The sequence below is a fragment of the Caldicellulosiruptor acetigenus genome (genome assembly GCF_026914305.1).
Taxonomy (GTDB): domain Bacteria; phylum Bacillota; class Thermoanaerobacteria; order Caldicellulosiruptorales; family Caldicellulosiruptoraceae; genus Caldicellulosiruptor; species Caldicellulosiruptor acetigenus.
Genome location: NZ_CP113866.1, coordinates 567258 through 624928, shown reverse-complemented (window position 1 = coordinate 624928; position 57671 = coordinate 567258). Strand labels below are relative to the sequence as shown.

Here is a 57671-nt window from a genome sequence, read left to right as displayed (position 1 = left end):
CTCTCAGTTTGTTCATTACATTTTCAAATGTCAAATCCACACCATTTTGATTTTGTACAAGCACTAAGCTTGCTTTTAATCTATCTGATGTCACCATCACCTTTATATCAACCTTTTGTTCACTTGACATCTCAATCTTTCCCCTTTCCCCGCAAAAGAATAAAATCCTATTTTTCTAAATACTTTTGCAAAGCAGCCTTAAGCTTTAAAAGCGCTCGTGTATGAAGCTGACTTACTCGCGACTCAGACACGCCCAGAACTTTTGCTATCTCTTTTATGCTCAGCTCTTCATAGTAATAAAGCACTATCACCATCCTTTCATTTTCCATAAGATTATCTATCTGCTGTCTCAACACTTCTTTAAGTTCTTCATTCTCTATAAAATGTTCTGGCTGGGACACAAAATCTTCAAGCCCGCCAATCTTGCTTTCGTAGTTCTGCTCTAAAAAACTATCCAGCGAAATAATCATGCCGCTCGATATTCTCTCCTTCAGTTTTTGAAGTTCATCTACTGAAATCCCAACCCTTTTTGCCACTTCCTGGTCTGTCGGGGTTTTGCCTTCTCTTTCTATCTCCACGTAAGCTTTTTCTATCTCTTTTGCTTTCTGTCGTATGCTTCGTGGCAAAAAATCCTGGCTTCTCACACAGTCAATTATCGCACCTTTTATCCTCGTATATGCATATGTCTCAAACTTGACTCCTTTTTGACTGTCAAATTTTTCAATTGCATCAAGAAGACCAATTGAACCATAACTTACCAAGTCATCATACTCAACGTTCCCGCCAAAATAAATAGCCATCCTGCCAGCCACAAGCTTTACAAGCGGCATGTATTTTATTATGAGCTGTTCTTTTATCTTCGGGTCTTTGGTCTTTATAAACTTTTCCCACAAAAACGCATCATCCATACCTATTCGTACCTCTCAGCTATTTAAGGATTATGGTCATTGCTGTCATTCAGTATATTCTTAACTAAACTTCCAAACACATAACCTATAATCGACACCACAGCAGTTGCAAAAAAGGTGTACTCTCCAGATTTCCTTGTAACAAGACATGCAATAAGGACAATACTTCCTCCCACAATTGCTAAAATCTCAGGTAATAGTTGCTCCCCTTTCAATTCTTAAGTCTTCTCCTTTAAATTGTTTTTGTTCCCTTGCCAATTGTCTTTATCTCAAGCCTGCCATCTTCCGAATAAAATATAATTGTTCTACCATAATTTCCTCCAGTGTCTTCTGCTACAATGGATATATCAAAATCCTGTAAAACCTTTTTCGCAGCATCAACATTTCTTTTTCCAATGTTCATAAACTCGCTTCTTGTAACCTCAAACATCTGAGCGCCGCCTGCAAGCTTGGCAACCATGTTCTTCTTTGCAGCACCAAGCTGCTCCATCTTCTCTATGAGCAATGGAATACCTGTATCTGCAAACTTTGCAGGGTTAGTATTATTTTTTACACCCCAGCTGTAAGGAAGCATAATATGTATCATCCCTATTATCTTTGTCTTTGTATCGTATATACACACCCCAACGCAAGAACCAAGTCCAAGGGTGGTAAGAGCGTTCGGATAGCTTGTGACATTCAAATCTGCCATGCCTACCTTTATAATCTCCATCATCTTTTATGCTACTCCCAGTGCTTTTAACATTTTTTGATATGACTCTATTGTTGGTATAAGGAAAAAATCAGCAACAATCCTGCTGCTTTCTTCAAAAATCTCGGTTTCGATATAAAGTGCAGTGTCACCTGTCTCGCCAAACTGAATGGCAGGAAAACTTAAAATCGCGCCTGCCATGTCTTCAGCAAGCTGCGGAACAGATTGAATCATCTTAAAACCTGTCAGACTTGAAAGTGCTGTTAAATACGCTCCTGCCAAGATGTTCCCAATCTCCATCAAGGCAGACTTTTCTATGTCTGTAAATTCGCTGTATCCATTTAAAGCTGTGCCCATTAACATGTTTACAAGAAGGTGGGCAGAAGCTTGAGACATGACAAACATGATAAATCCTTCGATGTCGCCTTCCACGTTCAATAAAATTCCAACTACAGGAATCTCTGCCCCGCCAAGTATCTCTGGAACTTCTTGGAGTTTAACCATCTTTACAACAGGGACTTTCATGTTTATTTTCCTGCCAATCATCATAGCAAGAGCTGACACTGCATTGCCTGTTCCTATGTTCCCAAGCTCTTTCAAGACATCTAAATACATTTCATTTATTTCACTGTTTGAAAAATTCATAAAATTTAACCCTCCTCGGCTTTTTCAAAAAGCACATCTTCAAGGTTTATTACATTTATGAGCATGCCATTATACTTTGCAATCGAAAACTTAAACTCGTTCCTATCCCTTGTTGCTTGGTCAAAATCTTCTTTAGAAAGATATACCACATCCAGAACCTCGTCAATTATCAGTCCTACCTTGAACTCGCCTTTCCAGTTGACAATCAAAATCCTTGTCTCTTCACCAAACTCCTTTTTTTCAACCCCAATCTTTTCACGAAGGTCAATAACTGGTACAATCTCGCCTCGAAGATTTATAACTCCTTTTACATACTCTTTTGTGTGAGGTACTCTGGTTATTGGCATAAGTTTTTCTATGTTCTCTATATTATTCACATTCAAACCATAATGCTCATCCGCAAGCCTGAAAACTAAGTACTGTTCCATCTTCTCTTTCCACCTCTATAACTTTTTTGTTACACAGTGAGCATATTAGGGTCAAGTATCATTGCAACAGACCCATCACCAAGTATTGTTGCGCCTGATATGAGTCTAATTCCCTCTAAATACTTTCCAAGCGATTTTATAACAATATCCTGCTGCCCTAAAAGCCTGTCAACAATGATTCCTGTCAGCTTTTCGCCACGCCTTACTATTACAACTGTAAATTTCTTCTTGTCAAGGACTGGCTCTAAACCCACAATAGAATGTAAGTGCTTTATTGGAATTACCTGGTTTCTTAGCATGATTATCTCTTTTCCTTTTTGCACAACCTTTATATCCTCTTTTGCAACATCCACAATCTCTCTGATTGATGCAACAGGGATTGCATATATCTCATCATGTACAGTGACAAGCAGTGCCTGAATAATAGCAAGAGTTAGCGGAAGTCTTATCACAAACTTGGTTCCTTTGCCTTTCTGGGTCTTTACCTCAACCATCCCACCAAGCTGTTCAATCTTGGTCTTTACAACATCAAGCCCAACACCACGTCCAGACAGGTTTGTAACCTTGTCTTTGGTTGAAAAGCTCGGCATAAACAGAAAATCTATTATTTCCTGGTCTGATAAATCTATTTGGTCCTCTTTTAAAAGTCCTTTTTCTATCGCTTTCTGCTTTACCTTTTCCAAATCAATACCTTTGCCATCATCTTCAACCTCAATGACAACATTGTTCCCGTCATGATAAGCTGAAAGTTTTATAAGCCCGCTTCTTGACTTGCCGTTTTTGACCCTCTCCTCGGGGTCTTCTATTCCATGGTCGGCAGCGTTTCTCAGAAGATGAATGAGCGGGTCGCCAAGCTCGTCCACAATTGTCCTGTCAACCTCTGTATCCTCACCAGACATTACAAGTTCAAATTCCTTTCCAAGCTCTCTTGCTAAATCTCTCATCATCCTCGGAAAACGTGAAAATACCCTTTCAACCGGCACCATTCGGACTTTCATAACAGCATCGTGCAAACTTGTTGTGATTCTCTCCAAATACTCAATAGACTCTTCGTACTGTCTATCATTATACTTTTTAGCAAGTCCTTCTATTCGGCTTTTGATAATTATAAGCTCGCTTACCAGGTTCATGAGAACGTCTAATCTTTCAATGTCGACTCTAACTGTCTTGCTTGTCTTCTGAGGTGCTTCCTGTTTTTGCTGCCTTACAACCTTTACAGTTTCCTGTACTTGAGACTCTTGCTGCACCTCTTCAATTTCTTCTTTTTCTTCTGCTCTGCCAACCTCGCCAGACTTTATCTCAAGTGCTTTTACTTCTCTTATCTCTGAAATTGAAAGAATTCTCTCTCTTATCTTTTCAATCGGCTGCTTGCTTATCACAGTTATAGAAAATTCAAAGTCAAACTTTTCATCTTCAATGTCCTGAACAGAGGGTTTTGAATGAATAATCTCGCCAAACTCCTCAACAGCTCTGAAAACAAGGTACGCACGCGCAGATTTTAAAAGACAGTTCTGGTCAAGCTCAACATCAAATTTGTAAACGTTAAAACCTTGGCTCCACGCCCGCTCTATTGCTCTTACAACAAATTCGTCGTACTCATATTTCTTACCTGCTTTTGATGTAGATGGTAGCGCCATATCTTCGGCAGGTTTTCCCAAAATGGCATTCAAAGCGTTGACAAGGTGGCTATTTGCTTCTTGCCCTTCTGTGCCTGTTGCAACTATAACATCTAAGTATGCTTCAAGCGCATCAACTGTCTTGAAAAGGACATCCATGATATTAGGATTTACTTTTAACTTTCCATCGCGTGCAGCAGCAAGAACATTTTCCATCGCATGAGTGAGTTTTTGCATGTTGACAAATCCCATGGTACCAGCCATGCCTTTTAAAGTGTGAGCTGACCTGAAAATCTCATTTACAAGTTGCAAGTCCTCCGGGTTTTCTTCAAGTTTTAACATATTGTCGTTAAGACTTTGAATGTGGTCTCTTGCTTCTTCTATAAACATTCCAAGGTACTGAGACATATCCATTTTTTCATCACTCTCCTTCTTTCGCACAAAAGGCTTTTTTGGGTTATTCTCTACAGCAAACCTTTTTGTCTCATCTTTTGTTGCTGAGCAAAAATAAACCTCACTATTTTGTCTATTTCATTCTGTCTTGCCTCAACAAACTTGCAACCGTACATAAACCTGTACGTCGGGTGCTGAACCCTCTCTTTTCGAAGTATCTGGGCTTTTAAGATAAGCTCTTCTTGTTCAATTGGTATCTTGGTCAAGATTAGGTCACCTATTTCAAACTCTTCTTGAGTTATAAAACAAACACCTCCACCGCTGATATCCTTTGTGAGGGCTTTTACAATCTTTCCTTCTGAAAAGTCATCTGCTGCTTCTTCTGGTGTATTCTCTCTTGACATTAGACCAGAATTTAAAAGTTTTACAAATATATCTAAGTTTATTGGAAGCCTGAAAAACATTCTTCTCTGGATTTTTCGAACGTCAGATATCTGCTTGACTTTTATCATGTATTCTGGTTCTTTAAACCTCTCCTCAACAACTCCATCAAACACCCACACACCGTCGCTTGAAACCTTGTACACCCTTAAAATCTCATCAATGTAAAATGTCACATAAACTCCTTCTTTTATTGGTGTGAAGATATAAAAATACTCATCTTTTATATCGGCAATTTTGGAAATATACTGCACGTCCTTTTCTTCCCATGTTCGCCTGTCTATTCTGACAATTTCAATCTTATCACCTACTCTGAAAATCTTGCGCATAAAAAGCCCCCTCTTCTACCTTTCACGAAGCCTTTTAATAATTGAGTCAATAAACCGTGAAAAACCACCCCGATTTTTTTCCTCAACACTCTCAGAAGACATTACAAGTTTCATTGCCACATTTTCAACCTGTCGTGAAATGTTGCTCTTTTCATATGATATCATAAATGGTACCTGTTTGATAACTGATTTTGAAACAATACTATTCTCTTCTATATACCCTATATATTCTACTTCTCTTTGCAAAAACCTTTTAATCACACCATTTAGCCTGAAAAAAATCTCCTCTGCTTCTTTTATGCCGTTTACCCTGTTTATCAAAAGGTTTATCTTGTGGTCAAAATCTCTCGCAACAATTGCCTTTATTATAGCATAAGCATCGGTGATAGAGGTAGGCTCTGGAGTTGTAATTACAATCACCTCATCTGACATCATAACAAACTCCATAACATTTCTTGAAATCCCAGCCCCTGTGTCAATAAGAACAATATCAAAAGATCTATTTATCAGCTGGGCACATTCAATTAACCTCAAAAGTCTTTCCTCATCCAAATTTGCAAGGTCAACTATCCCAGACCCACCTGATATAAATTTGATACCCAGCGGCCCTTCTTCAACAATTGAAAATATGTCTTTCTTGCCTTCCAAGACATCTTTTACATTATATTTTGGCGATGTTCCAAGTAGCACCTCTACATTTGAAAGTCCTAAATCAGCGTCAATTATGAGCACTCTTTTACCTATCTTTTTTAAAGCAATTGCCAAGTTTACAGTAAGATTTGTCTTGCCAACACCGCCTTTACCACTTGTAATTGTCACAACTTTTGATGGCGCACCTTGATAGACAGGAATATTTGCCTCAATGCCAGCTTTTCTCACAAGATTTCTTAACCCCTGTGCCTGGTCTCTCATAAAACCTTACTCCCTATGATGAGTTTTGCAAATTGTTCAGGGTTAAACTGTTCAATATCATCAGGTACATTCTGACCAGTTGTTATATACGCAATTGGCTTTTGTGTAAAGTAGCGTATATTTAATATATTCCCATAAGTTGATACTTCATCTACTTTGGTGATGATAACCTTGTAATCCTCTAAAAACGAATAGGTATTAACCACCTCTTTAAACACCGACGGTTGGGTTGTGGCACTAAGAAGCAAAAACACCTCATCTGGATTTGCCTTGGCTACAAACGCTTTGAGTTCGTCCATGTGTTCCTGGTTCTTGTGACTCCTACCCGCAGTGTCAACAAGAACAACATCTGAGTCAGCAAAACTTTCAATTATTCTATCATACTCGTCAACCTCATACCACACCTTTGTCTTGATATTCATAATCTCGGCATAGGTTTTAAGCTGCTCAACCGCAGCAATTCTGTATGTATCTGCTGTGATAAATCCTACCTTTTTCCCATCTTCAAACATGAGCTTAGCAGCAATCTTGGCAATTGTGGTTGTCTTTCCAACACCTGTTGGACCTACAAAAAACACAATCTTTGGAAGCTTTGAATTAAACGAAAGCGGCGCTGCTGCCCCTAACATATTCTTTATTTCCTTGTACATAAAGTTTACAACACCATTAATCGAAGCCTCTCCACTGACATTTGAAAGTAACATATCTACAATTTCATTTTCCACACCGTTTTTTATTAAAATCTCTCTCATAACATCAAGAAAATTTTTCTTGCTCAGCTCTTTTGTCTGGCTAATACCTTCTTCTTGCTCTTTCTTTATAACCTCTTTCAAAGTTTTTTCAAGAGAGTCAATCTTTTTTTCAAGTTCTTTTATCTGGGTCATCTGAAGACTCAAAGCCAAACTTTCTTGTCTTATAGCCTCTTCCTCTTTTTTGACTATCTTCTCATCCTCGCATGCGGCTGTAACTTCTATCAGAGGCTTTTTGAAAAATCCTAACAAACCTTTTTGCCTTACCTTTTTGGTCGAAAGTATTACCGCATCCTTGCCCAAATCTGCTTTTATTCTTATTAACGCCTCCTGCATATCATGTGCCAAATACCTCTTAATTCTCATCTTTAAACTTCCACCATCCCAACTGTTTTAATCTGCACATTCGGCAGTATCTCATTGTACGAAAGTACCACAACGTCAGGAAAGATGTTTTCAATGAGCCTTCTAAAATATATCCTAACTATCGGCGAACAAATGACTATTGGCTGAGCTGATGTACTTAGTAATTTTTCTAAAATATTGCTGAGATTGTTTATAAGTTTTTGAACATAATCAGGCGGAAGATTTAAAAAACTTCCCTGTTCAGTTTTTTGAATAGAATTCATTATCATCTCTTCAACCTCAGGAGAAAGAGTAACCGCTTCAAGCACATTGCCAGACACATACTTTTTGGTGATGTACCTTGCCATTGCCTGGCGTACATATTCTGTCAAAACATCAGTATCTTTTGTAGTAGGTGCCCAGTCAGCAAGCGTCTCTAATATGGTAACCATATCCCTTATTGAAATCCGCTCTTTTAAAAGGTTTGCTAAAACCTTTTGAACTTCTCCTACTGTCATAAGTTTTGGAATGAGCTCATCTACAAGCACAGGATTTGTCTCCTTGACATTATCAATCAGCTTCTGTACATCCTGCCGTGTCAAAAGCTCATGAGCATGCCGTCTTATTATCTCTGTGAGGTGAGTTGCTATGACAGATGGAAGGTCAACCACAGTGTATCCTGCCATCTCAGCCCTTTCTTTCATTGAAGATGAAATCCAAAGCGCGTCAAGCCCGAACGCAGGCTCTTTTGTTGGTATACCTTCTATCTGCTCTGTGACAAAACCAGGATTTATTGCAAGAAGACTGTCGCTCATAAGCTCTGCTCTTGCAACCTCAACACCTTTTATGTTTATCCTGTACTCGTAAGGCCTGAGTGCCATGTTGTCCCTGAGCCTGATTGTAGGAACAATAATCCCAAGTTCAAGCGCAAGCTGTCTTCTTATCATCACAACCCTTTCTAAAAGGTCTCCGCCCTGGTCTTTGTCAGCAAGAGGAATTATCCCATATCCAAACTCAACCTCAATAGGGTCAACATATAGGAGATTTACAACATTTTCAGGCTTCTTTAGCTCTTCAACCTCTTTTTGTTCAACCTGTTTTTCTTCAATACTCTCTATCTTTTTGAGACTGCTATCCATTCTAAACCCCATGGCAAACATAGCCCCAGATAAGAAAAACAATGAAAGCTTTGGCATTGTGGGAATTAGAGCAAGTGCTGCCAGAATACCCCCGACCGTGTAGAGTACTTTCGGGTGAAACTCAAACAACTGTTTTATGAGACTTTCTGAAAGCTTACTTTCATCTGCTGCTTTTGTCACAACAATTCCCGTGGCAGTTGAAATAAGAAGCGCAGGTATCTGAGCTGCAATACCATCCCCTACAGATAAAAGGAGATATTTTTGGATTGCTTCCGTGACATCTTCGCCTCTCATGGCAACACCTATTATAAGTCCACCAAGCGCGTTGATAAAGGTAATCAATATGGCCGCAATAGCATCGCCCTTGACAAACTTGCTCGCACCGTCCATTGCACCATAAAAGTCTGCTTCTTTTTGAATCTTTTTTCTTCTCTCTCTTGCCTCCTCTTCTGTTATTATTCCTGCATTGAGGTCGGCATCCACCGCCATTTGCTTGCCCGGCATTGCATCAAGTGTAAATCTTGCAGCAACCTCTGATACCCTCTCAGCACCTCTGGTTATTACTATAAACTGGATAATGATTATGATAAAGAATATTATCACACCAACAACGATGTTGCTACCTATAACAAAATTTCCAAAAGTATAGACTATCCTAACATTTTCACCTTGACCTGTTAATATCTGTCTTGTTGTTGAGATATTCAAAGCAAGCCTGAGCAATGTTGTAAACAGAAGAAGTGATGGAAATACCGAAAAATCCAAAGCTTCTTTTATGTTTATGCTGTTTAAGAATATAACAAGTGCAAGTGAAAGGTTGATAGCAATCAAAACGTCAAGCAAGCTCGGTGGTATGGGAAGTATCATCGATAACACTATTACTATTGCAAATACAGAAAAAGTCGCACCTTTCAAGTTCATCTTATATTCACCTTCTGGTAATTTTTAAGGCTGTACACGTATGCTAAAACCTCTGCAACTGCCTGGTAAAGCTCTGGCGGAATGAAATCGCCAATCTCACACATATTGTAAAGAGCTCTTGCAAGCTCTCTATTTTCAACAATTTCAATCCTGTGCTTAATTGCCTCCTGTTTTATCTTTAGTGCTATGTAATCTTTACCCTTTGCAATCACCCTTGGCGCGTCAAACTTTTCTGGTTCATACAAAAGAGCCACTGCATAGTGTGTCGGGTTGGTTATGACAACATCTGCCTTGGGAAGCTGCTGGAACATCCTTTGAAGAGAAATCCTTCTCTGTCTTTCCCTTATCTTGGACTTTATCTGTGGATTTCCTTCTGTCTGTTTGAACTCTTCCTTTACCTCTTCCTTTGTCATCATAAGCTTTTTTTCATACTGCTGGCGCTGAAAGATAAAATCTATCACAGCTATTCCAAAAAACATCACTGACATCCATAAAATCATATTAATAGCAGAATCAAAGGAAAACTTGACAATTGTAAGTACATTCATCTCGTACATTTCTAAAAGCTTTTTTGCAAAGCTCTGTGTGTAGCTGTATCCTGTATATCCGATTATCAGCACTTTCAGTATGGACTTTATAAGTTCAACAACAGAATTAATCGAAAATATTCTTTTAAACCCTTCAACAGGATTAATCTTTTGAAAACTCATTTTAAGCGACTGTCCTGTAATAAGAAAACTGCTCTGTGCCCACTCTACAATTGCTGCAACAAGCATAATTGTAAGGCAGAAAGGAAGAATCACTTTTAAAGAGGTTGTAATTATAAAACTCAAAAGCCTGCTTGCATCGCGCACATCTTCTAAATTATAATTCAAATTGCTAAAAAAATATTTGCTTCCTTGCTGCAACGGTTCAACAATTGAAGAATAAGCAAACTTTAAAAAAAGAACACTTATCAATAAAGCAAAAGCAGAGGTAACCTCTCTGCTTTTTGCTACCATACCACGTTTTCTTGCTTCCTGGCGTTTGCGGAGGGTTGCTTTTTCGGTTTTGGTACTTGCTTCTGAAAACAGCTGAATATCAAATTTTAACTTCACTTGACGCCCCCTCTCAAGAATTCAAAAGTGTACACAGCTATCTTGTCAATCAGTACAAATATCATCTTGTTCATGAAAGGAAGAATGATAACAAGCACCAAAAAACCAATTGCAATCTTTATAGGAAGCCCTACCATGAACACATTCATCTGTGGCACAGCTCTTGAAAGCACAGCTAAAATTATGTCTACAATAAGCATGCTCATCAAAATTGGCAGGCTTATCTCAACCCCTATCAAAAAAAGTTCTGAAAAAAACTTCAAAAAACTCAAAGCCGCTTCTCTTTTTACACTCTCATATCCAATCGGTACAAGCTTGTAGCTATAAACCACAGCTCTTATAAGAAGGTGATGAGCATCTGTTCCAAAAAACACAACAAGCATGTAAAGGTACAAAAAGTTTCCTAAAAGAGGTACCTGAATCTCGCTCATAGGGTCAATGACGTTTGCCATACCAAAACCTATTGCATTGTCAATAATTTGACCCGCCAAAAGTATAGCAGAAAATATCATGTATGATATATACCCTATCAAAAGCCCAACAATGAACTCTTTAATCACTACAAAGATATACTCCAGCAAATTGGCAGTTACACTATAAGAAAATCTGTAAGTTGTGACAACAAGCAAGCTCAAAAAAAAGGCAAAACCAATTTTAAAATATGCAGGAATGTTTCTTCTACCGAATATTGGTGAGGCTATAAAAAGACCGCTCATTCTTGCAAGCACAAGAAAAAATATGTATGAGCTGTTTAAAAATGTATTGATGATATCTGTCATAAGAGTTCTTCCTCAAAAATTTACTTTACAAACTGGTTGATATTGGTCCACAAATACCTCGTAAATTCTATCACCTTTGTGAGCATCCACTGCCCGAAAATCAAAAGCGAAAGTGCAATTGCAATCAGTTTTGGCACAAAAGTGAGAGTCTGCTCGTTTATCTGAGTAGTTGCCTGCAAAATTGATATAACTATTCCCACCACCATTGACACAAGCAAAATGGGCCCTGCAACATAAAATGCTGTCAAGATTGCCTGTCTTGCAATCTCAAGCACCAACGCTGTATCCATCTTTACATCTTCTCACTTTTCTTTTATTTAAAACTTCTCACAAGCGACTCTACAACTAAATTCCAACCATCAACCAAAATAAACAGCAAAATTTTGAAAGGTAGTGATATCATAACAGGCGGAATCATCAGCATTCCCATTGACATCAGAATACTTGCAACAACCATGTCAATTATTAAAAATGGCACATATATTAAAAACCCCATCTCAAAAGCGCTTCTGAGCTCGCTTATTATAAAAGCAGGAACAACAACTCTTAGTGGAAGGTCTTTTACATTCGTGTTTGGATTTACATTGCTAAGCTTTACAAAAAGGTCAAGGTCTTTTTTGCGAGTATTTTTCAACATAAACTCTTTTAAAGGCTCTTCTGCTCTTTTGAGAGCTTCCTGGGATGTTATTCTCCCATTTATGTATGGCTGATAAGCCTGGGTATAAATCTTGTCAGTCACAGGCGCCATTACAAAAAAGGTCAAAAAGAGTGCAAGCCCAATCAAAATCTGGTTTGGCGGCATCTGCTGGGTACCGAGCGCATTTCGAACAAATCCAAGGACAATAAGTATCCTTGTAAATGATGTCATCATTATCAGGATAGATGGTGCTAACGTCAGGATGGTGAGAAATATAATAAGTTGCAGGGCAGACGACACATCCTTTGGATTTTGCGGACTGCCAAGATTTATATTAATGCTTGCCGATGCAAAGGCTATTTCTTTTTTTGCACATGTAGTTATTAAAATTAAAAATAGTGTCGATATAATATAAAGAGACTTATTTTTTTTCATCATCCTCTTTACCTTCACTGTCTTTAATTAGGTTGTAAAGGTTTAATACTTTATCTTTCAGGTCAAAAGAAGAGTTTATTTGGTTATCAATTATCTTTTTGAAGCTATGTTCTTGCTCTTCAAAATTGAACAGCTGGTCTTTGGTAAACTCTTTCAAAAATGTTATGCTCTTTTGTGTCTTTCCAAGCAGAAGGATTTTTCCTCCAACCTCAACAAGCACAAGCATACTATCTTGAGAAAGGGGAAGCAGGTCAATTACCTTCAAAAACTCCCCTTTCCTGCCAAACATCTTTTTGTTCACAATCCTAAGTACATAATAGGTAATGTATATGAGAAAGCATATGGCTACAAGCGCTAAAACTATCCTAAATCCAAGTTCCATTTTTAAATCTTTTTCTCCTCAAAAATCTATTTTTATCCCAGCACCTTTTTGATTGCTTCAACAATTCTTTCTGCTTGGAACGGTTTTACTATAAAATCGCGTGCACCTGCCTGAATAGATTCTATAACCATTGCCTGTTGACCCATAGCAGAACACATGATTATCTTTGCCTGTGGGTCTATCTTTTTTATTTCTCTTACTGCTTGAATTCCATCCATCTCAGGCATTGTAATATCCATCATGACAAGGTCAGGTTTTAGTTCTTTGTACATCTCCACAGCCTTAGCCCCGTTTTCTGCCTCACCCGCAACTTCGTACCCGTTTTTTGTGATAATATCTTTTAACATCATTCTCATAAAAGCTGCATCATCAACTATCAGAATCCTTTTTGCCATCAATCTCTCTCCTTTTCAATGTAGTTCTTTTTTAATTGAATTTAAAAACTTGTTTTTGCTAACGAAAAAATAACTTATATATATTTTATAATCTATTTGATGGGTTGACAATATCAGTTATCCTCACACCAAAATTCTCGTCAATGACCACAACCTCGCCTTTTGCTATAACCTTGCCGTTTACAAGAATGTCAACAGGTTCACCTGCAAGCTTTTCAAGCTCGATAATTGACCCTGTTGAAAATTCCAAAATTTCTTTTACAAGCTTCTGTGTCCTTCCAAGCTCAACAGTAATTTCAAGCGGCACATCTAAAATGAGCTCAATGTTCTCAGGATACCTTCTCTCTTCTTCTTCATCAAAACTTTCAAACTGAACAGGTGAAACATTGTAGACCTGTTGTGGTTGCTCCTTCTTAGGCGGTGTATAAGAAGGCTGGGGTGCTGCCTTCTGGGTTTTAGTTGACTGAGAAGAAGACTGTTTTGGCACCTCTTCTTTTGAAGCTCCTTGCTGTTTTTGTGCTGATGCTTCTATCTGCGCAGGTGTACCAAGTGTGTTTTTGAGCATGGCATCCACAAGCTGTTTTGCAAAGTCAACAGGTATCAGCTGCATAATCTGGCTATCTATTAAATCTCCTATGGTCATTCGGAAAGCTACCTTGACAATTTCATCGGCTCTTCTGAGCTCAGGAATCATCTCTTCAGCATTCTGGGCAAAGTCAATCACAAAGGCTTCAGGCGGATTTATGTCAATCTTTAGATTTAACATGGAAGAAAGCGACGTGGAAGCAGAACCCACCATCTGGTTCATTGCTTCCTGTATTGCCGAAAGCTGAAGTTCTGTCAGCTCTTCGGTAAACTCAATCTGACCTGTACCGCCCATCATAAGGTCTGCAATGATTTCAACATCCTCTTTCTTGAGTATGAGAAGATTAACACCGTCAAGCCCTTCTTTGTACACCACTTTAATTGCAACATATGGTACGGGAAACTCTTTGGGAAGCTCTTCCCATTTCAAAATGCTCACAATTGGCGTTGTGATGTTTACTTTCTGGTTCAGTAAAATGCTCAAGGTGGTGGCTGCCGTGCCCATTGATATGTTTCCGATTTCACCCAAAACATCTTTGTCCTGGTCAGATATTGTAGGTGATGATGATGTCTCGCTCATCCCCCGCAAAAGAGCGTCTATTTCGTCCTGAGAGAGCAAATCGCTCATCTAAAATCCTCCCCCTCTTCTACTCGTGTAATCTTTACTGCAATCCTGCCTTCTTTTCGTCCTGGAACACCATAAAACTTTAACTTGTTCCCGACAAAAACTTCTATCTCCTGATTCTTTCTCCTGTCAAGCCTCAGCACATCACCCACCTGAAGCTCTAAAAATTCCCGAACCGTAACTTGTGTTCTACCAAGTACTGCTTTCACTGTAACCCTTGTTCTCTCAATTTTTTTCTGCAAATACTCTTTTGTCTCCTCTGATGTTTCCTTTGCAGAAGTTGAAAACCAGAACTTTGTTGATAGCCTCGGCATTATAGGCTCTATCACCATATGCGGAAGGCAAATATTTGCCATACCTTCTGCCTCGCCAACCTTCATGGCAATGGTCACAAGCGCAACTGTCTCATTAGGCGATACAATCTGGGTAAACTGAGGGTTTGTCTCTATCTTTTCAAGCCGTGGCCGAAGCTGGATAATATTCTCCCATGCCTCCTGGAAATAGTTAATAAGCTGTTGAAGCAGCCTTTCTATCAGTGCAAGCTCAATTTCAGTAAAAGTCCTCACCTTGTCTATTCCTTTGCCAAATCCTCCAAGGACTCTATCAATCATGGCAAACGCAAGCTCAGGTGCCATCTCAAACACAATACTTCCTTTGAGCGGTGAAAAATTTACAACGCCCATTACAACCGGGTTTGAAAGAGAATTGCTAAATTCATAATATGTTAGCTGTTCAACAGATAAAACGTCCATCTGCACAACTGTTCTCAAATACCCAGATAAAAAGGTGGTGACAATCCGGGCATAATTTTCAAATATCATCTGAAGGGTTCTCAAATGGTCTTTTGCAAACTTACTCGGCCTTTTAAAATCATATACCCTTATGTTCTTTTCTTGTTTTGGCTTTTGAATCTCCTCTATTGAAAGCTCGCCAGATGTAAGTGAACGCAAAAGCTCATCTATTTCACTCTGCGACAGTATATCGCCCATATTCTTACTTTCACCACCTTTTTTTACTGGATGATAAACTCACCGAAATTGACGTTGTACACTTTATTCTCAAATATCTCATTTAACCTATCTTTAATCTCTTTTCTGACCTTTTCTTTCCCCTCGGGCTTTAAAAGCTCATCTGCTGTCTTGCTTCTCAAAACACTGTCGATTATATCAGCAATAACTATATTTTTCTCTTTCATGGTCTCAGGAAGCTTTTTGTCTGTTACCTCAAGCTGAACTGTCACTCTGATAATTCTTCCTGCATTTGTTTGAGTATCCTGCAGGTTGCTCATAAGAGCTTTACCATCATTTACGTCGTATGTATAAAGCTTTTCTGGTTTTTTCTCTACTGAAGTAGTTTTTGCAGCTGATGAAGTAGGTGATAGATTTTTTACAACTGTCAAAAACCCTATTCCCATCCCCACCATCATTAGAAGAAGCAAAACAAGTAAAATGAGAATGATTGAATTTAACTTTTCGCCTTTCATTGTTCATGCTCCTTTTGTAAAGGTTGTATATTAAATATAATACCCTCAAAAATCCTCTTTTTATATTCAATGACCTTTTCAATAACCTCATCCACAGACTCTTTCACAACAAGTTTTACACCGTTTGTGAGGGTTATAACAGTGTCTGGTGTGGATTCCACAAACTCTATGAAATCTGCATTTACCACAAACTCTTTGTTGTTTATCCTTCTCAATTTTATCATATACAATCAACCTCTTGAAGATATTGAAATGAAAAAGGATTATCAGTTCTTTTTCAAGGGAAGGAGAAAAAGACTCACACAGCACACCTTTTTCTCCCTCCCCCGACTATTTACCTACACTTTTACCTCTTAATATTTACCAAATCCTGCAAAAGCTCATCTGATGCTGTTATCACTCTTGCGTTTGCCTGATACCCTCTTTGGGTAACTATCATGTCTGTAAACTCTTTTGCCAAATCAACATTTGACATCTCAAGCGTTCCCTGAGATATTGTACCTCTCGAACCAGAACCAGGTGTTCCAATCTCTGGGTCACCTGAGTTTACGGTGTTTATATAAAGGTTATCTCCAATTCGCTGAAGTCCTGCAGGGTTTGCAAATGTAGCAATTGCAATCTGTCCTATCAGCTGGTTCAAACCATTTGAGTAAACACCTGTAATCTTGCCTGATGCATCAACGTTAAATCCCTGAAGACTCCCTGCGGCATATCCTGTCATTTGCGCAACTCTTATCGAGCTTTCCATATTACCAAACTGTGTTATATTTTTGAGGAAAAATGCAATATTTGTATTGTCATTTACATCAAACTCAGCACTGTTAACTTTTAATGTGATAGGATTTACAACATCGTTCTTAAATTTTATTGTGAAAGTTCCATCCCCACTATTTATAAATCTTCCCCCTGTAATAGTAATACCTTCAACCACATTAGCTGTATCTTCATTATCAAAAACTTTACCAGCTTGCCCAAAAGTAATTGTTCCTCTTGCGATGAAGTTGTCATAAGCATTGTTAGCATCCAGCATTTCATCAACATACACATATTTCTCGTCCGGATTTTGAGCAGTACCAAGATTTTTCTTTACCCTCGGAGCATCCACAAACCATTCCCATGTGTTATCGCCTGTTTTTACAAACGTAAGCTGCAATGTGTGTTCTTTTCCTTGCGAATCATAAATTTTAAAACTTGTTGAATACTTGCTGTCAGCGGGTACATTTAATAAGTCCTCGTAATTTGTTATCTGTCCTGAATATATCTTTGTATCAGCGCTCAAATTACCATCAAAACTAATCTTATCTGTTGCCTTGGGAGGCAGAGTGGGAAATGCAAGTATGTTTATCTTTGAAGGTGATTTTGTGGTGTCAATCTGATTGTTTACAGGGTCATACATCCACCCCAGCACATTTAAGCCTGTTGCTGTCACTAAATTTCCCATTTTGTCTAAGCTGAAATTTCCTGCCCTTGTGAAGCGCGGAGCTTTTCCATCCCCACCCACCACAAAAAATCCGTCGCCTTCAATTGCAAGGTCTGTGGGATTATCGGTTCGCTGAAGACTTCCTCTTGTCATGTTCATATCAACAGAGGCAACAGACACACCAAGTCCTATCTGCATAGGATTTGATCCGCCTCTTCCAGAGGCTGTATCAGGAGCTGATGCTGATTTTAACACAGAGGCAAAAACAGATGCAAATGTCACCCTGCTTGACTTGAACCCCACTGTATTTACATTGGCGATGTTATCACCAATCACATCCATCCTGGTCTGGTGAGCGCGAAGCGCAGAGATAGATGAAAACATTGACCTCATCATCTTTGACAAAATCCCCCTTTTTCGTTGACATGGTATCTCTCTCTTTTTTGGACCTTTCCTCTGTCAGTCAGAAAGGTCCTTCTTCGGGGGACCTCCCATCTTGCGGGTCCATCCCCCAATTAGTTTAAATCATCAGCACACCATCAATGTTTGTGAATATGTTATCTTTCAAGCCTGACACATCTTTTACAGTCACAACAACCTTGTTTTTAATATTTACTATATACGCCTTATTTCCATTTAAAACAAGTACATCGTTCTTAAGACCTTTTTGTTCTGCTTTCTTCACAGCCTGTTCAAGTTTGTCCAAAGTAGCTTCATCTAAATCTATATTCTGAAGTTTCAGCCTTTCGTTTGCGTGTTTTGAAATTTTAAGAGTTTGAGAAAGAATACTTGCAAAATTTTCTGTAGCTTGCTTAGTTACATTTGATATATAACCACTTTGACCACCAGTAATGATTCTTCTAACATTATCAATTGCCATATTCCTCATTCTCCTTTTTGTAAGGAGCTTAATATTTCAAGCAGTTCTTCTTTTGATGGTACTTTGCTGAGAATATCTGATAAAACCTCTTCAGAGTATGCGTAATAAATCTCTTTCACATTCTCAGAAGATATTTCTGTATTGTTCACCTTTAGATATACTTTGCTGCCATCTACTTTAACACTTTCAACTCTTCCTTCAATCTGTTTTGAAGAATCCTGTGGATTCGTTGCCACAACATATCTTCCTATCATGCTCTGGGCTTTTAAAAGTTCAAACGACTCATTTAAGTTTTGCATCTGTTCAAGCGCAGAAAACTGGGCAAGCTGAGCAACAAACTCTTTGTCTTCCATTGGTTTTAACGGGTCCTGGTACCTTAGCTGTGTAACCAAAAGATTTAAAAACTCCTGTTTGCCAAGCACATTTTTGGTAGATGAAGTAGCTAAACCTTGGGTAGAACTTGATACGTTTGTGCTACTACTTACCATCATGTCTGCCATCTTTTTTCACCTCAAGCTCTTAAATTAAGAATGCCCTCGCTCATTTCATAAATCAAACTCTCTATGCTTCTACTACTATCCTCATTACCTTGAACAACCATATTTCTTCTTTGTGAAAACCTCTGCTGTTCTTGATACTGCTGACCAGTAGAATTTCCTCCTAAGCTCACATTTAGCTGTGATATGTTTATGCCCTGGTCTTTGAGTATGGTAAGAAGACTACCCAAAGACCCTTCTATGATTTCTTTCACCTGCGGCGATGTTACAATGAGATTTCCAAAAATCTTCCCACTGCTATCTTTGCTCAGTTCAATCACAACACTTCCAAGCCATTCTGGTTTTATACTAACCTGTAATGTTGTTAAATTCTGTTTATGAATCATAGAGACTTTCTCTGCAAGTTGGCTAATTATAAACATTCTGAGTTCTTTTACTCTTTTGTCATCTTGGAAAGACATAGTATTCTCTATATCCTCTACCTTGTTCTGAAGCGAAAAAGCATGTTGTCTCAAATCTAAAATCTCTGTTTTAGCTTCACCTTTTTTGTCATTTACACTTGGGCTATCCCCTTTGCTCAGCAAGGTTGAAAAAACTTTGTTAAAATTATTGTCATTTGAACCTATACTATTAAAATTGCTGGTAACTTTTTCGCCTATTTCTACTTTCTCTGAATTCTCCAGATTAAAACTATTTACTATTTTTTGGTCATTTGATTTTTTAACAATATTCTCAAGCTCTTTTAAAACCTGCTTTAAAAACTGTGCTCCATCATCAGCTTCAGACAAGACTTTGAAGTTTCGACCTTCCTGTGCAAAAAGATTTCTCAAACTTTTAAGCAATGAATTATCATCCGATTTAACTTCAAAAAACGACTTTTGACCCTCTTTTCCAAATATGAGCTCTTCTAACAACTTAAAAATATTTTCTGTATTAACCCCATTGCCTTGGACAAAGCTAAAGCCAAGAACTTGCTGGTTTTGAGTTTTCTGCTCTATTTTCTGCACAATGTTTTGTAAAAGCTCAGAAATTGCTATTTTATCGCTTAGCTTGCCGTTTAAATTTAAATACTGAACCAAATTCATGTCTATCTGCCCAGAGCTTAGCTGCAAATCTAAAAAGTCTTTCCCTCGGATGCTATTCTGAAAAAGCTGTTCTAAGTTCAGCTTGTCCAGACTCTCACCACTTTGAAGCAAATTAAAAATTAGCTGCAAAAATTCTATCATCTGTGCTTGCAATACTTGAGATTGAACCTGGTTTTCTGACTCTAAACTTGCACTGTCTGGAAACTCTTGAGAAAAAAGTTTGTCTTCTTGGAAATTAGCTTTATCCTTTTGAGCTTGTCCTTGAGAAGATACAATAGCTGCTCTATAGCCTCCTGCCAAGACCTTTCTTGGTAAAATATTGTCTTTCTTATTTAAATCTTTTGCATTGTCAGTTGCATTTTTGAGAGCATCTTTAAATGATATGGTGCTTCCCTGCCTATCTTTTGTTTTAGATGTTGCAGAAGGTATTTTAAGTAACAGCATGCTGGCATTCACAACGCTCTGCGTGCCCACCTTCTCCTTTTCCCCCCTTTCTTTTTAAAAGTTTAAATTTAGATTATCTCAATGCTGAAAGGCTTGAGGTAACCTTTGCAGCATTTTCAGCACTCATGTTACTTATTATTTGCGAAGATGTTTTTGTATCAAGTGATTTCAATATTCTAATCACCAATCCGTATTTTGTATTATCACTCATCATATTTTCAAATATTGATGCTGCAATTTTGGGGTCAATGTTTTTATAGATGTCTATCAAAATAGAAATATCTTCAGAATTTGTCTTTTGATTTGCGTTTGAAATCCCTAATAATTTTATCGTCTTCTCAGGCGCAATATTTGATAGTATCTCTGATGCAATTTCGGATGGTATCGCTTCAAGCACGCTGTTTGCTACTTGAATATCTGTATCCAGCAAGTTCTCAACTATCTTTGCAGCTTTTTTTGAGTCCATATTCTGAAGCAAACTTGCAAAATATTTTGTTTTGTTTTGAGCCTCTAGCTGCTTTGAAGTAAGGTCGGTTATTTTCATAGTCAAATCTTCTATCTGCTTTTGCAAATTAGCATTTTGCTTTTCCAGTAAAGAAAGTTTTGACTGCAGAGCCTCTTTTTGTTTTTGAAGGTCTGCAATCTGCTTTTCATAGACCTTTTGCAAATCAATGCTCTGTGTCTTACTTGTACTTTTTGCAAATGGTGTTTTCTTTATAAGTCCATCTAAAACATTTTTTGCACCAAAAAGATTAAAGTACACAGCGGCAAACGACGCTCCGGCAACAATTAGAAATACTACTAAAAATATTAATAAACCCTTTCTCTTTTTCTTCTCTTTCTTTTTTGGCTTATTTTCAGCTGATAAAGCTTCTGCAAGCTTAGTCTCTGCCACTTCTATCACCTATACCTTTGTAGATTTTGTATGACATCACTCTGTCAAGTTCCTTGTTCTCAAGCTGTTTTATTTCATTCATCAAATTTAATAAATACCTTTCCTTTAGCTTTTCAAACTTTTTCTTTTCGATCATGCTTTCTATTACCTCTTTTTTCTTTTCATCAACCCTGAGTTGTTGATAGTAAATCAGCTGGTCTTGAACATCCCTTCTTTTTTTTAACACGGCGAGAAACTGAGAATAAAGTTTTAACTGCTGAGGCGAAAAACCATTCAGGCAAAGAGTTTTTAAATCCTCTTTGACTTTATTCATATTCTTTTCCAGTTCAAGTTTTCGTGCAATGTACTCTTTCAAAATCTGATTTTGCTTAGCAAGCTCACTCTTTTTTATCTCTTCAAACTGCGTTTTTATTCTCAAAAGCTGTTCAAACCTGAACCTTTCCATTTTCTTTTCAACCTTTCAAAAAGCGTTTTATGAAATTATAGCCTTTAGCATCTCAATCTCCTCTTCAAACTCAAATCTCTCGTCAACATCCTGTCTTAAAAACTGGTTTATCCGTGGCAAAAGTTCAATCGCCCTGTCAATCTCCGGGTTTGACCCTTTCGTATATGCACCGATGTTTATCAAATCCTCTGCTTCCCTGTACACAGCTAAAACTCGTTTTGTCTCGTTCGCAAGCTCCCTGTGAGAAGGCTCAACAATATCGTTCATCACCCTACTAATGCTTGCAAGCACATCAATTGCCGGATAATGGTTTTTATTGGCTATCGCCCTTGACAGGACAATGTGACCATCCAAAATACCCCGTGCTGTGTCAGTAATAGGCTCGTTAAAATCATCACCGTCAACAAGCACAGTGAAAAGTGCCGTGATAGACCCTTTTCTATTTTTCCCAGCACGCTCCAAGAGCTTTGGCATGATAGAAAACACAGACGGTGTATAGCCTCTTGATACTGGCGGCTCACCAACCGCAAGACCTATCTCTCTTTGAGCCATGGCAAACCTTGTAAGCGAGTCCATTAAGAAAAGAACATCAAGCCCCTGGTCGCGAAAATACTCTGCAATTGCCATTGCAACGTATGCCGCCTTGACTCTTTTTAGTGCCGACTCATCAGATGTTGCCACAACCACAACAGACCTTTTAAGCCCTTCTTCCTTCAAATCCTTTTCTAAAAACTCTTTGAGCTCTCTTCCTCTTTCACCAATCAACGCAAGAACATTTACATCCGCCTTTGCATTTCGGGCAATCATGCCAAGAAGGGTACTTTTGCCAACGCCGCTTCCTGCAAATATGCCAACTCTCTGTCCCTTGCCAATGGTCAAAAGAGTGTCTATAGCCTTTATTCCAAGCGGCATTATGGTGTCTATCCTGGGTCTTTCGAGCGGGTTTGGCGCCCTGTTTTCAACAGGGTATTTTATCTTTGACTTTATCTCCCCTTTGCCGTCAATTGGCTGACCTAGACCGTCAAGGATTCTGCCTAAAAGCTCTTTTCCCACTTTCACCTCAAATATGCTGTCCTGTGCAATCACCTTGCAGCCGGGAAACACGCCAACAAGGTCAGAGTACGGCATTAAAAGCACTTTGTTCTCTTTAAACCCTACAACCTCTGCTAAGGTCTCTGTCTTTGCAGCTTTTATCCGGCAAAGTGTGCCTATGCTAACAGCCGGACCCTGCGATTCTATTGTAAGACCTATCACCTGGTTAACAAACCCGGTGAACTGGTAAAAGTTTGCATTTTCAACCTTTGATTTTAATTTTTCAATCATTTCAATCACCAAGCAAAGACAAAACTATTTCCTGAATCTTCTCAAGTCGCATCCTCACACCTGTTTCAACAAAACCGTATGGGGTTTCAATCACCACATCACCGCTTCTCAAGGCTTTATCAATTTTTACATCTACTTTGTCAATTCCATCAATCCCACGCAAAATCTCATCAAGCTTGCTATTTACATACTCAAAATCTTCTTCACTCACTCTTATAGCCAAACTGCTTCGAATTGAAAGCTGCAAAATGGCGTTTTTAATGTACTGCTCTAAAAAGCTTTTGTCTTTTATCTCCCTCTCCAAAACCTTCTCTAGAATCTGAGGTACAAGGAGCAAAACCTTGTTTTCAAGGTCTTTAAGAATATATTCTCTTTCTTTGAGTATCATTGCCTTTTGAACTTCTATATTTTCAAGCATCTTTTCATATTCTTTTTGAGCATCAAGCAAACCCTTCTCAAATCCTTCTCTGTAGCCATCTTCCTGTGCCTGCTGTAAAATTGTCTGGGCGCGGACGTTTGCTTCATCTACTATCTTCTGCGCCTCTTCCTTTGCCTTACTCAAGATCTCCTCAGCTTCTTTTTGAAGAACCTCGGCTCTATTTTTTTGTTTTTCAAACTCTTCTTCTTGCTCTTTTAACCTTCTTTCATAGTGCTCAATCTCAGCCCTTGCCTTTATAAGCTTTTCAAGAAGCACTTTGTAGTTTGTCTCAACTGGATTTTGAATTAGTACCTGGTTATTTCTGATAACATTAGACAATTATCTCATCTCCCCCGCCACGAGAAATTACAATCTCGCCGGCATCTTCAAGCTTCCTTATAATGTTAACAATCTTTTGCTGTGCTTCTTCAACATCACGTATTCTAACAGGTCCCATATACTCCATATCTTCTTGAATCATCTCTGCCATACGTTTTGACATGTTGCTAAAGATAACTTTTCGGACCTCTTCAGTTGTACCTTTGAGAGCAATTGCCAGTGTGTTGTTCTCAACCTCACGCAAAATCCTCTGGATAGACCTGTTGTCAAGCTTGACAATGTCTTCAAATACAAACATGCGCTTTCTAATCTCTTCAACAAGTTCAACATCTTCAAGCTCAAGAGCTTCCAAAATCCTCTTTTCTGTACCCCTGTCAACAGCATTCAATATATCAACAATAGCCTGAATACCACCCACTACCGTGTAATCTTGCATGACAACAGATGAGAGCTTTTTCTCCAGTACCTTTTCAACCTCTCGTATGACATCCGGTGAGGTCCTGTCCATAAGCGCAATTCTTCGCGCAACATCAGCCTGTTTTTCCTGTGGCAGGGATGCCAAAACCTGAGCAGCCTGCTGTGGTTTTAAATACGATATAACAAGCGCTATTGTCTGTGGATGTTCGTTCTGAATAAAGTTGAGAATTTGTGATGCATCAGCTTTCCTAATAAAGTCAAAAGGTCTTACCTGAAGTGATACCGTGAGCTTTTCTATGACCTCTTTGGCCTTTTCTGGACCGAGCGCCTTTTCCAAAACCTCTTTTGCATAGTCAATACCACCCTCTGCAATGTACTCCTGTGCAAGGCATAAATTGTAAAATTCTTCTAAGATAGCTTGCTTCTGTTCCGGTGATACTGTTCTTATATTGGCTATCTCTAATGTCAGCTCTTCAATCTCCTCTTCTTTTAAGTGCTTAAAAATCTTTGCTGACCTCTCAGGCCCGAGCGCAATTAAAAGCATAGCAGCTTTTTGTTTTCCAGAAATCTCACTTCTTGGCATTGCAATTTATCACTCCCAATCTTCGTTGAGCCAGTTTCTGAGAAGCTGTGCAACTATTTCAGGCTTTTCTTTTAAAAGCTTGTCAATCTGTTTTTCATACTGGCTAACACCAAATTCCTCGACATTTATCTCTTCAACTTCTGCTTCTTTTCTCTTTTCGGCCTCGTGCAAAATCTCCTCAGCTGTGGGTTTTTCCTCTGAAATCTCTACAGGTCCAACACCCGCAAGCTCAAGCCTACGAGGTTTGCTCCTTGTTGCCTTTATCAAGAGGCTTGCAGCAAATGCCATCAAAAGCAAAAACGCAAGCGCAATATAGATGTAATCAACAGGAATTTGTCTTTGCGGCTTGTCAACAAAGGTGGGGATTTCATACCCTTCCACCGTTACATTTTGTATGCCTGTTGCGCTCTTTATAAGATTCACAATGGTTTCTACCTCTTTTTGGTCTGTCAAAAACGACCTTTTATTGTTCTGGTTTTGGAGCTTGAACTGCGCCCAGCTCATGTTTTTTGCCTGGTCAGATTTTTCAAAATCTTCCTGAGTATATGTAACATATCTGTATAGCACAACTGCTATTGAAGACTTGTCATAGTTGATGGTACCAGGTGCTTTTATAGTCTCAATCTTTTTTTCATTATTCTGGTAATTTACAGTCTCATCAGTTTTTATATATGTAGACTGCCCTCCCTGAGATGAAATGGGATACTGTGTTGTATTCTGTGTAGGATTTGTATCAGTACCAGGAACCCCGTTGGATGAAGAATTTGTGCTCTGAGCTTCCTCTTTTGTAGTCTTTTTAGACACAACTATTCCACTATCTTCTAAAACAGGTGAGTATTTTGTTTCGCTTATCTTTTGCATATCAAAATTCATATCTAAATTTACTGAAACCTTCACATCTTCAGGAGAACTTACATAGCTTCCCAGAAGCTCTTTTACTTTTTTCTCTATCTCATTTTTAGTAGCAATCTTGAGCTGAAGCTGCTTGCTCGAAAGTCCCTCTGTTGAATCGGATGAATTTTCTGAAAGATAATTGCCTTTGTTGTCTATTATAACTACATTTTCTGGCAAAAGTCCTTCAACAGAGGCTGCAACAAACCTCTGAATACCCTCTATCTGGTCTGAGCTTAAGCTCTTTTTCAAAGTAAGTTTTACACTCGCTGTGGGTTTTGTTGCCTCGCTTTTTAGCGCAAAAGTGTAGTCCTCAGGTACGCTCAGATTTACAACCGCATCCTCTATGTAATCTGACATCTGTTTTAGAGCCTCTTGAATTTCACTTTCTTTGAGTTTTATAAACGTCCTTCTTTTATCAGCTTCTGTTGCCGTCATAGAACTTGAAAGCTTTAGCGCATCTTCAAATGTGATACTGCTGTTTTTAGGATACCCTGCTTGAGCTGCTGCCATCTTTGCCCTGTCAACATCAGTATCTCTTACCAATATAGTTGTACCACCGTTTGCAGCTTTTGAATCAATCTTTTGCTCGCTTAAAATGTTTTGAATCTCTGCTGCCTCTTTCGGGTCAAGACCAGAAAAGATTGTGACATAGTGAGGTCTTGTTGTAATGTAAATGGCTGCAATGACCGATAATAGTATTATAGAAGAAGATACAACAAACATAATCTTCTGCGATTTGGATAAGCTACTCCATTTTTCTTTTATATTTTTCAAAAAATCATTTAAAAACTGAGGCAACTATAATACCTCCCCGCAAAGAAATAAAAAAGTTACACCTGCATGCGCATAATCTCATTGTATGCATCTAAAATCTTGTTTCGAATCTGCAAGGTCAGCTGCAAAGCTATAGAAGCTTTTTCAGAGGCTACTATCGCATCTTGCGGGTTTGCAGAAAGTCCCAGCAAAAATAGGTTGTTCTGATAATCTGCTTCTTTTTGAAGCCCATCTACACCTTCTAATGCCTTGTAGAGAAAATCGACAAACGAAACCTGGGAATTTTGAGTACTTGCGCTGTTTGTATTTATGCTTGAGAACTGCTTCTCAAAAACATTTGAAATATTATCAAAATTTACATTGCCAACCATTGTCTACAAAATCCCCCTCGTTTATTTACCTATCTCAAATGTTCTTGTTATCATAGACTTTGTAATGTTAAGAGCAGTGACATTTGCCTCATACGAACGTGATGCTTCAATCATGTTAACCATCTCTGTGACAATGTCCACATTAGGATAATTTACATACCCATTTTGGTCAGCATCGGGATGGGTAGGGTCATATACCTTTTTAAACGGACTTGGGTCTTCTAAAATGGCCTTTACTCTCACACCGCCATAAGATGAAGATTGAGCCTGACCAATCTTCTGATTTAATATGTCAGAAAAGCTCTGTTTTCTTTCTTCAAAAACGACAACCTTTCTTCTGTAGGGCTGACCATTTTCTGTTCTTGTAGTGTTTGCGTTTGCGATGTTTTGAGCAATTACATCCATTCTGACACGCTGTGCAGCCAAAGCCGAAGAAGAAATATTTATTGCATCAAACATTCCCATTCTTTATCACCTTCCTTCCTTGATAACCGTCTTCCACTTGTTTATCTCTCTTGAAAGCTGAAGTGAAACACCGTCAAAATACAGCGAATTTTGCAGCAGTTTCCCCATCTCCTGTTCTATGTCCACAGTGTTCTGGTCAAGTCTCATCTGCAGACTGCTGTCAAGCACTTCTATGGAATTGTCTTGGCTGCTACTGCTTTCTTTTATATGTCTTTCATCGGTTGTCACAAGTTCTAAATTCTCTTCTTGGTTCAAACTTTTTTGTAAGAATGCTTCAAAATTTAAATCTTTTGCCTTATAGCCAGGCGTGTCTGCATTTGCTATGTTGTTTGAGATTATTTCGTTTCTCTTCCACGCCCAGTCAAGTGCCTTTTTGTAAAGGTCAATTTTATCAAACATATTTATCATTTTTTACCCCTCTATTTTTCGACAATCTTTTATTTTATTTTACAAAATTTTTGATAAAAATACCATACAAAATTTTTTAGACTGAAAATTACATTAAAAAAGAGGATAGCAAGAGGCACGCATTATAATACCCCCTGCTATCCTCATCTTTCCCCTCACTTTAACTTTAGCTTCTCTTTTTGCTTTTCTATCTCATCCCTCACCATTTCATTTAACACCTTTATATATGTGCCTTTGAGACCAAGCGACCTTGTCTCTATAAGTCCTGCACTTTCAAACTTTCTGAGCGCATTTACAATGACAGACCGTGTAATTCCAACCTTGTCAGCAACTCTGCTTGCAACTAAAAGTCCTTCATTGCCTTTCAGTTCATCAAAAATATGCACAAGCGCTTCAAGCTCAGATACAGAAAGTGTCTCAATTGCAGATTTAATCATCTCTCTTTTTTTCTTTTCCTCTTCATCTTCTTCCTTTGAAAGATTTAAAAGTTCAAGTCCAATCACAGTTGAGGCATATTCAAGTACAATTATATCCTCTTCTGTAAAAGCGGAAAAACTTTTGAATGCCAAAACTGTGCCGAATCTCCTGCCCCCGCCAATCACAGGGACAGATGTGCAAAGCAGCTCTTTTTCGCTACCAACTTTGCTCTCGATTTCAGCAATCCTGGTGATGTCTGAAAACCTCATATTGGCTCTTGTATCCACAAACCACCAGAAAAATTTTTGAAGGTTATCACCTATCTTTTTCTCTTCAGAAAGCTTTATATCCACATTCACAAAAGGCATGATGTATTTGCAAATGACTTTGCCATCCTTGTCAATAAAAAATACACTCGAATCTGTCACATCACCAACAACAGAGCACAGCCTTTCAAAATCCAAGACTTCTTTGTCTTTGCTTTGAATTACCCTGTTGAGTTTCCTAATTTTTTCAAGAAGACTCTGCTGCATTCGCGTATTTATCTCCCTTCACCAATTCCTGATGGAAGACACTCATAAAGTTATATTATGAACCTGCTCAAATCTTTGTCCTTTATAATATCCGAAACCTTTGAATATACATAATCCTTGTCAATCACAAGGTCAATTGGTTTTTCAACATTTGCATATTCAAACGAAATATCCTCCATTATCTTTTCAACAACAGTGTGAAGTCTACGCGCACCGATATTCTCGCTCTGTTCATTTATCTTCACAGCAACCTTTGCAATTGCCTCTATTGCATCGTCTGTAAAGGTAATGTTCACACCCTCTGTCTTCATAAGCTCAATATACTGCTTTATAATTGCATTCTTCGGCTGTGTAAGTATCTTTTTGAAATCCTCTTCTGTCAAAGGATTTAGCTCCACAACAACCGGGAACCTTCCCTGAAGTTCTGGTATCAGGTCAGAAACCTTTGCAACATGGAAAGCTCCAGCTGCAATAAACAGAATGTGGTCTGTCTTTACAGGACCGTATTTTGTCATAACAGTACTTCCCTCAACAATGGGAAGAATATCTCTTTGCACACCTTCTCTTGACACATCAGGACCAACACTTGAACCTTTTCCTGCAATCTTGTCTATCTCGTCAATAAAGATGATTCCATGTTGCTCAGCTCTCTGAATTGCTTCCTTTATAACCTCATCCATGTCAATGAGCTTGTTGTACTCTTCCTGCTCTAAAACCTCGCGTGCTTCCTTTATTGTCATCTTTTTCTTTTTCTTTTTCTTTGGAAATAGCGACCCAAAAACGTCCTGGAAAGAAATCCCCATCTCGTCAGAAATTGTTCCCATAATCATCTCAAACGGTGGCTTTACAGTATCTTCAACCTCAACCTCAATCACCTTGTCCTCAAGCTCACCAGAGCGAAGTTTTTCGCGCAAAATCTCTCTTTGCGTTCTGATATAGTCATCTGTTGTCTGATAACTCTGCTCTGGTTCTTGTGAGGTGGCACCAAAAAGTGCTTCAAACGGATTTTTAAACCCTGCTTTTCTTGACTGAGGTTCAGGAATTAATATCTCCAAAATTCTGTCCTCAACAAGAGCTTTTGCTCTTTCTTTCATCCTTTCCATGTACTCGCTCTTAACTAAAGAAATTGCATTTTCAACAAGGTCTCGAACCATTGAATCTACATCTCTTCCAACATATCCAACCTCAGTAAACTTTGTTGCTTCAACTTTTACAAACGGGGCATTCACAAGCTTTGCAAGTCTTCTTGCAATCTCTGTTTTACCAACACCTGTTGGCCCTACCATCAAGATGTTCTTTGGCGTTATCTCATCCTGAAGCTCCTTTGGGAGCTTTGCACGCCTATACCTATTTCGAAGAGCAATGGCAACACACTTTTTTGCCCTATCTTGCCCAACTATATACTTGTCAAGCTCTCTTACAATCTCCTGAGGAGTTAACTCCATCATATCTTATCACCTACAATTCCAAAACTGTAATGTTGTTGTTTGTATATACACAAATAGACGCCGCTATCTCCAAAGCCTTTTTGGCAATCTCAGCGGCAGAAAGGTCTGTGTTCTGCAAAAGTGCCCTTGCAGCTGCCAAGGCATACGGTCCGCCAGAACCAATCGCAGCAATGTTGTCATCCGGTTCGACAACCTCGCCGCTTCCTGATACAACAAAAAGGTGTTCTTTGTCTGCCACAACCATGAGCGCTTCCAAGCGTCTTAGGACTTTGTCCTGTCGCCACTCCTTTGCAAGCTCAACAACGCTCTTCTGCAAATTGCCACTGTTTTGTTCAAGCTTTTCTTCAAACTTTTCACAAAGAGTTATTGCGTCTGCAACAGAACCTGCAAAACCAACCAAGACCCTGCCATTGTAAAGTTTTCTAACCTTTTTGGCTGTCGATTTCATTATCATGTTCTGTGAAAATGTGACCTGCCCATCTCCAGCTATAGCAACACTTTCGCCTTTTTTCACAGCCACTATTGTTGTTGCATGAAACATAGCAAACCTCCACTTAAATTTTTAATTATTCGAAAATTTTGCTTGCAACCTGTTTGCAAATGTCCAAAGATTTTTGTGCAATCAAGAGTTTTCTCTTTTCCTTGTCTTTAATCTTTGCAATTTCATCATCAATTGATATTATACCATAGTTAGCGTTCATGGGCTGAAAATCTTTTTTGGGAGTTGTAATATACTCTATCAGAGCTCCAATGCAAGTGCTCGACGGCAAACTCACAGGCTCTTTTCCCAAAACCTGCCTTGCTGCATTAATCCCTGCAATGATACCAGTTGATGCAGACTCTAAATACCCTTCAACACCTGTTATTTGACCTGCAAAGAATATGTTTGGATATTTTTTAAGAAAAAGGTACTTGGTCAGCACTTCAGGTGAGTTAATATAAGAATTTTTGTGCATCACACCATATCTTACAAACTCAGCATTCTCAAGGCCGGGAATGAGCCTGAAAACCCTTTTTTGTTCACCCCATTTGAGCCTTGTCTGAAACCCTACCATGTTATATAGCTTTCCATCCTGCGTGTCTTTTCTGAGCTGTACAACAGCATACGGCATCTTGCCAGTCCTTGGGTCAATAATACCAACAGGCTTTAGCGGACCAAACCTCATCGTATCAATACCACGTCTTGCCATCTCTTCAATGGGCATACAGCCTTCAAACAGCAGGTCCTTTTCAAAGTCTTTAACCTCAATAACCTCTGCATTAACAAGTTCCCAGTAAAACTTTTCATATTCCTCTTTTGTCATTGGACAGTTTATATAGTCATTTGAACCTTTGTTATAGCGTGAGGCAAAAAACGCCTTTGAAAAGTCTATGGAGTCTTTGAGTACAATTGGGGCTGCTGCGTCAAAAAAATAAAGGTTTTTGCTCTCACAGAGCTTTGAAATATCAGAAAGAAGACTTTCTGTTGTAAGCGGTCCTGTGCAGACCACCACAACCTTGTCCCTTGGAACTTCTGTCACCTCTTCATGAATGACCTCAATAAGCTCATTTTGTCTTATTTTCTGGGTTATATACTCCGAAAACTTGTACCTGTCAACTGCCAAAGCTTGTCCTGCCTCAACTGAAGTTGCCTCTGCTGCTTCCATCACAAGCGAACCGAACACCTTCATCTCTTCTTTTAAAAGCCCGGAGGCGTTTGTCAAAAGCTTGGATTTTAAAGAGTTGCTGCACACAAGCTCTGCAAAGGTATCTATTTTGTGCGCTGGCGAAAACTTTTTTGGTTTCATCTCAAAAAGCTTTACCTTTATTCCAAACTTTGCGATTGCATTTGCTGCTTCAACACCTGCAAGGCCAGCTCCAATCACTACAATTTCCATATCAATTACTCACCTTTTTCCCCTATTTTTTCTTCGTAAGCACAGTTTTCATTTGAACATACAAGCTTTTTATTCCCTTTCCTGCCCTTTTCAAACATGAGATTGCCACACTCTGGACAGTTTTTGGCCGGCTTTTCCCACAAAATGAGGTCACAGTCAGGATACCCTTCGCACGTGTAATATCTCTTGCCCTTTTTGGACTTCTTTTCTATTATCCTCTTGCCACACTTCGGACACAACACATCAAGGTAGTCGTAATAAGGTTTTGTGTTTTTGCATTCAGGATATCCTGGACATGCCAAAAACTTCCCGTACCTGCCTTTTTTTATAACCATCTTTCTTCCACAGTTTTCGCATACAATGTCTGTCTCCTCATCCTCAACCTTAACCTTTAGCATGGTATTTCTTGCTATTTCAAGTTCCTTTTCAAGCGGCTGGTAGTATTTTCTGACAACTTCAGTCCACTCAAGCTTTCCTTCCTCAATCTTGTCAAGGTTTTCCTCGAGCTCTGCAGTAAATTCAATGTCAATTATGTCTTTGAAATATTCTTTAAGTATATTTGTCACAAGTTTGCCCAGCTCTGTTGGTTTTAAAAACCTGTCTTCTTTGACAACATATCCTCTCTCCAGAATTGTCTGAATTGTTGGAGCGTATGTGCTTGGTCTTCCTATGCCCTTTTCTTCCAAAGCTTTTATTAAGGTAGCTTCTGTGTAGCGCGAAGGCGGCTGGGTAAAATGCTGTTTGCTATCAAGTTTTATAGGCTTTAAAATTTCTCCTTCTCTAATTTCTGGAAGCTGATTTTCCTCTTCTTCATCTTCTGTGTCTTTACCTTCAACATATACTTCCATAAACCCTGCAAACTTGAGCTTTGACCCTGTGAGCTTAAAAATATAGCCTTCCACTTCAAGCTCGGCTGAAAGAACCTCATATATGCTGCTTTCCATCTGCGACGCTAAAAACCTGTCATAAATGAGTTTGTACAGCTTGTACTGATCAAGAGTCAAAGAATCTTTTATGCTCTCAGGGTCCATCTCTAAATAGGTGGGTCTTATAGCCTCGTGAGCATCCTGCGCATCTTTTTTTGTTTTGTAAACTCTCGGCTTTTCGGGAAGATATTCTCTACCGAACTTCTGTAGGATGAGGTTTCTTGCCGCCTGCTGTGCTTCCTCAGAAATTCTTGTTGAATCTGTTCTCATGTATGTTATAAGACCAACACTACCTTCACCTTTTATCTCAACACCTTCATACAGCATCTGGGCAACAGCCATTGTCTTTGCAGGAGTAAACCTCAGCTTTCTTGACGCCTCCTGCTGAAGTGTACTTGTGATAAATGGTGGTGGCGGATTTTTCTTTTTCTCCGATACCTTTATCTTTACAACCTTGAACTCCTTGTTTTTTATCTTTTCTTCAATTCTTTGGACCTGACCTTGGTTTTTAAGCTCAATCTTCCCTTTCTTATCTCCATAAAACTTTGCTTTAAACTCTTGGGCATCTTTTTTAAATACCGCTTCTAACGTCCAGTACTCTTCAGGCTTAAAATTTTCTATCTCCTCTTCCCTTTCAACCACAAGCCTTGTCGCAACAGACTGCACCCTTCCTGCAGAAAGTCCACCTTTGACCTTTTCCCACAAAAACGGGCTGAGCTTGTACCCCACAAGCCTGTCCAACACTCTTCGTGCCTGCTGGGCATTAACTAAGTTCTGGTCAATTGGCCTTGCATTTTTCAAAGATTCCTGGACAGCCTTTTTTGTTATCTCATTGAATGTAATTCTCACATTGTCATTTACATCAAGCCCCAAAATAGTTGCCAAATGCCATGAGATTGCCTCGCCTTCCCTGTCGGGGTCTGTTGCAAGGTAGACCTTTTCTGCACTTTCTGCAGATTTTTTTAGCCTGTTTATTACATCTGCCTTACCTCTGATGTTGATATACTTGGGCGCAAAACCATTCTCTATGTCAACTCCCAAATCGCTCTTGGGAAGGTCTCTGACATGTCCCATTGAAGCTTCTACCTTAAACTCTTTGCCAAGATACTTTGCAATTGTTTTTGCCTTTGCAGGTGACTCTACAATGACAAGTTTCTTCAACAGAATTTTACCCCCTGTAAGTAGATTTTTTTAAAGTTTAGAAATTATATTTCCTCGTGTTCTTACAACCTTTGACTTTATCTCAAGCGAAGTAATTAAACTTGCAATCTTGCCAGGGTTCCACCCTGTAAGCGCAATCAAACTTTCCACATGCATCTCACCATTTTCATCTAAAAGCTTTATCAATCTTTTCTCATCATCTGTCAACTCTTCTTCCTCTTCTTTTGTATCAAAGCTTAGCTGGGCAGGTTTTAAAGAATAAATCTCCTTTATGTCCTCAAGAAAATCCTCATACGAACATATAATCCTTGCACCTTCTTTTATGAGCCTGTTTGTGCCACTACTCTTTTGCGAAAAGATGTTGCCAGGCACCGCAAATACCTCTTTTCCCTGCTCCAGAGCAAAGTCAACTGTCGAAAAAGTACCGCTCTTGGTTGAAGCTTCAATCACAACCAAACACGGTGAAAACATTGCAACAATCCTGTTTCTCTGTGGAAAATTCATTTTCTCGGGCAGAGTACCTGGCAAAAACTCAGACACAACACACCCATTTTCTATAATCTGACGGTAGAGTTTCAAGTTCTCTTTTGGATACACAATGTCAACTCCACAGCCCAAAACAGCTATTGTCTTCCCGTTTTCAAGTGCTCCTGTATGACAAAAACTGTCAATCCCCCTTGCCATTCCGCTAACAACCACAATTCCTAAGGAAGCCAGCAGACTTGCCAGCTCTTTTGCAACTTTCTTGCCATAGTAAGTAGGTTCTCGTGTGCCAACCATTGATATTTTATATGGGGACTTTAAAAGCTTTGAATCCCCTTTTACAAAGAGCATAACTGGTGCATGGTCAAAAACTTTGAACTCATCAGGATAAAGCCTATCGTCTTCAAGTATTATATTTATACTATTTTTCTCACAAAATTCAAGAATTTTTTCAGCCTCTGCAGTATCAGAGTTTTTTATCTCATCTTTAAGATGTCCAAAAACACCTTCTACTTCTAATTCTTTTCTGTTAAAATAAGCCTCTTTTAGACTTTTGTATTTATTTTTTATCTGCCTAAACTTTTTAGGACCTATCCCTTTTATGCTGTAAAGCCACAAAGAATAAATTAGTTCTTCTCTGTTCATTTTCTACCTCATCCTACACCATGTAATATTATTAATCTTTTCCCTTTATGACCCCAAGCGGCTCCATTTTGGCAACAGGAAGTGCCAGCCGCGATGTAATTACTGAATTTATCACCACTTCTATGTCTTTGTAACTCTGTGGACTTTCGTCTAAAAAGTCTTTGAGGTTTTTGGTGTTTATAAGAATCTCTCCATCCTGACCCTGTTTCAATGCCTTTGAAAACTCCTCTATAGAGATTGTCTTTTTTGCCTTTGTGCGCGATAAAACCCTGCCTGCACCATGGTTTACTGTGTGATAGCTTATTATGTTGTCCTCAATTCCTCTCATCAGGTATGAACTTGAACCCATGCTGCCCGGCAAGATTACAGGATGTCCTGTATCAGCAAATTTAGGATTTGGAATCAAATAATGGTTTGGTGGGAGTGCTCTTGTTGCCCCTTTTCTTATAACAAGCTTTTCTCTGTTTGCAAATCTCTCCATGTACGCAATGTTATGAGCAACGTCATACAAAACCCAAGCGTCAATTGAGTGTTTTTCTAAGACTGATATTATGAAATTGCTCATATAGTGTCTATTTATCTTTGCATATATAGCTGCTGACTGCATAGCTTTAATATAATCTTTTGCAACCTTGTTGTCAATTGGCAAAAAGGTAAGCTGCGGGTCGGGTGTTGTGATACCTTTGGATTTCATGACGTCTTTAAATTTCTTCTGATAATAATCGCCAATGACCGCTCCAAACCTTCGCGAACCAGAATGTATCATCACAACAAACTGCCCATCAAAAAGCCCCCACTTTTCTGCAATAATTTTATCTATAACATGAAGTTTTTGAAACTCTATAAAGTGGTTTCCTCCACCCAAGGTTGCAAACTGCTCTTTGCCAATCTCATAAGCCTCATCCGGTATCGTATCAAGGTCAAACTCATGAATGAGAACCATCTTGTCCGAAATATCCTTGTCAATCTCTGTATTTTGTAGATACTCTTCATACTTTGTCTTGGAAAGTGCAATCTTTTTGTTTTTCTTTCCAACACCTGTTGGAATCAAATCTTCTACCTCATCCATTATTCTCTTCAAAAGCGCTTTATCTATATCATCTGCAAACTTGTCTGTGAGTATCAATCTCATACCACAACCTATGTCAACACCAACAATTGTTGGTGAAATCCATGCCTTTGACATGTCCCAGACAATTATTGTGCCAATTGAGGTCCCTTTGCCTATGTGTGCATCTGGTGTGTAGCCCAAAAACTCTACATTTGGAATCTGGGATGCGTTTTTTGCCTGCTGGAGTACCCCTTCGTCAAGGTCTTTTAAAATTTCTTCTGTCATGAAGAATATCGCATAGTCGTTTGTATAAACACCATCTCTTATCTTTTTCATAAAAAACTTCACCACCGGTTTTGTTTTTTTAATCTTTATAAATAGCTCATATTGCATTAAAATATTATTAAATACCATGCTAAGGAAACCAATCTTTTGAAAATGAAAAAACAAGGAAGCATTCCTTTTTCGTATATTATCACAAAGAAGTTCTTCAATAAAGATATTACCCATTTTTATGACAAAAACCCAGGTGCCACAAATGCATTCAGAACATCAAGGAATAAAAAAAGCAAGCCATCCCTTTCTTGGGAAATAGCTTGCTTTAAGTTACAATTCTTTCGCCAACTTTAACTTTTGATCTCTTGAATCACAGATAAATCAACTTTGTTCTGAGGAATACCTTGTTTTCTTTGCTCCCAAAGCTTATCTGCAACCTTGCCCCAAGCTTCTGAATATTCAATAAGTTTGTTTGCAAGTTCTTCAGCTGTCTCTGTCTCACCACCAATCTGAGTTGGACGTGCACCCGATTCTTCAACAATCTTTTTGAGTTTGAGTGGATTGTCTATCATAGGACATGGTCGTAGATGATTTTCATTAAATGGAATATTCTTTCTGTATGCCATAAACAGTGGAGATTTTAAAGCCTCCAAAAGCGAACATTCTTTTATATTGACATTTGAAAAATGGATAAATGCGCAAGGTTCAACATCACCGTTTGCGTTGATATGAAGGTATCTTCTTCCGCCTGCAATGCACCCACCAGCAGGCTCACCATCGTTCCAGAAATCAAGCACAAATATCGGTTTTGACCATCTTATCTCTTCTATTCTCTTGTACATGTAAGCTCTTTGCTCTGGTGTTGCCATGTAAGAGATGTCTGCATCTTTTCCAACAGGAACATAAGTAAAGTACCATCCAAACTTTGCACCTTTTTCTATCAAGAAGTCCACATATTCATCAGAAGATACCTCTTCTACATTGTATCTGTGATATGTTGTTGAAAATCCAAACACAACGCCTGCTTCTTTGAGCTTTTCCATTGCAGTTACAACCTTCTTGAATACACCTTGGCCGCGTCTTTCGTCTGTTGACTTTTCAAATCCGTCTATACTAATTGCAAATGCCAAGTTGCCCACTTTTGCAACCTTTTCAATGAACTCATCGTCAATCAAAGTAGCATTCGTAAATGACAGGAATACTGTGTCTTCGTACTTTTCACAAAGCTTTAGAATATCGTCCTTCCTGAGAAGCGGCTCTCCACCTGAGAAGATTATAAAGTAAATTCCAAGCTCCTGAGCCTCTTTTACAACTCTGTCAAGTATTTCATAGTCAAGTTTTGCAGCCTTGTGATACTCTCCTGCCCAGCATCCTTTGCAATGCAGGTTACAAGCGGCTGTCGGGTCAATCAAAATTGCATATGGAATATTTATGTCATATTTCTTGATAAGCTCAAGCTGTTTTGGAACACCAATAAAACCAGCATTCAGGAAGAAATTGATAAGAATCCTCTCTCGCACTCTTGGATTTGTCTCCTTAATAATCCTCATTGCATAGTGATGCCAAGAACTGTTCGGGTCAAGCAAATATTTCTTTGCGTTTTGAATATACCACTTGTCCCTCTCACGCCTTACTATTTTCTCTGTAAGGTCCAAAATCTTGCCTATGTTCTCCTCCGGATTATTCGAAAGATATCTAATTACCTGCTTTAACACAGCTTCACCTATTATCTTCTTTGGAAGTTCCATATACTTCTCACCCCTTCTTTCTTGCTTGACATTAATTATAACTCTTTAGCTTTCAATGTGTCAATAGTTATATATGCATATGTGTATATAAATATGTTTATTTTTTTTCAAAAACGTGATATAATGATACTTGTCATAATTACTTCTTGAGCGAAGGGGAGCGAAAAATGACAAGGCTGAATGAAATACTGTATGCTCTTTCAGACACAACAAGGCTCAGAATTTTAAATATATTGGCCCACCGCGAACAAAATGTAAGCAGTCTTGTTCAGTTGATTCAGGAAAGTCAGCCAAAAGTGTCTCGTCACCTTGCTTATCTTAAAAATGTTGGGCTCATAGAAGCCAGAAACCATGCGCAAAAAAGAATTTATTCAATAAAAGAGGATGTTTTTGAAAAATACCCATTTTTAAAAGCTCTCATTCAAGACCTTGCGAAAGTAGATATATTTGCGAATGATTTGAGACTTTTGTCCTCTCTTACTTAAAAACTGTGCCTAAATAAAACAACAAAGAGGCCTCCTTGCAAAAATGTCTAAAAGGAGGTCTTTTTTATTTTTTGTACATCTTGATTTTTTTATCCACAGACTCTATAATGTTAAACATAGGTTGTTGCAAATTATTTGCAAGTAGGTGGAAAGGATGAAGCATCAAGATGTAAAGTCAATTCTAAACTCGCACAATATAAAAGCCACGCGGCAGAGAGTTGAAATATATAAGGTTTTGCAAAAGGCACAGCAGTGTTTATCTGCCGATGAGATACTGCAAGCTCTTGAAGCTCAAAACTTGAAAATTGACCTTGCAACGGTTTACAGAAACCTTGAACTTTTTGTTCAAAATGGTATAGCAGTAAAATCTACTATCAACAGAAAGCATTTTTTTGAGATAAAGAAAAGTAGCCATCATCACTATTTTGTATGTATAAAGTGCAATACAAAAGCCGAAATTGTAGACTGTAAGATAAATTTAATTGAAGAGGAACTAAACAAAATGAACTTTAAAATTCTAGAACATAATTTAGAAGTGTATGGAATATGCGATAAATGTTGTGGGAGGGAAGAATAATGAAGAGGATAAAGCTACTATTTATAGTTCTGCTTGTTAGCATTATAGTTTTCTTGAGTGGATGCAAAAATGAAGTTTTAACTACCACCAAAGGCACAGTCTACACTACCATCTATCCTTTGTATTCTATTACAAAACTTATAGCAGGACAGAAGATAACAGTTGAAAAGCTTGTAAAGGACGGTGCGGAGATTCACTCATTTGAACCATCTTCACGTGACATTGCCAAGCTTACATCAGCAAAAGCGGTGATATATCTCGGGCTTGTTGATGAATGGGTTAAAAAACCTCTTGAGGGCACAAAGGTCAAAATTTTTAGAGCATCTGAAGGTATAGAGTTTGTAGATAGTGACCCTCATATATGGACATCACCGAGGCTTTTAAAGAAAATAGCAAGAAACATTGAGTATGCCTTGACAAGCTTAGATCCAAAAAACAAAAGTTATTACCAACAAAATGCTTCAAAGCTGATTGCAAGTCTTGATAAGCTTGATAAGGAATTTTCTTCTGTTGTGAAAAATTCAAAAAGAAAAGAATTTCTAATTGCCCATCCCTCTTTTGGATACTTAGCAAAAGACTACAGCCTCAAGCAGTATTCAATTACCGGTGTGAATGAAGAAGAAGAGCCCTCGGCTCAAAAAATGAAAGAGATTGTTCAGCTTATAAAGGAAAAGAACATAAAGTACATTCTTGTTGACCCAAATGAAAATTTGCCTGCTGTAAAGACAATCGCAAAAGACACTGGCGTCAAAATTGTGAACATCTACGGAATGGGAATTGTAAGTGCATCTCAAGTAAAAAATGAGACAATACTCAGCCTTATGGAAAAGAACTTAAAAGCATTTGAGATGGTTTTAAAATAAATGTTGCGGGAGAGAAAACCAGAATGATTGAACTTATAGATGTAAACTTTTATATTGACCAGAAAAGAATTCTAAAAGACATAAACCTCAAAGTTCAAAAAGGTGAGTTTGCTGCCATAGTCGGACCAAACGGTTCAGGGAAGACTACACTTTTGAATATAATCTCAGGAATTTACACCCCTACAAGTGGAAAAAGACTAATATTTGGTAAACAGAATCTTACCCCGCAGGATAGGCAGAAAATATCCTTTGTTCCTCAAAAGGTCACAAATTTTAACCAGAGCTTCCCTTTGAGCGTTTTTGAAACTGTACTTTTAGGATTGGTGCCAAAAAAGGGATTATTTCAGAGATTTTCAAAGCAAGACTTTGAAAAAGCCGAACGCATTTTAGAAAAGCTTCAAATAAAGCAGCTCAAAAACAGGCTCATAGGCCAGCTTTCTGGCGGACAGCAACAAAGAGTGTTTTTAGCCCGCGCACTCATATCCGACCCGCAAATACTTCTTTTAGACGAGCCAACTGTCGGGATAGACAGTCTCTCTGAGCAGCTTCTTTTTGAAATTCTTGGGGAGAAAAAGAAAGAAGGAACCACAATATTGATGGTAACACACGATGTGTATGCTGTAACTCAGCATGCTGATACCATTATCTGTATGGGGGATGGTATGATTTACACTGCTTGCAGCGCAAAAGACTTTTCCCCCTCAAAGTTTGAAAGTTTGTACAAATACAAAATCAAGAAAATTGAGCACAGACATTCTTATACTAAAAAAGAATAAAATAACGGGATGTGATATTATGCTTCAATATGAATTTATGCAAAGAGCTTTTTTAGCAGGTGTGCTGGTTGCACTTATGACCTCGCTTGCAGGAAACTTTCTTGTTTTAAAGAGGTTTTCACAGATGGGAGACTCTCTTTCACACACAGCAATTGTGGGCGTTGCAGCCTCCCTTCTTTTTAATTTTAGTCCAACCATTGGCGCAATTATCTCAACAGTTGGATTTGCTGTAGTTCTCGAGTATTTCAAATCAAAATTTAAACGGTTTGAAGAAATATCTCTTGCACTTGTTTCAATCACTGCCTTGGGCCTTGCATCAGTTCTGTTTGGAATTTTAAAAAGTAGTAGCAACTTAATGAGCTTTCTTTTCGGAAGCATAGTCGCAATTGGAAATGAAGATGTATGGATTATCTTTGCAGTATGCCTTGTAACAGTCACTTTTATAGCTATGTTCAGAAAAAGACTTATTTTTGCTACATTTGATGAAGTTAGCGCAAAGGTCTCAGGAATAAACACAAAACTCCTTGACTTTTTGCTGAGTATTGTTTCAGCAACAATAATTGCTGTTTCAATCAAGATTGTAGGCGGTCTTTTAATCTCAAGCCTGATTGTATTTCCCACAGCAATCGCAATGAGGTTTTCAAAAAACTTCAAAATGCTTCAAATAGTTTCACTTTTAGTCTCTCTAATTGCAGTAATAGTGGGGCTCACTTCCTCTTACTATGTTGACATTCCACCTGGGGGTGCAACAGTTTTGACATTTTTGGTAATCTTCTTTATAGCCGAACTAATAAGTGTGGCAGGGAAAAGAAAAACTGCCACCATCTCTAAATAAGCTTTCTTTCCAAGAGCCTGTAAGAGATTGCCTCTTGCAGGTGCTCTGTCTTTATCTCTTCGCTTCCTTCTAAATCAGCAATTGTTCTTGCAACTTTCAAAATTTTGGTATATCCTCTAAGTGACAGTCCCAAAGTAGTAAACGCTCTTTCTAAAAGCTGCTTTTCTTTCTTTGAAAGTTTGCAAAATTTGTTTACAAGTGACCCTTTCATCTGAGAATTATAAAATATGCCAAGCCCTTTGAACCTTTCAAGCTGAATTTGCCTTGCTCTTTCTACCTCTTTTCTCATAGCTGCTGAATCTTTGCAAATTGAGGAATTGAAGTTTTCAAGCTTTACAGACTTTACTTCAACCTGAACATCAATCCTGTCCAAAATAGGACCAGAAATCCTGCTAAGATACTGCTTTATTTGAGCGGGTGTACACGTGCACTCCCTTTCATCAGACAAAAAATAACCACATTTGCAAGGGTTCATGGCACAAACAAGCATAAACCTTGCAGGATATTCAATAGATGCGTTGACTCTCGAAATTGTCACATATCCATCCTCAAGAGGCTGGCGAAGAACTTCTATAGTCTTTTTATCAAACTCAGGAAACTCATCCAAAAACAGAACTCCATTGTGTGCAAGTGAAACCTCTCCTGGTTTTGGAACCTTACCACCGCCAATTATAGCAATCGAAGAAGAGGTGTGATGAGGACTTCTAAAAGGTCTTGCAGTGACAAGCGCCTGCCCATCTTTCAAAAGCCCTGCACAGCTGTAAATCTTTGTCACTTCCAGGCTTTCTTCAAAGGTCATTTGTGGCAAAATTGTGGGTATGCGTTGAGCAATCATGGTTTTGCCGCTTCCTGGTGGACCAATTAAAAGAAGGTTGTGCATTCCTGCCACTGCTACCTCAACTGCTCTTTTGACATACTCTTGCCCTTTTACCTCTGAAAAATCAACGTCATACGTAAAAGATTCAAGAAGATTCATCTTATCTATTTCAACCTTATAAGGTGTGCTACTTTGAGGGTCATCCAAAATCTCAACAGCTTCTTTTAAAGTTTTCACAGGAAAAACATCAATTCCTCTCACAACGCTACATTCTGCCCTGTTCTCATAAGGGACAATAATCTTTTTGATACCATTTTCCAAAGCTGCGATTGTCATAAGTAAAGCCCCATCCACCCTTTTGACACTTCCATCAAGAGAAAGCTCTCCAATTATTGCAATCTCCTGCGGGCTGATTTTAGGGCTTATCTGCTCAGACGATTTTAACACAGAAATAGCTACAGGCAGGTCAAAAGATGAGCCTTCCTTTCTGGTACTTGCAGGCGCAAGATTTACAATTATTTTTCTGGTTGGAAAGTCAAAGCCACTGTTCTTTATTGCTACTCTTATTCTTTCTTTAGCTTCTTTAATAGTCACATCAGGAAGGCCGACTATATCAAAACTCGGAAGGCCATTTGACATGTCTGTTTCAACTGTAACAATATAGCCTTTTATGCCAAGGTAAGAAGATGTCAAAACTTTTGCAAGCATTTTTTACATAGCTTTCCCTTTCCTTTTTTATTAAAACTTTATCACAGCTTAATTTCTTTTTCAATATAAACAAAAAAAGCCCTTTTTTCAAGGGCTTATATTTTTGAAGATGGTGAGCCATCCGCGACTCGAACGCGGGACACCCAGCTTAAAAGGCTGGTGCTCTGCCTACTGAGCTAATGGCCCATATATAAGGTGCATTGTTATTATAGCTGATGTCTGCTGACTCTACAATACCAAACTTTTGTTCGTAATCTTAGGCTAACTGCTATAATCTCTTAAGACGAAAGATTATTAACAAAGTAGTACTTCCAAAATAGCACATTTCTCTTTCAATAATACCAATTTTATAGAAAATATCAACCATTTTGGATGTACTTTTTTATACAACAAAGAGGTTATGAATAGTGTTTAAAGTACCAAAAACTATTCAAAATTTTATTAAACACTATTCTTCGTTAAGCTATATTCAGCCTAACTGGGTGTAACCCCACACCCTCTATCCCCTCCGCAAACGCTTCGGGGAATACTTTTTTTATAATGTTATATCCGCTGTTTATATCAGCATTTATCAATATCCCTCTGTTGCTTCTAAATAGCCCTCTTCTTATCCTGCGGCTTGGATCATAATTTTCTTTGCTGACTTCCTCTCCATCTAAAAAACTGCATCCACTTGTATAGCTCTCTTCGGTAATTATTAGATTAATTCCCTCTTCTTCGCATTTGTACTTGAGCATATTAATAAACTGATAAAAAGGTACTCCAACAAAATTTTGATTATTTACTTTTCCTAACTCTATTTCCTGCTTCCAGTTTGGATTATATCCTATTACAAGGGTATCTATTTCATATTGCCTACACCAGTTGACTATAAAACGGCTTGCTTTGTGCATATAATCTTTAATCTTGTTGTTTCTCTTTAAAGTTAGCTTCTCTATTCTTCTGCTAATGCCTCTGTTGCCTACATAACTCATCAATTCTGCCTTTTTTTTGTTGTAATATTGATTTATTGACTTAATAACTTTGCCATTAATAACAATAGGCTTTATGCCTATGTTATTTACCAAAGTTACAAAGTTATTGAGTCCCAAATCTATACCTGCTATTCTTCTTGAGGCTTTCTTTGTTTCAACTACTTCTTTTTCATAAACTATTTCAACAACATAAACACTTCCTTTTGGAATCACTCTCACTTCTTTTAATCTGTCTTCCACCCTTGTTTTGAGCTTTAAATCTGTTCTGGGAAAAGATAAATATCCATCTTTGATTTTGCACTGTTGATTAGTAAATACAGCTATACTCCTGCCATCTTTTTTCTTATACTTTGGCAGTTTAGGCCTACCTAAGAATTTACTTTTATCTTTATTCCATTCTTCTATAGATCTAAAAAATGCTTTCCAATTTCTATCAAGAAGTCTTAAGATTTGCTGTGATGTTTGGGCAGGCAAGTTTTTATAAACCTCATGTTCTTTTAACATTATATCAAGTTCTCTATATCTTATCCACCTGCCATTGTTTATAAATTCCTGTCTTACAATGTAGTTAGAATAATTATATAAGTTTTTTGCTGCAAAACATGTTTCATCACAATAATTCCACAATTCATGATTTCTATTTATCTGTATCTGCTGAACTCTCCTGACTATTATCTTCAAACACCTCGCTTTCTAATTTTGCTTTCATATTTATATTACCCATAAATTTTTTAGCACCATATATTTTTTCAAGAATTTTAAGTGAAATAATATTTTCTCGTCCATTTTTCGAAAAATAACTCCTTTCAGTAAATCTCTTTACAAAGATTTCACAAACTCTTTATAAAATTCTTCCCTATAAGGCTTTATATCAAGATACTTTGAAACAACCTCTGTTTGAAAGTCAACCGTTTTTTCTGTATTGCTACAGTAAATTATCTTTGCAGTTTTTAATACGCCGTATCTCACAGACAAAGGTGCGCTATTGAGAACAACAAGATCAATTTCATCAGTTTTAAATATTTTCATAAGTCCTTCAAGAATTTCATTTTCAAGTTCTTCCATTATTTCTCTTGAAAGTCCTTTGGCAAGCAAAACTGCTATGTCTATGTCAGAAAGCGGAGTATATGTGCCCATTGCCAATGAGCCAAAAAGATAAGCAACAACTACCTTGTCACCAAATCTGCTGAAAAATGCCCCCAAATCTTCAATAGCTTTTTTAGCATGCTCAATGTCAATTTTATTTCTTCTTATCACTTTCAAAGCACCTTCTATTACCAAATTTTTATTCTACTCAACTTTATTTTACCCTCGTCTTACCCTTAAGTTTAGTTTAGAAAAATTGTAACACGGCAACTTATCAACTAATCTTCGAACGAAAACATACTCTTGCAGATATAGTGTGCAACCAACAAAGACAACAAAAAATCTGTTCCAAGACTGTTAGAATGCTGAAATACAAACACAACTATAAACATAAGAAAAAATGAGATAATAAGAATACCCAGTAGATAAGAGAGAGCACCTTTTTTGAGTTTCATTTTTTATCAATTCTCTCCTATAGTCATTCAAAGTATCTTTGAACTATTTTATCAAAAATTCCTAAACTGCGCAATAAAAGAGGATGTCTTTTCACAAGAGCATCCTCTTTCTGTTATTTTCAACTTACTCTTAAAATAGATCATTAGCTCTCAAATTGCGAACATGACACTTTCGATTTAGCTTTAGATTCAAATGGTTCAAAATTTAGATACTCTTCTTTTGTATTTATGGGATAAATTCACACCCGCAATAAAAATGGCTGTTATAGTTAACAATAATATTACTGTTAAAATATTTTTTATCTTTTCTCCTTTAGCAGCAGTTTCATACAAAGGTTTAAATGGACTACCACCTAAAGGAATCTTCTCCGGTGATTCTCTCAGCATTTTATTCAACTCTTCAACATAGTTTAGGAACTCCTTTGGTCTATTATTTAGAGCATCTTTTATGTCTTTGAAATTCCAGATTTGTTTTCTATACATTTCTGGATTTGAAGAATCTGCAGCATCAGTACACCACCAGTTGCCATCTTCAGAAACAACATATAATGACCTTTCAAGAGCGTCAACAATTTTAACATTTGGGGTTTGTCCTTTGCTTTTTAAAAATTCTTTCATATATTTAATTGCTTCTCCTAACCTATTGTATCCCATTGTTGATTCTGAAATAATATAATTATTATAATTTTTATCCCAATCAATTAGCATATATCCAACAGCTTTTCCGTCGTAAAAGATTATTCTTGCCCACTTCTTTTGAACAAACTCTGTCTTTAATGCATCATCCAACGTTTCAAATTTTAAACTTTTTATCCTCTCTTTTATACTACTTTCTAACTGATAAATAGTACGGCTGTTAGAAGTCGATTCTGGTTTAAATGGAAATACAAATAATCTATAAACCACATACTCATCACTTAATTTAAACTTTTCAGGCTCATAAGGACCTTTAAAACCAGTTACAGAAGATAATTGCTCTTTAAATGCTTCCTTTTTATTTATAAGCTCTGTTAAAATTTTTAAATAATGCTCAGCAGTAAGCTGCCTTTTGAGCTTAAAAATCTCTTCCTCATGGTTTATAGTAGAATCTGTATTTGCAAATGCCAATAGTGGTAAAGCAAATAAAAAAATTACCACTAAAATTAAAAAGAAGTTGACCTTGCTCATAACTTTTACCCCTCCCCCATCATTTTAATCAAGGTCGATAAACTCTTATGGCATCTATTAAATCCCAATAATAATTCTGATCTCTCAATTCTGAATCCGGTATAGTTATGACATAACCGACCCATGGATCCATAATTAATACTTCATTTCTTAAATAACCATTTACATCAAAATATTGAAACACGCCACTCAAAACAGCAAAATGGGCTGAAGGTGTTACAACACTTATTCCTATTGGACTTCTTAAATTGATTATTTGCTGACATATCTGACTGTAGGTTATTGTATTACCGCTTACAGGATACATACGCGAAGAACCAACACCATAATAGCTGAGCGCTCTTTGTATATCAGAAAGCGTTGCGCCTTGATTTACGTAACTTCCATAGATATATTTCACTATATCCCACTGTGTTGCCTCTCTCCCAAAACCTAAATACCTTAAACAATAATACAATATTGACTCACACCCTGCTGCCCAGCACCAATTTGAATATGCTTGCTTCACTTCTTTAACGGGAAGTGCAACATATGTAACTGTATTTTCTGCAAATACATTACTGTAGTTTAGCAAGATCAATGTAAAAAAAACTATAGCACTAATCATAATCCTTTTGTACCTTTCCTTTTTTAGAAATTCTTTCACCACATCTCCTCACCCTTTCGTTTCTTAATTTTACTTTCAGTTTAGAACTTCTAGTTATAGTCTATAATTATGGTTTTTAATTTCAATTAATAATATTGTTTTTTTTTGCAATATTTTGTACTCAAATTTGGATTATTTTGTCTCTGTTAAATGGCAAAAAAATTCACTTCAAATTTAATTGCTGTTGTTTAATTTATTAAGCAAAAGCAGACTATTTTTGTATATCTCATACATTTTAACTATATGCTGCTAAAACAATTATAAATCCAAGGGAAATACCGCTTGAAATGTCTGCAATGAATTGACTCAAGAAAATTTTTGAACAACCTAAATTGTTAGATTTAAACTTCATCTAACCTCACAAATAACCTTAAATTCTCCATATGTGTTCTTTGCACTAATTCAAAGATACCTTATTGGACATAATAAAAAACCACCTCACGCAAAGTTTTTTGACTTTGCGATTGGTGGTCGTGGCTTGTTTAGGAGATTAAATCCTGCATCCCTTTTAAAATCCTGTTACCTATTTTTGGTTTAAAATTGGCTGCAGGACTTATTGCTTACTTTTGTTATTTTACATTTTTTTAACAATCCTCATACCCCTTAATAACTCTCCATAAAACAAAAATGGCTGGGGTGGGTGGATTCGAACCACCGGAATGCAGGAGTCAAAGTCCTGTGCCTTACCGCTTGGCGACACCCCAATATAATTTAAATGGGGTGGATAATGGGACTCGAACCCATGACCTCCAGGGCCACAACCTGGCGCTCTAACCAACTGAGCTATATCCACCGCCTCTTTAACAAGCAAATCATATTATAAAGGCAACAGCTCAGTTAGTCAATAGCGATTATATGTTTGTAGTTATCAAAATGTAAAACGGCTTTTCACAGCCTTCATGTATGATTTATCAAATATCCATTGAAAATACCTCTATATCATCCCTTTTCTGAAAACCTATTTTAGACCAGAAAATTTTTCCTTTTTCATTATTTTTCATTACAAAGATATGACATTTATGTATTCCTTGGTTTTTAAGCTCCTGTAAAGCTTTCTCAACCAAACGTTTTCCTATGCCTTGCAATCTAAAATTTTCAGCAACCGCCAAATGATATATAAAGCCTCGCCGGCCATCATGTCCGCACATAATGGTAGCTACTATATTGCCGTCAATTTCACACACAAAGCTCATACCTTTATTTCTATTTAGGAATCTTTCCAATCCCTCTTTTGTATCACTTCTGCCAACGCCTATTCCTTCTGTTGATTGCCACAGGTTCATCAATTGATGCCAATCTTCTGGCTTCATTTGCCGTATTATCATTTACCTTCACCCCAAAATAATTGTTCAATCCAAAACTGTTAAACTCTTTATCAGCATTGTAGCAAAGGAACCCGCAGGAAGGTAGAATTTTATCCTCAGCTTATAATACCCTTCATAAAAATCATCCTCTTCAACGCTTGAAACCTCAAGCTTTTCTGGAAAGACTATGGCAGGTCTTAAAAATGATTTAAAATACCAACTTTTAATTTTCTTTGTATCAAAATCAGAAGGCTTTACTCCTCTCTCATTCAAAATTTCTAAAATAGCACTATTGACAATATCACTTACATATGGTATTTTTGGTGAAACAGTTGGGATCTGAAGGTTTTTTAAGCTATTTAAAGACTTTGTTGAAAGTGTAGTGTAAATCAAGTAGTCCATAATTTTTCCTTTTACAGGTTTTAATAAATCAGCATAATAAGGCAAAATGGAACTCAAAGTCCTGTTCCAAATATAGCTCTGGTAAGCAGAAAGAAAAATGGACATCTCTTCTTTGGGAATAAGATTGAGTGCTTCGATTAAATAGTGCCTGCTCTTGCCTTTTAAGAGAGTTTTTATAATATCCCTTTCTACCTTCGTTTTACAAAGAGGCAGTATCTTTTCAAAGTCTCCCCAAAGCTCAGATATTTTTTTCTTCCTTTGCTTTTCTTCCTTTTTATCTTCAGGATGAATGGTTGTAAAGTAAAGTTTGAGGGCACCGTTGTAATGTTTTTTAACTATCTTTTCGCCTATGAACTCATCTTCACTTTGGGTGCTTCCAAACCGCTGGTCGTCAAAGTAGTTGGGAAAACCAAACTGCTGTACTTCATTCAGTCTTCGTAAAACTTTTTCATCCTTATTTTTTAATTTTCTTATTGTTATTTCAAAAAAATTCCCTTCGAGAATCAAAGGGGATACAAAATCATCTGAATACCCTATAAACTCTACCTTTACATTTTCTTTATTAAAGTTTATGGTATATTCTCTTGGCACAGAAATATACTGAAAAGTGAGTGCGTGTCTGTCTTTTCTGCCTGCACAGCCAATCTTCTCAAGTGGAATCTTGTTTTCCTTTGAGATGAATCTGAGAGCATCAACCGTGTTCCAGTGCCTTTTTGTTAAAAGATAAATCTTGTATCTGCCCGACGATTTTATCTCAAGCTTAAGTTTTTCCCTCACAACAAAATCCTCTGGCAAAACCTTAATCTTCAAACTATTATCACCCTTTTAAATCCACAATTTTTCAAAACTCTTATTGACACCTTATTTTATTATGATATCATTATATATTGTTGTCAACAAACTATTTTGCTGATAAAATCGGGTAACAATAAATATTATGAGGAGGTGGCAGAAGTGGATGTATTAAAGGGTGCTGTGGATTTTGTACAGAACAAGACAAAGGTTGAGGTAAACCAAAGAGATATAGAAAAAATACTGTCAGCGCTGAACTCTACAAACCATTTTTGGGAAGTCATTTTCCTGTCACAAAAACCATTTGCTGTGGTAAGAGAAACAATCAACTATCTTATTTCAATAGATTTTGTCAAGACGGACGAATCTGGTAATTTGATATTAACAGAAAAAGGAAAAGAATTCATAAGCGCTAACAATATTCCTGTTGTAAAAAATTACACTTGTTCCCACTGTGAAGGAAGAGGAATAGTCTTTTCTGAAATCAAGGATGCTTATGAGAAGTTTAAAGAGATTGTCAAGACAAGACCTGATGCAATAGTTGAGTACGACCAGGGATTTGTCACAGAAGAAACAGCATATTCACGAATTGCGCTTATGATTAAAAAAGGAGACTTGGTTGGAAAAAGGCTAATAGTTTTTGGTGACGATGACCTTGTGTCAATCGCAGCAGCACTAACAAAACTTCCAAAAGAGGTCATAGTTTTAGAAATTGACAAACGCCTTGTTGACTTTATAAATCAAGCTGCAAAAGAACACAATTTAAACCTCAAAGCTATTGAATATGACTTTAGAAACAAACTTCCTGATGATTTTGTAAAAAGCTTTGACACATTTACAATAGACCCACCAGAGACAATTGAGGCTTTAGACCTTTGCTTTACAAGGACAATCTCCAGCTTAAAAGGTGCAGGCTGTGCAGGCTACTTTGGTCTTACAAACATCGAAGCTTCACTTTCAAAATGGCATGAATTTCAAAAACTTCTTTTGAACAAGTTCAATGCGGTTATTACAGATATCATTGAGAATTTCAATCATTATGTGAACTGGAACTATCTCTTGCCTTCGCTCGAAAGTAACCTTGCTTTTGTAAATGTTCAGCCAAAGCTCAACTGGTACACATCGAGCATGTACAGGATTGAGCTTGTAAAAGATGTAGATATTAAAAATGAGTATATCAACTGTGAGCTTTATATAGACAAAGAGGCAATCCTTTATAAAGAAAATTAATCCTTGCTCTTTTTCTCTTTTTTATGTTAAAATATTGTGTGGCTTTTTTAAGCTTCTGTTGAGAAAAGGGAGGGAAATCAGAGATGGCAATGTGCGAAGTTTGTGGTAAAAAAGTTGCTTTTGGAAACAAAGTCAGCCACTCAAACAAGAAATCAAGAAGAACATGGAAGCCAAATGTAAAGAAAATAAAAGTTCTTCTGCAGAATGGTCAGAGAAAGAGAATATATGTGTGCACAAGCTGTATAAAGGCGGGCAAGGTTGTCCGTGCTTAAAAATAGAAAAGTTCAAGATAAGCAATCAAAGTTTATCTTGAACTTTTTTCTTTATTTATCATCACTTATTTTAAACAACTTTTTTATTAACTTGCTCAAAAACCTTGGCATTTTAAACACCATGATTCTCATTTTACTTCCATCTCCCATCTTTAAAAAATAGATATATTCCTGCACCTATTAACAAGACTGCGATTATAAACGCCAAAAGCCATGGAGGCATCAGTAGCGATATTAAAATCCCTATACCAATTAGGAGTAGTGTAAGACCCAACCATTTTTTGTTTTTGTGCAAAAAATGCTTGCTCATACCATAAATATATTCTTTCAACATCTGGTTTTATTCTATTATATTCATTTAAAACAAGATGAGTGACAAAAAAGGGTGGAAACTTTTTTTGTGTCCACCCTTTTGTATTTTTTATCAATCCTTTAAAAACTCAACTGTTTTATCAAGGACCAATCTTTCCCATTCATACTTGTTAAATGTATGGTCAGCACCTTCAATCTCAACAAGATCAGCCCTGTCTCCTAAAATCTGTTTATACTTTCTGCCAACCTCGATGGGCACAGCTTGGTCATTTGTGCCATGCAAAATCAAAACCTTGCCAGGATATCTTTTTATTTCTTCAAAGAAATCATACTTTTGCAAATCGTAATAAAAATCCTGAGAAAGTAAAAGTCCTCCCAAGTCTATGTATCCCTTCTCTTTGATGGTTGGATTTGTCTCAACCACATTTTTTGCAATCTCTTTCATGTTACCTGCAGGTGCCCACAGAACAACCTTGTAAAGTTTTTCTTTATACTCACCAGCAAGATATGAGGATATTGCACCGCCAAGTGAAAGCCCTACTATCGAAACCTTCTGCTTGTCAACAAAATCAAGAGAAAATAGATACTCTAAAATACAGCGTGCATCGTCAATCTCACGCGTAACTGTCATGTCGTAAAACTCTCCGTCTGACTCGCCAGAGCCCGCAAAGTCAAACCTCACACTTGCAATCCCATGTTGCTCTAAAAGGCGCGAGAGCTTTACAAAGATAAAATGCGGTTCCATTTTGTTCCCTGTAAACCCGTGAAATATAGCAACAGCAGGGATTTTCCCCTCGTATTCATTAGGGATATGCAAGTATCCTCTTAGCACCTGACCTATTTTGTTTTTAATCTCTACATGCTTTTGCATTCAAAATCCCCCCTGTTTTTATATAGCTCTGCAGGTCTCCCCCTCAACAATTGAGTGTTCAACAATCAGTCTTTTGTATGTCTTATAAGGCTCTTCAAGTTCTTTTATGAGCATCTCAGCTGCATAGTATCCTAAATAAAATACGTTGGTGTTGATGGTTGTCAGCCTTGGCGAGGATAGCTTCGAAAAAATTGACTCATTAAACCCTATCACAGACACGTCATACCCAACTTTCAAGTCAAGCTCCCTGCACGCTCTTATTGCCGCATATGCAACAACCTCGTCAATACAAACAATAGCCGTCGGCCTATTGGGAAGCTTTAACATCTGCTTTGCCTTTTCATACGAGCTTTGCTCATCAAACTCAGTAAACATGATATACTGGTTCTCAACTGGAATTTTGTATTTACTAAGTGCACTTTTGTAACCCGAAAGCCTATCTTGAGTCAGAACAAGATTTTCCATTCCGCCCAGAAAACCTATTTGAGTATGTCCGAGTCGAATTAGATACTCTGTTGCGTCAAATGCAGCTTTTTTGTTGTCGTTGTCAACCCAGTTTACATAGTCTTTGTCCTTGTCAGGCGACCCTATCAGCACAAAAGGAAATTTTAGATTTCGCAAGTATTTTATTGCATAGTCGTTTATACGCGATGTCAGAAGTATAAATCCATCAACCTTTCTACTTTTAATTAGCCTCTCCAAACTCTCTTTTTCCTTTTCTGGAGGAACAATCGAAAGTACTATTTCATATTCAGTGTTGTTTATATAGCTGCAGATACCAGACACAACCTGGTCAAAAAATGTGCTGGTCAGCGTCTGCTCAAGCCTTCTTGGCATGAAAATGCCCACCGAATAAGCCTTTTTCATAACAAGACTTTTCGCACTTGCATTCGGAATATATCCAAGTTTTTCTATGGCTTCCATCACTCTTTTGGTTGTCTCGGGAGAAATCTTTGCTTTACCAGACAACACTCTTGACACTGTGGAAGGTGAAACACCTGCTTCCCTTGCTATGTCTTTAATTGTTACCATCTTACTCTCATCCCAACTCTTTTTTTGCATTTCTCTTCTTAAAGCTTAATTTCAATAGTACCAAATATTCAGAAAAATTGCAAATTATACTGAAAAGCTTGATTAATTTTAACTCTCACTTTATTTTATCTGTGGCAAAGTCATCTCAATAACAAAATGATTGTCACCAGTTGAATATGTTAAAAGATATGTACCTTCTGGATAATACAGCGCAAACTTGTTTTTGAGAATATTCATCACTTCTTCAATCTTCTCATAGTTTTTTATAACGTCATTGTAATATATTCTTATATTCAGCATCCCTGATAGTTCAAATATCGAAAGCTGTATTACACTTTTAATTGGAAGCTGCCTTTCTGAACAACTGGTAAAAAGCTTTGCTATAAAACTCAGCGTCCCATGAAGTATAAATCTTTCTTTCAAACTATCGTCGTGGAAATTTACAACTATTTCAAAATTGTTCTTAAGTGAATAAACACAACCAGAAAGAATTGTTTGAAATAATGTCACCTCATACCATAGCGGAACAAATATGCGGTTTGAATACACGCTTGCTTCTAAGGTGTCTAAAAGTGATCTTGCAAGCCCTTCAATTTCCTTTTGCCCTTTTTCAGCTGCTATCCCATATATAAGCTGGATATTTCTAATTATCAGCTCCTTGTAATCAGAAATAAATTGGTTCTCAGACCTGCTTTCTTCTTTTAGCAAATGAAGTTTGTTCTGTATTGTCTGCACAGCACTTTCAAATTTCATATTATCTTCAGTAGAAAACTCAAAGTCACTGTTCAATGCCTTCAAAACATCTTCTATTTTCTTAACTCGTGCACCAAATTCATTTATAATAGGCAAAATCCCAAAAACATATCCTGCAGCCACAATCAAGCTCAAACTTGTACAAATCAAAATCCATGATATTATGCTGTATGTATGAGTTTGAAACTGAATATACAAAACAAGTCCAAAAAATAGTAAAAGCTCAGTAAATGTAACTATTCCATATACCTTGCCAAACTTTTCTCTCATAAATTTCTCACCAACTGCCAATCCCTTTCTTGTATTCTTTTAAATATATACCCATATTTTTGAGGTATATGCACAAAAAGTTTAGCTTTTGTTTGCAAAATGTTCTGCAGGTTAATTCAATTTTAATATTATTTAGACGGTATTATCAACTCCTTTTTGATTGTAAAATTTCACAAAAATTTAAACACAACCTTTATACTCTTTTCACTACCCTTAGATGACGCAACCTCAATGGCTTTCTGATAATCCTCAAGTCTAAAATAATGGGTAATAAGCTTCTCATAAGGAATTCCGTGCTGCTGAATAAGGCTTAGGGCAAGCTGATACGTGGACATTCTATATTCATTTATGTTTTCTGTGCTATAACAGTAAGCACCTTTGACATTCAGTTCTTTAAACCAAATTGGAGTCAAATCTAAATCCTTCACAGTTGATGCAAGCCCAACAAGAATATAGCTTCCTCGCTGTTTTGTAAGCCACATGCCATCCCTAATGGTCTTTTTCGACCCTACACAGTCAAATACCTTGTCAAACCCGCCAAGCAAGACCTTATCACCAATCATTGGCTGAAATACTTTGGCGCAAGCTACTTTCGCAAGCTCATCTAAATACCCTTCCTTTGGCTTTACCACTCTGTTTGCACCAAACTCTATTGCCAAATCTGCCTGAAAGTCATATTTTGCAATGGCTGTGATATCTGCTGAGCTTCCAAGCTTTCTCAAGCTCCAAATAACCAAAAGACCAATTATCCCAGCTCCATAAACCAAAACTTTTTCGCTATCTTTTGGAAAATTTCTCATAACAGGATGCAAAGCCGAGGCTAATGGGTCAACCAAAATTGCCTCCTCATCTTTTACAGTAGCAGGTACCTTTATAACCTGCGATTTGTGCGCAACAAAATATTCACCCCACGACCCGCCTGTTGAGCTGCACGCTCCCATAATTGTGCCAGGTGAAAGTTTTCCTTCTGTTATATTAAGACAGGTTGAAAACTCCTCTTCCTGGCAAGAGCTGCATCTTGGAAGTTCTCGTGCATCACAGTCAAGCACCGGGTCAACAATGACTCTGTCACCTATTTCAAACTCGGAAACAGCTTTGCCTTTTTCAACTATCACTCCAAGATTCTCGTGCCCTATGACGAAAGGAAATGAAGCAAAAGGTGAGGTTGAGGGTGAGTCGTGCAAAAATATGAGATTTAAGTCAGAGCCGCAAATTCCTGCATAAGTGGTTTTTATTTTTACATAGTTTTCTGAAGGAAGCTGTGGTTCAGGAATGTCTTTCAGTAGAATACACGAAAATCTATTGTAAAAAAACTTCTTGGAAATTTTACCAAGCAAAAGAGTTCTTATGTACTTTGCAACATTTGCATCAAACACAACTGCTTTCATTTCACACAACATCTCCTTTCTTCTCTCAAAAATTTGTTTCTTTTAAAAACTTTAAGAGGCTGCACCCTTCTACGGCAGCCTCTTTATTGGATGAATAGCCTATATATTTAAATTATACCGTATTTCTTGCCCAAGTGTTCAAGAACATCTAATGTTCTGTCAAGATGCTCTTTTGTATGCCCAGCTGTGACAGACATTCTAATTCTCGAAAGTCTTCTTGGCACAGCAGGATAAAACACAGGATTTACATATATCCCTGCTTCATGAAGCTCTCTGCACATCTCTTTTACCTTATAATCATCCCCTATAATTATTGGGAAAATAGCAGTTTGCTGGTTACCAAGGTTAAATCCAAGCTTTAAAAGGTTTTCCCTAAAATACCTGATGTTGTCCCAAAGTCTTTGGCGAAGCTCTGGTTCCTCTTCAATTACATTTAATGCTTCAATCAAAGAAGCTGTTGCCTGCGGCGTTGGAGCTGTTGAAAACATGTATGCTCTTGAGTAAAAGTGCAAGTAGTTTACAAGCTCTTTGTTTGTTGCAATAAATCCACCGACAGCACCAAGCGCTTTAGATAAAGTCCCTGCAACTATATCAACCTTGCCTTCCACGTTGCAATGTTCAGGTGTTCCTCTTCCATTTTTGCCAATCACACCTGTTGCATGAGCCTCATCAACCATGACAAACGCACCATAGGCGTGTGCTATCTCAACAATCTGGTCAAGCGGCGCAATGTCACCGTCCATGGAATATACACCATCAACAATGACAAGTTTTGTGTTGTACTTGTCCTTAACCTTCTTCAAAACCTTTTCCAAAGAATCCATATTGTTGTGTCTGAAAAACTCCACATTTGTGTTTCTACACCCATCAATTATGCTTGCGTGCACATACATGTCAAGTATAGCAACGTCCTTTTCGTGCAGAATTGCTGAAATTGTCCCCAAATTTGAGCCATAACCGCTTGTGTAAATTAGAGCATCTTCACAGCCTTTGAACTTTGCAAGCTTCTTTTCAAGCTCCACATGAATGTCAAGTGTTCCACCAAGAAGCGGCACAGACCCTGCACCTGTACCATACTTTTTGACAGCTTCAATTCCTGCTTTAATTGTCCTTGGATGTTTTGTAAGGTTGAGATAATCGTTTGATGCAAGGTTTATCATCTCTTTAACCTGTCCTGTGTAGTGGTCGATAATCTTCATGGTTGGACCTGACCCTGTGATTGAAACTCTTCTGTATTGATAATGTCTTCTTCTGACATAATCTTCCTTGTACTCCCAGAATTCCTTTGCAAGCTCCATAATGTTTTTATCTTCACTCTTCATAAAATCTGCAAGTGAAAATTTTGTGGTATCAATCATCTTTTTTCAACCTCCTTCTGAACACATTTTTGTGCACATGTATGACCTAAAAAAAGAATTACTTAAAAATTGGATTTCCGCTACTGTCGATGTCAAGATGAAGAGCTACAAAGTCTTTTCCAAGCCCCGGCATTGCTATT

General features: G+C 37.7%; 63 protein-coding genes and 3 tRNA genes (2 of these 66 cut by a window edge). 8 read left to right on the top strand and 58 right to left on the bottom strand.

Annotated elements, in window-relative coordinates:
* The 41 genes from OTK01_RS02950 to OTK01_RS02750 form a co-directional block, all read right to left on the bottom strand.
* A protein-coding gene (locus tag OTK01_RS02950; RefSeq protein ID WP_029228807.1) for a DUF342 domain-containing protein crosses the window boundary here: on the bottom strand, positions 1-130 show its 5' portion. 1256 nt of this gene lie to the left of the window's left edge; 130 of the gene's 1386 nt are visible here — the first part of the coding sequence; the start codon lies at positions 128-130; its stop codon lies off the left edge, out of view.
* A 37-nt stretch (positions 131-167) separates the two neighbouring features.
* Positions 168-908 carry a FliA/WhiG family RNA polymerase sigma factor gene (locus OTK01_RS02945; RefSeq protein ID WP_029228806.1) on the bottom strand — a complete coding sequence of 247 codons (741 nt, stop codon included), beginning with the start codon at positions 906-908 and terminating at the stop codon, positions 168-170.
* A 23-nt stretch (positions 909-931) separates the two neighbouring features.
* Complete coding sequence (locus tag OTK01_RS02940; RefSeq protein ID WP_029228805.1) at positions 932-1123, bottom strand: hypothetical protein; 192 nt, start codon at positions 1121-1123, stop codon at positions 932-934.
* 17 nt (positions 1124-1140) lie between these two features.
* Positions 1141-1623 carry a chemotaxis protein CheD gene (locus tag OTK01_RS02935; protein WP_029228804.1) on the bottom strand — a complete coding sequence of 161 codons (483 nt, stop codon included), beginning with the start codon at positions 1621-1623 and terminating at the stop codon, positions 1141-1143.
* A gap of 3 nt (positions 1624-1626) precedes the next feature.
* Positions 1627-2244 carry a chemotaxis protein CheC gene (locus OTK01_RS02930; RefSeq protein WP_013431828.1) on the bottom strand — a complete coding sequence of 206 codons (618 nt, stop codon included), beginning with the start codon at positions 2242-2244 and terminating at the stop codon, positions 1627-1629.
* Between the two features lie 5 nt (positions 2245-2249).
* Positions 2250-2672: a chemotaxis protein CheW gene (locus OTK01_RS02925; protein WP_013431827.1), complete on the bottom strand. Its 423-nt coding sequence runs from the start codon at positions 2670-2672 to the stop codon at positions 2250-2252.
* 29 nt (positions 2673-2701) lie between these two features.
* Positions 2702-4702 carry a chemotaxis protein CheA gene (locus OTK01_RS02920; RefSeq protein WP_029228803.1) on the bottom strand — a complete coding sequence of 667 codons (2001 nt, stop codon included), beginning with the start codon at positions 4700-4702 and terminating at the stop codon, positions 2702-2704.
* 50 nt (positions 4703-4752) lie between these two features.
* Complete coding sequence (locus OTK01_RS02915) at positions 4753-5451, bottom strand: flagellar brake protein (protein ID WP_029228802.1); 699 nt, start codon at positions 5449-5451, stop codon at positions 4753-4755.
* Between the two features lie 15 nt (positions 5452-5466).
* Positions 5467-6363: a MinD/ParA family protein gene (locus OTK01_RS02910; RefSeq protein WP_029228801.1), complete on the bottom strand. Its 897-nt coding sequence runs from the start codon at positions 6361-6363 to the stop codon at positions 5467-5469.
* On the bottom strand, positions 6360-7478 hold the full coding sequence (gene flhF, locus OTK01_RS02905) for a flagellar biosynthesis protein FlhF (protein WP_029228800.1): 1119 nt from the start codon (positions 7476-7478) through the stop codon (positions 6360-6362). The genes OTK01_RS02910 and flhF overlap by 4 nt, the downstream gene beginning before the upstream one ends.
* A 2-nt stretch (positions 7479-7480) precedes the next feature.
* Positions 7481-9517 (bottom strand): flagellar biosynthesis protein FlhA, encoded by a 2037-nt coding sequence (gene flhA, locus OTK01_RS02900; protein WP_029228799.1) that lies wholly within the window; start codon positions 9515-9517, stop codon positions 7481-7483.
* Positions 9514-10614, bottom strand: a complete 1101-nt coding sequence (flhB, locus tag OTK01_RS02895) for a flagellar biosynthesis protein FlhB (RefSeq protein WP_029228798.1) — start codon at positions 10612-10614, stop codon at positions 9514-9516. The genes flhA and flhB overlap by 4 nt, the downstream gene beginning before the upstream one ends.
* The gene (fliR, locus tag OTK01_RS02890; RefSeq protein WP_029228797.1) at positions 10611-11393 is read right to left on the bottom strand and encodes a flagellar biosynthetic protein FliR; all 783 of its coding nucleotides are present in this window, start codon (positions 11391-11393) and stop codon (positions 10611-10613) included. The genes flhB and fliR overlap by 4 nt, the downstream gene beginning before the upstream one ends.
* A 20-nt stretch (positions 11394-11413) precedes the next feature.
* Positions 11414-11683, bottom strand: a complete 270-nt coding sequence (gene fliQ, locus OTK01_RS02885; protein ID WP_013431819.1) for a flagellar biosynthesis protein FliQ — start codon at positions 11681-11683, stop codon at positions 11414-11416.
* Between the two features lie 23 nt (positions 11684-11706).
* Complete coding sequence (gene fliP, locus OTK01_RS02880) at positions 11707-12468, bottom strand: flagellar type III secretion system pore protein FliP (protein ID WP_029228796.1); 762 nt, start codon at positions 12466-12468, stop codon at positions 11707-11709.
* Positions 12452-12847 carry a FliO/MopB family protein gene (locus tag OTK01_RS02875; protein ID WP_029228795.1) on the bottom strand — a complete coding sequence of 132 codons (396 nt, stop codon included), beginning with the start codon at positions 12845-12847 and terminating at the stop codon, positions 12452-12454. The genes fliP and OTK01_RS02875 overlap by 17 nt, the downstream gene beginning before the upstream one ends.
* 32 nt (positions 12848-12879) lie before the next feature.
* Complete coding sequence (locus tag OTK01_RS02870) at positions 12880-13242, bottom strand: response regulator (RefSeq protein WP_013291202.1); 363 nt, start codon at positions 13240-13242, stop codon at positions 12880-12882.
* 85 nt (positions 13243-13327) lie between these two features.
* Complete coding sequence (gene fliY, locus OTK01_RS02865; protein WP_029228794.1) at positions 13328-14455, bottom strand: flagellar motor switch phosphatase FliY; 1128 nt, start codon at positions 14453-14455, stop codon at positions 13328-13330.
* On the bottom strand, positions 14452-15441 hold the full coding sequence (fliM, locus tag OTK01_RS02860) for a flagellar motor switch protein FliM (protein WP_029228793.1): 990 nt from the start codon (positions 15439-15441) through the stop codon (positions 14452-14454). Before fliM ends, fliY begins: the two co-directional genes overlap by 4 nt.
* A 23-nt stretch (positions 15442-15464) precedes the next feature.
* A complete protein-coding gene (locus OTK01_RS02855; RefSeq protein ID WP_029228792.1) occupies positions 15465-15935 on the bottom strand; it encodes a flagellar basal body-associated FliL family protein in 471 nt (156 codons plus the stop codon).
* Entirely contained in the window at positions 15932-16159 is a 228-nt protein-coding gene (locus OTK01_RS02850) for a flagellar FlbD family protein (protein ID WP_029228791.1), read from the bottom strand. Before OTK01_RS02850 ends, OTK01_RS02855 begins: the two co-directional genes overlap by 4 nt.
* A gap of 122 nt (positions 16160-16281) precedes the next feature.
* Positions 16282-17751 (bottom strand): flagellar hook protein FlgE, encoded by a 1470-nt coding sequence (locus tag OTK01_RS02845; protein WP_029228790.1) that lies wholly within the window; start codon positions 17749-17751, stop codon positions 16282-16284.
* 124 nt (positions 17752-17875) lie between these two features.
* On the bottom strand, positions 17876-18235 hold the full coding sequence (locus tag OTK01_RS02840) for a TIGR02530 family flagellar biosynthesis protein (RefSeq protein WP_013431811.1): 360 nt from the start codon (positions 18233-18235) through the stop codon (positions 17876-17878).
* Between the two features lie 5 nt (positions 18236-18240).
* Positions 18241-18735 carry a flagellar hook capping FlgD N-terminal domain-containing protein gene (locus OTK01_RS02835; protein ID WP_029228789.1) on the bottom strand — a complete coding sequence of 165 codons (495 nt, stop codon included), beginning with the start codon at positions 18733-18735 and terminating at the stop codon, positions 18241-18243.
* Between the two features lie 11 nt (positions 18736-18746).
* On the bottom strand, positions 18747-20291 hold the full coding sequence (locus tag OTK01_RS02830; protein ID WP_029228788.1) for a flagellar hook-length control protein FliK: 1545 nt from the start codon (positions 20289-20291) through the stop codon (positions 18747-18749).
* 43 nt (positions 20292-20334) lie between these two features.
* A complete protein-coding gene (locus tag OTK01_RS02825; RefSeq protein WP_029228787.1) occupies positions 20335-21156 on the bottom strand; it encodes a MotE family protein in 822 nt (273 codons plus the stop codon).
* Positions 21143-21601: a flagellar export protein FliJ gene (gene fliJ, locus OTK01_RS02820; protein WP_029228786.1), complete on the bottom strand. Its 459-nt coding sequence runs from the start codon at positions 21599-21601 to the stop codon at positions 21143-21145. The genes OTK01_RS02825 and fliJ overlap by 14 nt, the downstream gene beginning before the upstream one ends.
* Before the next feature lie 27 nt (positions 21602-21628).
* On the bottom strand, positions 21629-22924 hold the full coding sequence (gene fliI / locus OTK01_RS02815) for a flagellar protein export ATPase FliI (protein ID WP_029228785.1): 1296 nt from the start codon (positions 22922-22924) through the stop codon (positions 21629-21631).
* Position 22925: 1 nt separating this feature from the next.
* The gene (locus tag OTK01_RS02810; protein ID WP_029228784.1) at positions 22926-23681 is read right to left on the bottom strand and encodes a FliH/SctL family protein; all 756 of its coding nucleotides are present in this window, start codon (positions 23679-23681) and stop codon (positions 22926-22928) included.
* Complete coding sequence (gene fliG / locus OTK01_RS02805; RefSeq protein WP_013431804.1) at positions 23674-24681, bottom strand: flagellar motor switch protein FliG; 1008 nt, start codon at positions 24679-24681, stop codon at positions 23674-23676. The genes OTK01_RS02810 and fliG overlap by 8 nt, the downstream gene beginning before the upstream one ends.
* 9 nt (positions 24682-24690) lie before the next feature.
* The gene (fliF, locus tag OTK01_RS02800) at positions 24691-26373 is read right to left on the bottom strand and encodes a flagellar basal-body MS-ring/collar protein FliF (RefSeq protein ID WP_029228783.1); all 1683 of its coding nucleotides are present in this window, start codon (positions 26371-26373) and stop codon (positions 24691-24693) included.
* A gap of 32 nt (positions 26374-26405) precedes the next feature.
* A complete protein-coding gene (fliE, locus tag OTK01_RS02795; RefSeq protein ID WP_029228782.1) occupies positions 26406-26720 on the bottom strand; it encodes a flagellar hook-basal body complex protein FliE in 315 nt (104 codons plus the stop codon).
* A gap of 21 nt (positions 26721-26741) precedes the next feature.
* Positions 26742-27185 carry a flagellar basal body rod protein FlgC gene (gene flgC / locus OTK01_RS02790; RefSeq protein ID WP_029228781.1) on the bottom strand — a complete coding sequence of 148 codons (444 nt, stop codon included), beginning with the start codon at positions 27183-27185 and terminating at the stop codon, positions 26742-26744.
* Positions 27186-27191: 6 nt separating this feature from the next.
* A complete protein-coding gene (gene flgB, locus OTK01_RS02785; RefSeq protein WP_029228780.1) occupies positions 27192-27593 on the bottom strand; it encodes a flagellar basal body rod protein FlgB in 402 nt (133 codons plus the stop codon).
* A gap of 155 nt (positions 27594-27748) precedes the next feature.
* The gene (gene codY / locus OTK01_RS02780) at positions 27749-28543 is read right to left on the bottom strand and encodes a GTP-sensing pleiotropic transcriptional regulator CodY (protein ID WP_013431799.1); all 795 of its coding nucleotides are present in this window, start codon (positions 28541-28543) and stop codon (positions 27749-27751) included.
* A 50-nt stretch (positions 28544-28593) separates the two neighbouring features.
* Positions 28594-29991 carry an ATP-dependent protease ATPase subunit HslU gene (gene hslU / locus OTK01_RS02775; protein WP_029228779.1) on the bottom strand — a complete coding sequence of 466 codons (1398 nt, stop codon included), beginning with the start codon at positions 29989-29991 and terminating at the stop codon, positions 28594-28596.
* Between the two features lie 10 nt (positions 29992-30001).
* Positions 30002-30532: an ATP-dependent protease subunit HslV gene (hslV, locus tag OTK01_RS02770; protein WP_013431797.1), complete on the bottom strand. Its 531-nt coding sequence runs from the start codon at positions 30530-30532 to the stop codon at positions 30002-30004.
* A 25-nt stretch (positions 30533-30557) separates the two neighbouring features.
* On the bottom strand, positions 30558-31868 hold the full coding sequence (gene trmFO, locus OTK01_RS02765) for a methylenetetrahydrofolate--tRNA-(uracil(54)-C(5))-methyltransferase (FADH(2)-oxidizing) TrmFO (protein ID WP_013431796.1): 1311 nt from the start codon (positions 31866-31868) through the stop codon (positions 30558-30560).
* Positions 31869-31873: 5 nt separating this feature from the next.
* Positions 31874-33955 (bottom strand): type I DNA topoisomerase, encoded by a 2082-nt coding sequence (gene topA / locus OTK01_RS02760; RefSeq protein WP_013431795.1) that lies wholly within the window; start codon positions 33953-33955, stop codon positions 31874-31876.
* Positions 33956-33985: 30 nt separating this feature from the next.
* Entirely contained in the window at positions 33986-35083 is a 1098-nt protein-coding gene (gene dprA / locus OTK01_RS02755) for a DNA-processing protein DprA (RefSeq protein ID WP_029228778.1), read from the bottom strand.
* A 31-nt stretch (positions 35084-35114) separates the two neighbouring features.
* Positions 35115-36470, bottom strand: a complete 1356-nt coding sequence (locus tag OTK01_RS02750; protein ID WP_029228777.1) for an RtcB family protein — start codon at positions 36468-36470, stop codon at positions 35115-35117.
* A gap of 102 nt (positions 36471-36572) precedes the next feature.
* Between OTK01_RS02750 and OTK01_RS02745 the strand changes: the two genes are divergently transcribed.
* Complete coding sequence (locus OTK01_RS02745; protein WP_084694641.1) at positions 36573-36764, top strand: glycerol-3-phosphate acyltransferase; 192 nt, start codon at positions 36573-36575, stop codon at positions 36762-36764.
* Here OTK01_RS02745 and OTK01_RS02740 read toward each other — a convergent pair.
* Complete coding sequence (locus tag OTK01_RS02740) at positions 36761-38158, bottom strand: radical SAM/SPASM domain-containing protein (protein ID WP_029228775.1); 1398 nt, start codon at positions 38156-38158, stop codon at positions 36761-36763. The two genes, OTK01_RS02745 and OTK01_RS02740, sit on opposite strands and share 4 nt — an antisense overlap.
* Positions 38159-38325: 167 nt before the next feature.
* Here OTK01_RS02740 and OTK01_RS02735 point away from each other — a divergent pair, with 167 nt between their 5' ends.
* The 5 genes from OTK01_RS02735 to OTK01_RS02715 all read left to right on the top strand — a co-directional run bounded on the left by OTK01_RS02735 (position 38326) and on the right by OTK01_RS02715 (position 41694).
* Positions 38326-38643, top strand: a complete 318-nt coding sequence (locus OTK01_RS02735; protein WP_013429505.1) for an ArsR/SmtB family transcription factor — start codon at positions 38326-38328, stop codon at positions 38641-38643.
* A gap of 154 nt (positions 38644-38797) precedes the next feature.
* Positions 38798-39220 carry a Fur family transcriptional regulator gene (locus OTK01_RS02730; protein ID WP_029228774.1) on the top strand — a complete coding sequence of 141 codons (423 nt, stop codon included), beginning with the start codon at positions 38798-38800 and terminating at the stop codon, positions 39218-39220.
* On the top strand, positions 39220-40083 hold the full coding sequence (locus OTK01_RS02725; protein WP_029228773.1) for a metal ABC transporter substrate-binding protein: 864 nt from the start codon (positions 39220-39222) through the stop codon (positions 40081-40083). The genes OTK01_RS02730 and OTK01_RS02725 overlap by 1 nt, the downstream gene beginning before the upstream one ends.
* A 23-nt stretch (positions 40084-40106) precedes the next feature.
* Entirely contained in the window at positions 40107-40859 is a 753-nt protein-coding gene (locus OTK01_RS02720; RefSeq protein WP_014043080.1) for a metal ABC transporter ATP-binding protein, read from the top strand.
* Between the two features lie 19 nt (positions 40860-40878).
* A complete protein-coding gene (locus tag OTK01_RS02715; protein WP_029228772.1) occupies positions 40879-41694 on the top strand; it encodes a metal ABC transporter permease in 816 nt (271 codons plus the stop codon).
* Here the strand turns inward: OTK01_RS02715 and OTK01_RS02710 are convergent.
* The 10 genes from OTK01_RS02710 to truD form a co-directional block, all read right to left on the bottom strand.
* Complete coding sequence (locus OTK01_RS02710; protein ID WP_014043082.1) at positions 41687-43219, bottom strand: YifB family Mg chelatase-like AAA ATPase; 1533 nt, start codon at positions 43217-43219, stop codon at positions 41687-41689. The genes OTK01_RS02715 and OTK01_RS02710 overlap by 8 nt on opposite strands.
* Before the next feature lie 110 nt (positions 43220-43329).
* Positions 43330-43405: transfer RNA gene (locus tag OTK01_RS02705), tRNA-Lys, on the bottom strand.
* A gap of 272 nt (positions 43406-43677) precedes the next feature.
* Positions 43678-44874 carry an RNA-guided endonuclease InsQ/TnpB family protein gene (locus tag OTK01_RS02700; RefSeq protein WP_269011770.1) on the bottom strand — a complete coding sequence of 399 codons (1197 nt, stop codon included), beginning with the start codon at positions 44872-44874 and terminating at the stop codon, positions 43678-43680.
* 138 nt (positions 44875-45012) lie between these two features.
* Positions 45013-45450, bottom strand: coding sequence for a type VII toxin-antitoxin system MntA family adenylyltransferase antitoxin (mntA, locus tag OTK01_RS02695; RefSeq protein ID WP_029228373.1), 438 nt, complete (start codon positions 45448-45450; stop codon positions 45013-45015).
* Positions 45451-45932: 482 nt separating this feature from the next.
* A complete protein-coding gene (locus OTK01_RS02690; RefSeq protein WP_013431782.1) occupies positions 45933-46901 on the bottom strand; it encodes a hypothetical protein in 969 nt (322 codons plus the stop codon).
* Positions 46902-46929: 28 nt separating this feature from the next.
* Complete coding sequence (locus OTK01_RS02685) at positions 46930-47547, bottom strand: papain-like cysteine protease family protein (RefSeq protein WP_035168307.1); 618 nt, start codon at positions 47545-47547, stop codon at positions 46930-46932.
* Positions 47548-48175: 628 nt separating this feature from the next.
* Positions 48176-48251: transfer RNA gene (locus OTK01_RS02680), tRNA-Gln, on the bottom strand.
* 12 nt (positions 48252-48263) lie between these two features.
* A tRNA-His gene (locus tag OTK01_RS02675) sits at positions 48264-48340 on the bottom strand.
* A 118-nt stretch (positions 48341-48458) separates the two neighbouring features.
* Positions 48459-48872: a GNAT family N-acetyltransferase gene (locus OTK01_RS02670; RefSeq protein ID WP_029228371.1), complete on the bottom strand. Its 414-nt coding sequence runs from the start codon at positions 48870-48872 to the stop codon at positions 48459-48461.
* Between the two features lie 24 nt (positions 48873-48896).
* On the bottom strand, positions 48897-50063 hold the full coding sequence (gene truD, locus OTK01_RS02665; protein ID WP_029228370.1) for a tRNA pseudouridine(13) synthase TruD: 1167 nt from the start codon (positions 50061-50063) through the stop codon (positions 48897-48899).
* Positions 50064-50207: 144 nt separating this feature from the next.
* Here truD and OTK01_RS02660 point away from each other — a divergent pair, with 144 nt between their 5' ends.
* Together OTK01_RS02660 and rpmB are read left to right on the top strand one after the other, a co-directional pair.
* Positions 50208-51275: a bis-aminopropyl spermidine synthase family protein gene (locus tag OTK01_RS02660; protein ID WP_029228369.1), complete on the top strand. Its 1068-nt coding sequence runs from the start codon at positions 50208-50210 to the stop codon at positions 51273-51275.
* A gap of 83 nt (positions 51276-51358) precedes the next feature.
* Positions 51359-51547 carry a 50S ribosomal protein L28 gene (rpmB, locus tag OTK01_RS02655; protein ID WP_013291240.1) on the top strand — a complete coding sequence of 63 codons (189 nt, stop codon included), beginning with the start codon at positions 51359-51361 and terminating at the stop codon, positions 51545-51547.
* Positions 51548-51971: 424 nt separating this feature from the next.
* Here rpmB and OTK01_RS02650 read toward each other — a convergent pair whose 3' ends face one another.
* The 6 genes from OTK01_RS02650 to OTK01_RS02625 all read right to left on the bottom strand — a co-directional run.
* Positions 51972-52730 carry an alpha/beta hydrolase gene (locus tag OTK01_RS02650; protein WP_013431775.1) on the bottom strand — a complete coding sequence of 253 codons (759 nt, stop codon included), beginning with the start codon at positions 52728-52730 and terminating at the stop codon, positions 51972-51974.
* A gap of 18 nt (positions 52731-52748) precedes the next feature.
* A complete protein-coding gene (locus OTK01_RS02645) occupies positions 52749-53762 on the bottom strand; it encodes a LacI family DNA-binding transcriptional regulator (protein WP_029228367.1) in 1014 nt (337 codons plus the stop codon).
* A 120-nt stretch (positions 53763-53882) separates the two neighbouring features.
* Positions 53883-54785, bottom strand: coding sequence for a hypothetical protein (locus OTK01_RS02640; protein WP_029672042.1), 903 nt, complete (start codon positions 54783-54785; stop codon positions 53883-53885).
* Between the two features lie 170 nt (positions 54786-54955).
* A complete protein-coding gene (locus OTK01_RS02635; protein ID WP_029228366.1) occupies positions 54956-56173 on the bottom strand; it encodes a zinc-dependent alcohol dehydrogenase in 1218 nt (405 codons plus the stop codon).
* Positions 56174-56280: 107 nt separating this feature from the next.
* The gene (locus OTK01_RS02630) at positions 56281-57531 is read right to left on the bottom strand and encodes an aminotransferase class I/II-fold pyridoxal phosphate-dependent enzyme (RefSeq protein ID WP_013431771.1); all 1251 of its coding nucleotides are present in this window, start codon (positions 57529-57531) and stop codon (positions 56281-56283) included.
* 58 nt (positions 57532-57589) lie between these two features.
* A protein-coding gene (locus OTK01_RS02625) for a formate--tetrahydrofolate ligase (protein WP_029228365.1) crosses the window boundary here: on the bottom strand, positions 57590-57671 show its end. It continues 1580 nt past the right edge of the window; the window shows 82 of its 1662 coding nt (coding positions 1581-1662); the start codon falls outside the window, past its right edge; its stop codon occupies positions 57590-57592.

Excerpts from the sequence above, each read along its gene's own strand:
- fliG (WP_013431804.1), bottom strand. The coding sequence starts at position 24,681 with ATGCCAAGAAGTGAGATTTCTGGAAAACAAAAAGCTGCTATGCTTTTA.
- hslU (WP_029228779.1), bottom strand. The coding sequence starts at position 29,991 with ATGATGGAGTTAACTCCTCAGGAGATTGTAAGAGAGCTTGACAAGTAT.
- OTK01_RS02945 (WP_029228806.1), bottom strand. The coding sequence starts at position 908 with ATGGATGATGCGTTTTTGTGGGAAAAGTTTATAAAGACCAAAGACCCG.
- OTK01_RS02845 (WP_029228790.1), bottom strand. The coding sequence starts at position 17,751 with ATGATGAGGTCAATGTTTTCATCTATCTCTGCGCTTCGCGCTCACCAG.
- flhA (WP_029228799.1), bottom strand. The coding sequence starts at position 9,517 with ATGAACTTGAAAGGTGCGACTTTTTCTGTATTTGCAATAGTAATAGTG.
- flgC (WP_029228781.1), bottom strand. The coding sequence starts at position 27,185 with ATGGGAATGTTTGATGCAATAAATATTTCTTCTTCGGCTTTGGCTGCA.
- fliE (WP_029228782.1), bottom strand. The coding sequence starts at position 26,720 with ATGGTTGGCAATGTAAATTTTGATAATATTTCAAATGTTTTTGAGAAG.
- OTK01_RS02710 (WP_014043082.1), bottom strand. The coding sequence starts at position 43,219 with ATGCTTGCAAAAGTTTTGACATCTTCTTACCTTGGCATAAAAGGCTAT.
- OTK01_RS02935 (WP_029228804.1), bottom strand. The coding sequence starts at position 1,623 with ATGATGGAGATTATAAAGGTAGGCATGGCAGATTTGAATGTCACAAGC.
- OTK01_RS02915 (WP_029228802.1), bottom strand. The coding sequence starts at position 5,451 with ATGCGCAAGATTTTCAGAGTAGGTGATAAGATTGAAATTGTCAGAATA.
- OTK01_RS02875 (WP_029228795.1), bottom strand. The coding sequence starts at position 12,847 with ATGGAACTTGGATTTAGGATAGTTTTAGCGCTTGTAGCCATATGCTTT.
- codY (WP_013431799.1), bottom strand. The coding sequence starts at position 28,543 with ATGCAGCAGAGTCTTCTTGAAAAAATTAGGAAACTCAACAGGGTAATT.
- OTK01_RS02635 (WP_029228366.1), bottom strand. The coding sequence starts at position 56,173 with ATGAAAGCAGTTGTGTTTGATGCAAATGTTGCAAAGTACATAAGAACT.
- OTK01_RS02850 (WP_029228791.1), bottom strand. The coding sequence starts at position 16,159 with ATGATAAAATTGAGAAGGATAAACAACAAAGAGTTTGTGGTAAATGCA.
- OTK01_RS02840 (WP_013431811.1), bottom strand. The coding sequence starts at position 18,235 with ATGGCAATTGATAATGTTAGAAGAATCATTACTGGTGGTCAAAGTGGT.
- trmFO (WP_013431796.1), bottom strand. The coding sequence starts at position 31,868 with ATGGAAATTGTAGTGATTGGAGCTGGCCTTGCAGGTGTTGAAGCAGCA.
- OTK01_RS02835 (WP_029228789.1), bottom strand. The coding sequence starts at position 18,735 with ATGGCAGACATGATGGTAAGTAGTAGCACAAACGTATCAAGTTCTACC.
- OTK01_RS02715 (WP_029228772.1), top strand. The coding sequence starts at position 40,879 with ATGCTTCAATATGAATTTATGCAAAGAGCTTTTTTAGCAGGTGTGCTG.
- OTK01_RS02930 (WP_013431828.1), bottom strand. The coding sequence starts at position 2,244 with ATGAATTTTTCAAACAGTGAAATAAATGAAATGTATTTAGATGTCTTG.
- OTK01_RS02740 (WP_029228775.1), bottom strand. The coding sequence starts at position 38,158 with ATGGAACTTCCAAAGAAGATAATAGGTGAAGCTGTGTTAAAGCAGGTA.
- OTK01_RS02750 (WP_029228777.1), bottom strand. The coding sequence starts at position 36,470 with ATGAAAAAGATAAGAGATGGTGTTTATACAAACGACTATGCGATATTC.
- OTK01_RS02925 (WP_013431827.1), bottom strand. The coding sequence starts at position 2,672 with ATGGAACAGTACTTAGTTTTCAGGCTTGCGGATGAGCATTATGGTTTG.
- OTK01_RS02735 (WP_013429505.1), top strand. The coding sequence starts at position 38,326 with ATGACAAGGCTGAATGAAATACTGTATGCTCTTTCAGACACAACAAGG.
- OTK01_RS02720 (WP_014043080.1), top strand. The coding sequence starts at position 40,107 with ATGATTGAACTTATAGATGTAAACTTTTATATTGACCAGAAAAGAATT.
- OTK01_RS02670 (WP_029228371.1), bottom strand. The coding sequence starts at position 48,872 with ATGATAATACGGCAAATGAAGCCAGAAGATTGGCATCAATTGATGAAC.
- fliR (WP_029228797.1), bottom strand. The coding sequence starts at position 11,393 with ATGACAGATATCATCAATACATTTTTAAACAGCTCATACATATTTTTT.
- fliP (WP_029228796.1), bottom strand. The coding sequence starts at position 12,468 with ATGATGAAAAAAAATAAGTCTCTTTATATTATATCGACACTATTTTTA.
- OTK01_RS02630 (WP_013431771.1), bottom strand. The coding sequence starts at position 57,531 with ATGATTGATACCACAAAATTTTCACTTGCAGATTTTATGAAGAGTGAA.
- OTK01_RS02730 (WP_029228774.1), top strand. The coding sequence starts at position 38,798 with ATGAAGCATCAAGATGTAAAGTCAATTCTAAACTCGCACAATATAAAA.
- OTK01_RS02745 (WP_084694641.1), top strand. The coding sequence starts at position 36,573 with ATGAAAAAACAAGGAAGCATTCCTTTTTCGTATATTATCACAAAGAAG.
- flhF (WP_029228800.1), bottom strand. The coding sequence starts at position 7,478 with ATGAGAATTAAGAGGTATTTGGCACATGATATGCAGGAGGCGTTAATA.
- rpmB (WP_013291240.1), top strand. The coding sequence starts at position 51,359 with ATGGCAATGTGCGAAGTTTGTGGTAAAAAAGTTGCTTTTGGAAACAAA.
- fliQ (WP_013431819.1), bottom strand. The coding sequence starts at position 11,683 with ATGGATACAGCGTTGGTGCTTGAGATTGCAAGACAGGCAATCTTGACA.
- OTK01_RS02645 (WP_029228367.1), bottom strand. The coding sequence starts at position 53,762 with ATGGTAACAATTAAAGACATAGCAAGGGAAGCAGGTGTTTCACCTTCC.
- OTK01_RS02910 (WP_029228801.1), bottom strand. The coding sequence starts at position 6,363 with ATGAGAGACCAGGCACAGGGGTTAAGAAATCTTGTGAGAAAAGCTGGC.
- fliI (WP_029228785.1), bottom strand. The coding sequence starts at position 22,924 with ATGATTGAAAAATTAAAATCAAAGGTTGAAAATGCAAACTTTTACCAG.
- fliY (WP_029228794.1), bottom strand. The coding sequence starts at position 14,455 with ATGAGCGATTTGCTCTCTCAGGACGAAATAGACGCTCTTTTGCGGGGG.
- fliJ (WP_029228786.1), bottom strand. The coding sequence starts at position 21,601 with ATGGAAAGGTTCAGGTTTGAACAGCTTTTGAGAATAAAAACGCAGTTT.
- flgB (WP_029228780.1), bottom strand. The coding sequence starts at position 27,593 with ATGATAAATATGTTTGATAAAATTGACCTTTACAAAAAGGCACTTGAC.
- OTK01_RS02855 (WP_029228792.1), bottom strand. The coding sequence starts at position 15,935 with ATGAAAGGCGAAAAGTTAAATTCAATCATTCTCATTTTACTTGTTTTG.
- dprA (WP_029228778.1), bottom strand. The coding sequence starts at position 35,083 with ATGAACAGAGAAGAACTAATTTATTCTTTGTGGCTTTACAGCATAAAA.
- OTK01_RS02870 (WP_013291202.1), bottom strand. The coding sequence starts at position 13,242 with ATGGCAAAAAGGATTCTGATAGTTGATGATGCAGCTTTTATGAGAATG.
- OTK01_RS02725 (WP_029228773.1), top strand. The coding sequence starts at position 39,220 with ATGAAGAGGATAAAGCTACTATTTATAGTTCTGCTTGTTAGCATTATA.
- hslV (WP_013431797.1), bottom strand. The coding sequence starts at position 30,532 with ATGTTTCATGCAACAACAATAGTGGCTGTGAAAAAAGGCGAAAGTGTT.
- OTK01_RS02640 (WP_029672042.1), bottom strand. The coding sequence starts at position 54,785 with ATGAGAGAAAAGTTTGGCAAGGTATATGGAATAGTTACATTTACTGAG.
- fliM (WP_029228793.1), bottom strand. The coding sequence starts at position 15,441 with ATGGGCGATATACTGTCGCAGAGTGAAATAGATGAGCTTTTGCGTTCA.
- OTK01_RS02690 (WP_013431782.1), bottom strand. The coding sequence starts at position 46,901 with ATGAGCAAGGTCAACTTCTTTTTAATTTTAGTGGTAATTTTTTTATTT.
- OTK01_RS02920 (WP_029228803.1), bottom strand. The coding sequence starts at position 4,702 with ATGGATATGTCTCAGTACCTTGGAATGTTTATAGAAGAAGCAAGAGAC.
- OTK01_RS02650 (WP_013431775.1), bottom strand. The coding sequence starts at position 52,730 with ATGCAAAAGCATGTAGAGATTAAAAACAAAATAGGTCAGGTGCTAAGA.